40 protein-coding genes (2 of these 40 running past the window's edge) are annotated in these 57,671 nt (G+C 69.0%); 22 read left to right on the top strand and 18 right to left on the bottom strand.

The window, feature by feature from the left end; translation table 11 throughout:
• Together ACFYPC_RS01810 and ACFYPC_RS01805 are read left to right on the top strand one after the other, a co-directional pair.
• Positions 1 to 377 carry the end of an alpha/beta fold hydrolase gene (locus ACFYPC_RS01810; protein WP_388669076.1) on the top strand. Its footprint begins 424 nt before the window's first position, so the window shows 377 of its 801 coding nt (coding positions 425–801); the start codon falls outside the window, past its left edge; its stop codon occupies positions 375 to 377.
• A 299-nt stretch (positions 378 to 676) separates the two neighbouring features.
• The gene (locus ACFYPC_RS01805; RefSeq protein ID WP_388669073.1) at positions 677 to 3,556 is read left to right on the top strand and encodes a SpoIIE family protein phosphatase; all 2,880 of its coding nucleotides are present in this window, start codon (positions 677 to 679) and stop codon (positions 3,554 to 3,556) included.
• A gap of 179 nt (positions 3,557 to 3,735) precedes the next feature.
• Here ACFYPC_RS01805 and ACFYPC_RS01800 read toward each other — a convergent pair whose 3' ends face one another.
• The 6 genes from ACFYPC_RS01800 to ACFYPC_RS01775 all read right to left on the bottom strand — a co-directional run bounded on the left by ACFYPC_RS01800 (position 3,736) and on the right by ACFYPC_RS01775 (position 14,790).
• Positions 3,736 to 3,990: a Txe/YoeB family addiction module toxin gene (locus ACFYPC_RS01800; protein WP_388669070.1), complete on the bottom strand. Its 255-nt coding sequence runs from the start codon at positions 3,988 to 3,990 to the stop codon at positions 3,736 to 3,738.
• Positions 3,987 to 4,268 carry a type II toxin-antitoxin system Phd/YefM family antitoxin gene (locus ACFYPC_RS01795; RefSeq protein ID WP_388669067.1) on the bottom strand — a complete coding sequence of 94 codons (282 nt, stop codon included), beginning with the start codon at positions 4,266 to 4,268 and terminating at the stop codon, positions 3,987 to 3,989. Before ACFYPC_RS01795 ends, ACFYPC_RS01800 begins: the two co-directional genes overlap by 4 nt.
• 326 nt (positions 4,269 to 4,594) lie before the next feature.
• Positions 4,595 to 6,739 carry a DEAD/DEAH box helicase gene (locus ACFYPC_RS01790; protein ID WP_388669064.1) on the bottom strand — a complete coding sequence of 715 codons (2,145 nt, stop codon included), beginning with the start codon at positions 6,737 to 6,739 and terminating at the stop codon, positions 4,595 to 4,597.
• Positions 6,736 to 8,067, bottom strand: a complete 1,332-nt coding sequence (gene brxD / locus ACFYPC_RS01785) for a BREX system ATP-binding protein BrxD (RefSeq protein WP_388669061.1) — start codon at positions 8,065 to 8,067, stop codon at positions 6,736 to 6,738. The genes ACFYPC_RS01790 and brxD overlap by 4 nt, the downstream gene beginning before the upstream one ends.
• Before the next feature lie 4 nt (positions 8,068 to 8,071).
• Positions 8,072 to 10,855 (bottom strand): BREX-2 system phosphatase PglZ, encoded by a 2,784-nt coding sequence (gene pglZ / locus ACFYPC_RS01780; protein WP_388669058.1) that lies wholly within the window; start codon positions 10,853 to 10,855, stop codon positions 8,072 to 8,074.
• Positions 10,855 to 14,790 (bottom strand): PglY protein, encoded by a 3,936-nt coding sequence (locus ACFYPC_RS01775; protein ID WP_388669055.1) that lies wholly within the window; start codon positions 14,788 to 14,790, stop codon positions 10,855 to 10,857. The genes pglZ and ACFYPC_RS01775 overlap by 1 nt, the downstream gene beginning before the upstream one ends.
• Positions 14,791 to 15,126: 336 nt before the next feature.
• Here ACFYPC_RS01775 and ACFYPC_RS01770 point away from each other — a divergent pair, with 336 nt between their 5' ends.
• On the top strand, positions 15,127 to 15,993 hold the full coding sequence (locus ACFYPC_RS01770) for a hypothetical protein (RefSeq protein ID WP_388669052.1): 867 nt from the start codon (positions 15,127 to 15,129) through the stop codon (positions 15,991 to 15,993).
• Positions 15,990 to 17,309 carry a 7-cyano-7-deazaguanine synthase gene (locus ACFYPC_RS01765; RefSeq protein ID WP_388669049.1) on the top strand — a complete coding sequence of 440 codons (1,320 nt, stop codon included), beginning with the start codon at positions 15,990 to 15,992 and terminating at the stop codon, positions 17,307 to 17,309. The genes ACFYPC_RS01770 and ACFYPC_RS01765 overlap by 4 nt, the downstream gene beginning before the upstream one ends.
• A gap of 14 nt (positions 17,310 to 17,323) precedes the next feature.
• Here ACFYPC_RS01765 and ACFYPC_RS01760 read toward each other — a convergent pair whose 3' ends face one another.
• A complete protein-coding gene (locus ACFYPC_RS01760; RefSeq protein ID WP_388669046.1) occupies positions 17,324 to 17,779 on the bottom strand; it encodes an ATP-binding protein in 456 nt (151 codons plus the stop codon).
• Positions 17,780 to 17,923: 144 nt separating this feature from the next.
• Between ACFYPC_RS01760 and ACFYPC_RS01755 the strand changes: the two genes are divergently transcribed.
• Both ACFYPC_RS01755 and ACFYPC_RS01750 read left to right on the top strand, forming a co-directional pair.
• Positions 17,924 to 18,775 (top strand): helix-turn-helix domain-containing protein, encoded by an 852-nt coding sequence (locus tag ACFYPC_RS01755; protein WP_388669043.1) that lies wholly within the window; start codon positions 17,924 to 17,926, stop codon positions 18,773 to 18,775.
• Positions 18,772 to 18,954 carry a DUF397 domain-containing protein gene (locus ACFYPC_RS01750; protein ID WP_388669040.1) on the top strand — a complete coding sequence of 61 codons (183 nt, stop codon included), beginning with the start codon at positions 18,772 to 18,774 and terminating at the stop codon, positions 18,952 to 18,954. The genes ACFYPC_RS01755 and ACFYPC_RS01750 overlap by 4 nt, the downstream gene beginning before the upstream one ends.
• A gap of 51 nt (positions 18,955 to 19,005) precedes the next feature.
• On the opposite strand, the gene pglX is transcribed toward ACFYPC_RS01750, so the two are convergent.
• Entirely contained in the window at positions 19,006 to 22,764 is a 3,759-nt protein-coding gene (gene pglX / locus ACFYPC_RS01745; protein ID WP_388669037.1) for a BREX-2 system adenine-specific DNA-methyltransferase PglX, read from the bottom strand.
• A 150-nt stretch (positions 22,765 to 22,914) separates the two neighbouring features.
• Here pglX and ACFYPC_RS01740 point away from each other — a divergent pair, with 150 nt between their 5' ends.
• The 3 genes from ACFYPC_RS01740 to ACFYPC_RS01730 are packed head-to-tail and all read left to right on the top strand — an operon-like array spanning position 22,915 to position 26,235.
• Entirely contained in the window at positions 22,915 to 23,385 is a 471-nt protein-coding gene (locus tag ACFYPC_RS01740; RefSeq protein ID WP_388669034.1) for a hypothetical protein, read from the top strand.
• Positions 23,386 to 23,407: 22 nt separating this feature from the next.
• Positions 23,408 to 24,778, top strand: coding sequence for a KGGVGR-motif variant AAA ATPase (locus tag ACFYPC_RS01735; RefSeq protein ID WP_388669031.1), 1,371 nt, complete (start codon positions 23,408 to 23,410; stop codon positions 24,776 to 24,778).
• Entirely contained in the window at positions 24,775 to 26,235 is a 1,461-nt protein-coding gene (locus ACFYPC_RS01730) for a hypothetical protein (RefSeq protein WP_388669028.1), read from the top strand. The genes ACFYPC_RS01735 and ACFYPC_RS01730 overlap by 4 nt, the downstream gene beginning before the upstream one ends.
• Before the next feature lie 23 nt (positions 26,236 to 26,258).
• Here the strand turns inward: ACFYPC_RS01730 and pglW are convergent, their stop codons facing one another.
• Both pglW and ychF read right to left on the bottom strand, forming a co-directional pair.
• Complete coding sequence (gene pglW, locus ACFYPC_RS01725) at positions 26,259 to 30,659, bottom strand: BREX system serine/threonine kinase PglW (RefSeq protein WP_388669025.1); 4,401 nt, start codon at positions 30,657 to 30,659, stop codon at positions 26,259 to 26,261.
• 541 nt (positions 30,660 to 31,200) lie between these two features.
• Positions 31,201 to 32,289 (bottom strand): redox-regulated ATPase YchF, encoded by a 1,089-nt coding sequence (gene ychF, locus ACFYPC_RS01720; RefSeq protein ID WP_388669022.1) that lies wholly within the window; start codon positions 32,287 to 32,289, stop codon positions 31,201 to 31,203.
• A 174-nt stretch (positions 32,290 to 32,463) separates the two neighbouring features.
• On the opposite strand from ychF, the gene ACFYPC_RS01715 reads away from it, so the two are divergent.
• Positions 32,464 to 33,054 (top strand): DUF6542 domain-containing protein, encoded by a 591-nt coding sequence (locus ACFYPC_RS01715; RefSeq protein WP_388669019.1) that lies wholly within the window; start codon positions 32,464 to 32,466, stop codon positions 33,052 to 33,054.
• Between the two features lie 112 nt (positions 33,055 to 33,166).
• Here the strand turns inward: ACFYPC_RS01715 and ppgK are convergent, their stop codons facing one another.
• Both ppgK and ACFYPC_RS01705 read right to left on the bottom strand, forming a co-directional pair.
• A complete protein-coding gene (gene ppgK / locus ACFYPC_RS01710; protein ID WP_388669016.1) occupies positions 33,167 to 33,913 on the bottom strand; it encodes a polyphosphate--glucose phosphotransferase in 747 nt (248 codons plus the stop codon).
• A gap of 96 nt (positions 33,914 to 34,009) precedes the next feature.
• On the bottom strand, positions 34,010 to 35,014 hold the full coding sequence (locus ACFYPC_RS01705; RefSeq protein WP_388669013.1) for a 4-hydroxy-3-methylbut-2-enyl diphosphate reductase: 1,005 nt from the start codon (positions 35,012 to 35,014) through the stop codon (positions 34,010 to 34,012).
• A gap of 97 nt (positions 35,015 to 35,111) precedes the next feature.
• Here ACFYPC_RS01705 and ACFYPC_RS01700 point away from each other — a divergent pair, with 97 nt between their 5' ends.
• The 4 genes from ACFYPC_RS01700 to ACFYPC_RS01685 all read left to right on the top strand — a co-directional run bounded on the left by ACFYPC_RS01700 (position 35,112) and on the right by ACFYPC_RS01685 (position 39,013).
• Positions 35,112 to 36,494 carry an APC family permease gene (locus tag ACFYPC_RS01700; RefSeq protein WP_388669010.1) on the top strand — a complete coding sequence of 461 codons (1,383 nt, stop codon included), beginning with the start codon at positions 35,112 to 35,114 and terminating at the stop codon, positions 36,492 to 36,494.
• 231 nt (positions 36,495 to 36,725) lie between these two features.
• Entirely contained in the window at positions 36,726 to 37,934 is a 1,209-nt protein-coding gene (gene xseA, locus ACFYPC_RS01695) for an exodeoxyribonuclease VII large subunit (protein WP_388669007.1), read from the top strand.
• Positions 37,935 to 37,943: 9 nt separating this feature from the next.
• A complete protein-coding gene (locus ACFYPC_RS01690) occupies positions 37,944 to 38,210 on the top strand; it encodes an exodeoxyribonuclease VII small subunit (RefSeq protein WP_388669004.1) in 267 nt (88 codons plus the stop codon).
• A gap of 212 nt (positions 38,211 to 38,422) precedes the next feature.
• Complete coding sequence (locus ACFYPC_RS01685) at positions 38,423 to 39,013, top strand: malonic semialdehyde reductase (protein ID WP_388669001.1); 591 nt, start codon at positions 38,423 to 38,425, stop codon at positions 39,011 to 39,013.
• A gap of 88 nt (positions 39,014 to 39,101) precedes the next feature.
• Here ACFYPC_RS01685 and ACFYPC_RS01680 read toward each other — a convergent pair whose 3' ends face one another.
• Positions 39,102 to 39,620 carry a DUF4245 domain-containing protein gene (locus tag ACFYPC_RS01680; protein WP_388668998.1) on the bottom strand — a complete coding sequence of 173 codons (519 nt, stop codon included), beginning with the start codon at positions 39,618 to 39,620 and terminating at the stop codon, positions 39,102 to 39,104.
• A gap of 125 nt (positions 39,621 to 39,745) precedes the next feature.
• On the opposite strand from ACFYPC_RS01680, the gene glpX reads away from it, so the two are divergent.
• Positions 39,746 to 40,777, top strand: coding sequence for a class II fructose-bisphosphatase (gene glpX, locus ACFYPC_RS01675; protein WP_388668995.1), 1,032 nt, complete (start codon positions 39,746 to 39,748; stop codon positions 40,775 to 40,777).
• A gap of 123 nt (positions 40,778 to 40,900) precedes the next feature.
• On the opposite strand, the gene ACFYPC_RS01670 is transcribed toward glpX, so the two are convergent.
• The gene (locus ACFYPC_RS01670; protein WP_388668992.1) at positions 40,901 to 41,278 is read right to left on the bottom strand and encodes a WhiB family transcriptional regulator; all 378 of its coding nucleotides are present in this window, start codon (positions 41,276 to 41,278) and stop codon (positions 40,901 to 40,903) included.
• A 208-nt stretch (positions 41,279 to 41,486) separates the two neighbouring features.
• Positions 41,487 to 42,239 (bottom strand): DUF1707 domain-containing protein, encoded by a 753-nt coding sequence (locus ACFYPC_RS01665; protein ID WP_388668989.1) that lies wholly within the window; start codon positions 42,237 to 42,239, stop codon positions 41,487 to 41,489.
• 155 nt (positions 42,240 to 42,394) lie between these two features.
• Here ACFYPC_RS01665 and ACFYPC_RS01660 point away from each other — a divergent pair, with 155 nt between their 5' ends.
• The 6 genes from ACFYPC_RS01660 to ACFYPC_RS01635 all read left to right on the top strand — a co-directional run bounded on the left by ACFYPC_RS01660 (position 42,395) and on the right by ACFYPC_RS01635 (position 51,288).
• Positions 42,395 to 44,062: a fumarate hydratase gene (locus ACFYPC_RS01660; protein WP_388668986.1), complete on the top strand. Its 1,668-nt coding sequence runs from the start codon at positions 42,395 to 42,397 to the stop codon at positions 44,060 to 44,062.
• 232 nt (positions 44,063 to 44,294) lie between these two features.
• Complete coding sequence (locus ACFYPC_RS01655; RefSeq protein ID WP_388668984.1) at positions 44,295 to 45,680, top strand: class II fumarate hydratase; 1,386 nt, start codon at positions 44,295 to 44,297, stop codon at positions 45,678 to 45,680.
• Between the two features lie 115 nt (positions 45,681 to 45,795).
• A complete protein-coding gene (locus ACFYPC_RS01650; protein ID WP_388668981.1) occupies positions 45,796 to 46,488 on the top strand; it encodes a DUF402 domain-containing protein in 693 nt (230 codons plus the stop codon).
• A 334-nt stretch (positions 46,489 to 46,822) separates the two neighbouring features.
• Positions 46,823 to 48,961 (top strand): SpoIIE family protein phosphatase, encoded by a 2,139-nt coding sequence (locus ACFYPC_RS01645; RefSeq protein ID WP_388668978.1) that lies wholly within the window; start codon positions 46,823 to 46,825, stop codon positions 48,959 to 48,961.
• 155 nt (positions 48,962 to 49,116) lie between these two features.
• On the top strand, positions 49,117 to 50,580 hold the full coding sequence (locus ACFYPC_RS01640) for a catalase (RefSeq protein ID WP_388668975.1): 1,464 nt from the start codon (positions 49,117 to 49,119) through the stop codon (positions 50,578 to 50,580).
• Positions 50,581 to 50,793: 213 nt separating this feature from the next.
• A complete protein-coding gene (locus ACFYPC_RS01635) occupies positions 50,794 to 51,288 on the top strand; it encodes an SMI1/KNR4 family protein (RefSeq protein ID WP_388668972.1) in 495 nt (164 codons plus the stop codon).
• A gap of 46 nt (positions 51,289 to 51,334) precedes the next feature.
• Here the strand turns inward: ACFYPC_RS01635 and ACFYPC_RS01630 are convergent, their stop codons facing one another.
• Positions 51,335 to 53,635, bottom strand: a complete 2,301-nt coding sequence (locus ACFYPC_RS01630) for a transglycosylase domain-containing protein (RefSeq protein WP_388668968.1) — start codon at positions 53,633 to 53,635, stop codon at positions 51,335 to 51,337.
• Positions 53,636 to 53,979: 344 nt separating this feature from the next.
• Here ACFYPC_RS01630 and ACFYPC_RS01625 point away from each other — a divergent pair, with 344 nt between their 5' ends.
• Complete coding sequence (locus ACFYPC_RS01625) at positions 53,980 to 54,840, top strand: calcium-binding protein (RefSeq protein ID WP_388668965.1); 861 nt, start codon at positions 53,980 to 53,982, stop codon at positions 54,838 to 54,840.
• A gap of 232 nt (positions 54,841 to 55,072) precedes the next feature.
• Here ACFYPC_RS01625 and ACFYPC_RS01620 read toward each other — a convergent pair whose 3' ends face one another.
• Together ACFYPC_RS01620 and ACFYPC_RS01615 are read right to left on the bottom strand one after the other, a co-directional pair.
• Positions 55,073 to 57,415 carry an FtsX-like permease family protein gene (locus ACFYPC_RS01620; RefSeq protein WP_388668962.1) on the bottom strand — a complete coding sequence of 781 codons (2,343 nt, stop codon included), beginning with the start codon at positions 57,413 to 57,415 and terminating at the stop codon, positions 55,073 to 55,075.
• On the bottom strand, positions 57,412 to 57,671 hold the end of the coding sequence (locus ACFYPC_RS01615; RefSeq protein WP_388668960.1) for an ABC transporter ATP-binding protein. Its footprint extends 439 nt past the window's final position; only the last 260 of its 699 coding nucleotides appear in the window; its start codon lies off the right edge, out of view — the gene reads right to left on this strand; the stop codon is at positions 57,412 to 57,414. The genes ACFYPC_RS01620 and ACFYPC_RS01615 overlap by 4 nt, the downstream gene beginning before the upstream one ends.

Below are 57,671 nucleotides of genomic sequence, written 5' to 3'. Positions count from 1 at the left end.
AGCAGATGCGAACCGGCATTGTCTCCAGCTGGGTGCCCACCCAGCTGGAGACTGCGAAGATCTTCTTCCATCACACGGACCCGGCTACCGCACGCTGGATCTTCGAGCAGACCCTCGCCATGCCGGTGCACATCGCCGCCCGGTACTTCGCTCAACTGCCCTCGATCGACTTCCGCGACAGGCTCACCGAGATCACACTTCCGGTGCTGCTGTTGCGGGGCGCCCACGACAGACTCACCGACCCCCGGTGGACGGAGTGGTTCCGTGAGCGCGATCTACCTGGCTGGCGGGTGGAAATCCTGGAGCGGAGCGGGCACGGCGCGATGGTCGACGAGCCGACCCGCATGGCGGAGTTGCTGCGCGAGTTCACCCGCTGACTCATCGCCGACCCACCCGGAGCCACGTCACCGTAGCGAAGGGTGGTCGTGTTGTTGCCCATGGGGCGTAGGTCCAGCCGGGCCGGCGATCAGCACCGTCGCCGGACCAACGGCAACCCAAGAGGCTCCCACCGCCCCGGGCGGGGGCAATCCTCCGGCTGCCGCGGCGAAGGTGGGCGCTCGGCCACGAGGTACGGCAACGACGAGTATTCTTACAAAAGGGTTATGGCGATTTTAGGCTGGTTCATTCTCTTACGTGACTGAAGTTCCCAGATCCTGAGTGGACGACGGAGACGACCGTGAGTGTTGACGGAATCTCGGGCGACCGCGAGACCGTCAGGGTCGAGCGACTGCAGATGCTCGCGGCGATCAAGGACGAGCAGGACGACCGTGATGTGCTGCTGGCCGCGCTGCATCATGCGGGGGCCGAGCTCGGCGGGCTGGGCGGCATGGCCCACCTGCACGGGGCCGAGGCCATCCGCAGCATGCGGCTGATAGCGAGCAGCGGGCTGTCCCGGGCCTTCACCCGGCCCTGGAGGGACATCTCCACGGACGGTACGGCGGTCCCTGCCAGGGCATTTCAGGAGGCCGCGTTCGTATGGCTCCCCCGCATCGCTCCGCCCGAGCCCGGTTTCGTCCACACACCGACCGTCTCCCACCTCGCGGGCGCGCCTGCGGGGGCGGGGATCGCGGCGGTACCGCTGCCGGGGCCGGCGGGCTCGCTCGGCGTGCTGTCCGTGGTGACGTCTCGGTCGTCCGGGGAACCAGACGCCGCGCAGCGGGTGTTCTTCGAGGATGTGGCTCGGTGGGCGGCGGGACGGTTGCGGCTGGTTTCCCCCGAGCCGGAAGGAGTTCCGCCCGCCCTGCTGGAGCCGGACCCGGGACAGGTGCGGGCGTTGCGCACCGTAGCGGTGGGGACCTGGGACTGGGACATCCATACCGGCGATCTCGCCATCGACGACGTGCTGCTGGAGGAGATCGGCATCGATCCGGCCAGTTTCGACGGGCGGGTCGAATCGTGGGTGGACCGGGTCCATCCGGACGACCTGCCGTGGATGTTGGGTGTGACGGACCGGACGCTCCACTCTCGCACCCCGTTGGAGTACGAGTTCCGGTTGCGTCGGGGCGACGGTTCCTACGGCTGGGTCCGGATGCGCCGCGGTGTGGTCCTGGGCGACGACGGAGAGCCGTCACACCTGGTCGGTACCGTGTGGGACATCACGCAGACCCGGGCCGCCACCGAGTCGGTCAGCCGGGCGCTGCGGCACATGAGCGATGGCTTCCTGTCTGTGGACGGCCAGTGGCGGATCGAGTTCGCCAACGTGGCAGCCGAGAGCCTCTTCGGCTCCTCACCGCGCCTGGTCGGCAGGCTGCTGTGGGACGTCCCGGCCCTCGGCGGCATGCACGGCCTGGAGGAGCGGTGCCACCGTGCCGTGGCCGAGGGGAGTCCGGGCAGTTTCGATGTGCAGTGGCCGGACAGCGACCGGTGGTACGACGTGCGGCTGGTCCCCGTCCCCGGCGGCGGCCTGACGGTGTACATCACCGACATCACCGATCGGCGCATGCGCGAGGCGGCTCAGCGAGCCGCCGCCGAACGGGCCACTCTGGTCGGCCAGTTGACTCTCCAACTGGCGAAGGCGATCAGCAGGGAGGACGTGGTCACGGCGGTGGCCGACAGCGTGCTGCCCGCATTCGGCGCCACCGGACTCGTTGTCTCCACGCTGGAGAGCGATCGGATGAACGTCGTCGGCTCCGCGGGTTACCCGGCCGCGTTGCGCGAACGTCTGCACGGGCTGTCGGCCGCGCTCGCCACACCCGTGAGAGAAGCACTGCGCACCCGCACACCGCAGTTCAACGTATCGGCAGACCTGCAGGCCGATCATTGCCCCGAGCTGGCGGAGTTGGCGGCACTCAGCGGCACACAAGCCTGGGTATTCCTGCCGTTGACCGTCTCGGACCGCGAAATCGGTGCAGCCGTCGTCTCGTTCGACAAGCCTCGTCGTTTCGAGGACGACGAGCGGACACTTCTGACCGCGCTGAGCGGGCTGATCGCACAGGCGCTGGATCGGGCAAGCCTGTACGACGACGCCATCACCCGCGCCCACTCCCTCCAACACGCTCTGCTCCCGCGAGCGCTGCCCTCACTGCCCGCCGCCACGAGCGCCGCCCGCTACCTGCCCGCCGGAACCGCCACGGAGGTGGGTGGCGACTGGTACGACGTCATACCGCTGTCCGCGGACCGGGTGGCGCTGGTGATCGGGGACGTGATGGGCCACGGCATGTCCGAGGCCGCCACGATGGGCCGCCTGCGCACCGCGGTCCGTACCCTGTCCGACCTCGAACTGCCCCCCGACGAGCTTCTCGCTCGTCTCAACGACATCGTCGCCGAGCTGGGCGATGACCGCTTCACCACCTGCCTGTACGGCATCTACGACCCGGTCGCCGGCCTCTTCACCTACGCCAGCGCCGGCCACCCCTCACCCGCGATCGTCCATCCCGACGGCACCGTTGCCTTTCCCTCTGCCGTCCCCGACCCCCCTCTCGGGGTGGCCGCACCCCCCTTCGACACCGTCGAAACCCACCTCCCGGCGGGGAGCCTGCTGGCGCTGTACACCGACGGCCTGGTCGAATCCAGTGACCGCGACATCGGCGACAGCATGACTGCCCTGGCCCGGATCCTGCGCACCGGCCAGTCCGACGACCTCGACTCCCTGTGCGACACGGTGCTGAAGGCCCTGATCCCCCTCGGCCGCGGTCCCAGCGACGATGCCGCCCTCCTCCTCACGCGCACCCACCGGCTCGCGCCCGAGGACGTCGCTGAATGGCCGCTGCCGGAGGACCCGATCGCCGCAGGTCTGGCCCGCCGCCACATCAGCCAACAGCTCGAAGCCTGGCACTTGACGGAGCTGGAGATGACCACCGAACTCATCGCCAGCGAGCTGGTCGGGAACGTCATCCGCCACGCCACAGGCCCCATCAGCCTCCGCATGCTGCGCAGCCGCACCCTCATCTGCGAGGTCTCGGACAGCAGCCTGACCACCCCGCACCTCCGCCACGCCTCGCTGTCCGACGAGGGCGGCCGGGGCCTGCAACTGGTCGCCGCGATGGCCCGGCGCTGGGGCACCCGCCAGACCCCCACCGGCAAGTGCATCTGGACGGAACAGGCCATCCCCAGCTGAGCGGTTCACTCCGCCCGGTGCAGGGCTTCGAGCCGACTCGTCAACCCCTGCCGGGCAGTCGACGTACGGGCGTACCCGGCTTTGTTCTCGGTACGGACGAGGATCACTCGAAAAAACTGATCACAGCCCTACTCGCCAAGGATCCCCAGCAGCGGCACCCAGCACGGACAGCCCTGCGGTCAGTAGTGATAGCGGGCTGCGAGGATCACGATCTCTTTGTCCATGACCAGGTAGACAAGGCGGTGCTCGTCGTCGATCCGCCTCGACCACGCCCCAGGCAAGTGGTCCTTGAGCGGCTCGGGCTTGCCGATCCCCGTGAAGGGGTCACGCTTGACATCCTCGATGAGCTTGTTGATCCGGGCGAGCATCTTGCGGTCGTTCTTGAGCCAGGACGAATAGTCCTCCCAGCCCTGATCCTCGAAGGCAAGTCTCACGCAGCACCCGCACCAGGGGCCGCCGCATCCGGATCGATCAGCTCGCGCTCCGACACATTGATGTTGCTCAGAGCGTTCTCGTACGCCTTGAGCAGCCGCCGCGCGTTCGCAGGCGAGCGCAGGAGATACGAGCCCTCGCGCAACGCTGCGTAATCCTCAGCCGAGACGAGCACGGCGTTGCCATGCTTGGAGACGATCTCGATGGCCTCGTGATCGTCGTTGACTTTCTTGATCAGCGGAAAGAGAGCCTTACGGGCTTCGCTCGCAGTTATGGACATGGGCTGACTCCCTACATCGAGTGGTACCGAATAACGTACCACTTACAGCTGTCGCCGCCGAGCGGAACCAAATAGGTGACGACCTATCAGGAAACCCAGAAACCCAGCACCATCCCAGCACGGGAAACAGCAAGGGGCCGACCCTCGGAAGAGTCGACCCCATTTGACCTGCGTGCTTGCCAGGCCGCCAACGTAGTGTTGTTTCATCCGCTCACACGTTGAACCGGAATATCTACTGCAGAGCTCCCAGCTGCGGAAATACAGTTCTGGAGGGGGGCATCCCAGCACGATCCCAGCACGGGGGCTCCATCCCAGCACCATGCAGCTCAGACGCCCCCTCCCATGAAGCGGACCTGCTCGGACAGCGCAGCAGTTGCGGACTCGAGGTCCGCAAGCCTGATCGACAGTGTGGCCTCTGCCAGCCGAGGGGGAAGCGCGTCCCCGAATTTCAGACCTCGTATGGCCTTTTCATCGATATCGGGCAAGGCCAGGCGCTCCATCACGTCCTGCCGGGCCAGTCTCCAGTCCGCCGGCGTGAGGTCGTCCCGTAGGCGCACCCAGTGATCATTGATTCGCTGTCCTGGCACCGCGACGCCGCCGAGAGTCGCTGCCAGGGTGGCGTTCGCCCGGTGCCCGGCCCAGGTCCACCAGCGCAGTTGGTCTGCTTTCCCGTTTTCTCGCACGATCAGGGTGCCCCCGGGGTGTACTCGCCCCATGAAGCGCTCCCGTGCTTCTTCCAGACAACCCTGCGCTCTCCTCGTCAGATTCACCGGCGGGTCGATGCCGAGCAGCACCTCACGCACCGCACGGGCAAGCCGGTAGGAGGCCCCCTGACCGAATCCGGCTCCGCTCCACTTGGCTTTTCCGCCACCGTCGACCGGTTCGACAAAGCATCGCTTGCGACGCCAGTCGATGTAGGTGACCTGCCAGTTCCGGCCGGCAAGCAGGAGCCGGCGAGGGCCGGCGACCTGTTCGGTGAGAAGGCTGGGGTCGGTGCGGCCGATCTCCATCCGGCCCTGTAGGACGGTGAACTGGGGTGGAGCGGTGAACACCGCGGTGAGGTTCATGAAGTGCCGGTGCCCGAAGCGACGCTCGGCCTCTGGGCCGATGAAGAGCAGTCCGCCGTCCTGGTCGAGGTATCCCTCTGCCACCAGGTGCTTGACGATCGGTTCCGCGGACCGGCCGAACGGCCCGAGGCCGTTCCACCATTCATGCCACAGATTGCCTCCTACGCTGCCTTCCTGAAGGCAGAGTGCGAGCAGTTGCTGGGCCACGATGTGCCGCGGCTCGGGGGGCGCCACCACCGGCTCGACCCAGCCTCGCGACCATTGCAGGAGAAGCCCTGCCGCGCTCAGCAGGCCCGCTTCGTCGAGGGTGAGGAAGAGGCAGTTGCGTGATGTCCCGGGCCGACGTCCGGTACGGCCGATTCGCTGCAGGAAGGACGCGACCGACGATGGGGCGTCGATCTGAACGACCCGGTCCAGGTCACCGACGTCGATGCCCAGTTCCAGGGTGCTGGTTGAAACGATCACGCAGTCCCGTGCCTCGGCGAAGGCCGCTTCCGCGCGCCTGCGTTCGTCGAGCGAGAGCGATGCGTGCGAGAGGAACGTGGTCACCCCCCGGGCACGCAGAGCTGATCCCAGTTCTTCGACCAGGCGTCGTGACTCGCAGAAGACCAGGCGTTTCTCTCCGCGGTGCAGCGTGCTGATGACGGTTGCCGCGTTCTCGAGCGATCCCACGTAGTCGAGCTGGACGTCTCCGGGCGGTACGGAGGCGGAGGGCGTGCCGCCCGGTGCGGCCACCGGCGCGTCCAGGTGTGGAGCGACGACCTGTGCGGGGCGCTTGCCCGCCCCCGAACCCTGGAGCCAGGTGAGCAGTTCGTCGGGGTTGCCGACCGTTGCCGAGAGCCCGACACGCTGCAGCGGCCTCCCCACGACGCGTTGCAGTCGCTCCAGTACGGCGAGCAGATGCCAGCCCCGGTCGTCACCGGCGAAGGCGTGCACCTCGTCGACCACGACCGCACGGAGCCCCGAGAAGAACGACACGTGATCGACGTTGACGCTCACCAGCATCGCTTCCAGTGATTCCGGGGTGGTGAGCAGGACGTCCGGTCGATTCGCCAGGATGCGTGTGCGGGCCCCGGAGGTGGTGTCGCCGTGCCAGAGCGCGGCGCTGCGTCCGAGCCAGGAGCTGTACGTCTCCACTCTCGGCAGCAGGTTGTTCAGCAGCGCCTTGAGGGGACAGAGATACAGCACCGACGTACCGGTCCACCGGGAGCTGTGCATTCTGGACAGTAGCGGAAAGCATGCCGCCTCTGTCTTCCCGCCGGCGGTGGGTGCCAGAAGAAGGGCGTCCTCGCCCCGGGAAAGGGGACCCACCGCCGCCTCCTGGAGCGGACGCAGCCCTTTCCAGCCCAGGGTGTTGACGATGTGGTGGACCAGCGCCGTTTCCAGCTCGCCGTCCGTGCTCACGGCAGTTCCAGCGCGATGTCGTCGGCGTCGCCGGCCGCGGCATTGCGCTCGGTGCTGTTGAGTTCGGAGTCCGCGATCGTGAGTGCGTAGTGCTCGCGTGGGTCGAAGTCCTCGAACTCGTCGACCCGGTCGAGGACATCGGCGACAAGTTTGCGCAGAAAGACGCGCGGCGCGACGCCGACCTTGCCGCCGAGCCCGCCGGTGACAGCGGTGGCCAGCTCTCCGATGTATCTGTCGTCGACGCGTGCTGCCACCCGGTCGGGGTGGGCCGCAGCCCCCTGGTAGAGGTCGCGGACCGTTCTGCCGAGTTCGCCGAGGCGGGGCAGGTCGAAGCCCGGCAGGCGCAGCTGCACCGCGCGAGGCGAGTCGAAGCGCGGGTCGGTGGTGAAGTCGGTGGCCAGGCGCTGGGCCAGCGGCGGGAGTCGCTGCGCACCCTGCTGGCCGTCGTAGAAGGCAGGGGTGGCTGTGATGACGAGGAAGAGCCCGGGGAACCGGCCGGCGTCGATCTCGTCAAGGAGTTGCCGCAACGCGTTGAGGCCCTTCTCCCGGACGTCTCCGCGAACCCGCTGAAGTGTCTCGATCTCGTCGAGCACGAGAAGAAGGCCGGGGTGGCCGCAGTCGCGCAACACAGTGAGCAGCCCCTGGAGGAAACCGAGGGCTGCGAAGTGGTCGAGGTCTCCGCGGACCCCTGCCGAGCGGCGGGCCGACGCCGCCACGGACTTCTGTCCGCCGAGCCAGGCGATCAGCGCTTCCGCGGTGGCCCCCTCCCCTGCTGCGACCGCTCGGCGGTAGCCGCGCAGCGCTGCGGCGAACGCGGGGGTGGTACGCGCGACATCGGCGAGCCGCCGCTCCATCAGGGCGTCCACGGCCTCGGCGAGCGCCGCTTCGTCCTCCTCGTCCGTGTCACCGCCGTCGAGGACCTCCTCCTCCAGCGTGTAGAACCACGAGTCGATGACCGCCCGCAGCGCGCTGGGCTGGTGCGTGGCGGTGGTCAGGCGTTCGGTGAGCCTGCGGTAGACCGTCTCCAGGCGGTGCAGGGGTGTTTCCGTCTCGGAGATCTGCACTTCGGCGGTGGCGAGTCCGGCGCGTTTGGCACGCTCGGTCAGCCAGCGGGCGAAGAACGTCTTGCCGGAGCCGTAGTCGCCTCGGATCGCGTGGAAGGCAGCGCCTTCACGGGTGACGGTGGCGAGGTCCTCGTCGAGGGCGCTTTCGAACCGGCCGAGCCCAACGGCGAACAGGTCGAGTCCGGCCTGCGGTACGGTGCCGCGCCGCAGTGCGTCGATGACCTCGCGGCGCCTGGCCACGCTCACCGGGGTGGAGAGCGTCATCTCTCTACTCCTTGGGCTTCGGTTGCGGAAGGAACTGGTCGCGCAGCAGCGGAATATCAAGTTTCACCGCGTGCCCCGCGTCGACGAACCCGAGGACGGGATATCCCTCGACGTTCAACAGCCGCTGGACCGTGGCGACGAACCCCTCGATGTTGCGCCGGACGCGTCCGGTCGCGGAGATCGCGGCAGCGAGCGCCGCCGGGGACATGGTGCCGCCCGCGGCCACCAGAGCGTCGATGACCGCGGCGACGACCTTCGCCTCCGGAGCCTTGCGGACATACTCCTTCTGGGCTTCGTAGACCTCACTCGCCACCACTTCGCTGCCCAAGCCGGTGGTGGCCTGCATGGCGGTCGGAGAGCTCTGGCGGGCATGGACGACACCGGCAGTGACACTTGCGTCCCGGCGGGGCGCCGTCGGCACCGCGGGTTCATCGCTCCCGGCTTCCGGAACGGCCGTCGGGGCGGGATCGGCTCCCGGCACGGGCTCGTTCCACCATGCGGGGGTCGACCGCTCGCGCGGCAGCCCCTCCCAGCCCTTGGGTGTCTGTTCGGCCACTGCGACCAGGGCGAGCACAGGGACGGTCACCTCCGCGAGTGACACGCCTCCGTGATACCCGGCCTTGCGTCCGGTGTACCGGATGTCCTCACGCCACGGCACGACGACGGTCCCGCCCCCTTCCAGCACCCTGGGCCCCCGGATCTCGATCTCTCCGTCCTGGGCCTGCCCGCCGGTACGCCAGCGCGGAGACACCGCTCCGGTCACGGACATGGCCGCGCTCTCACTACGGCTGCCCCGCTCCAGGACGTGTCCGTGGTCGGCGACCAGGACGACTGGGCGCCCGTACCCTCTGGCCGCCGACAGCAGGTCCCGCAGGTGGGTCATGTCGTCGAGGGCCCAGGCCGTACCGCGTCCCTGCTGTCCCTTGTCGAGTGCGTCGTCGATGGTGTTCAGGACGACACCTACGACTGCCTCGGAGGCAAGCGCGCCCATGAGTTCGTGGGACAGGGCGTGACCCGTTTCACCGCCGACATCCGCCTTGTGGAAGAGAGCCGCCTCCTTGCGGCGCCGCTTCCAGAAGGCGCTGAAGCCCGCGGTCTCCACGGACTGCCCGCCCCGGACGGGTTCCCCGGTGAGCAGTGAGGCGCGGCTCGTCCGGGTGACGGAGGGCAGCATGGACACGGCGGCCATCCGGCCCGCCGGCTGTCCCTCGGCCGGCCTGGGCGCGACCTCCCGCCAGCCTTCGCGCTCCATCTCCTCACCGAGTTGTATGGCGACCGCGCAGCTCATCCCGTCGAGTACGACGACCAGGGGCGCACCCGCACCGGTCAGCGGACGTACCACCGACTCCAGGACGTTCTCGATGACCAGCGCGCCGTTCGGCTGGTGCGCGGTGGCGTGCACGGACCAGGCCGCGAGGCGGCGGGCGAACTGCTCGTCGAGACGTTCTCTGCGCGCACGGCCCTGTTCGTAGAGTCCTCGCAGTTCACGGGCCGTGGTCAGATCGCCTCCGGGGTCTCCTGCCCACAGGAGAGTGAGCGCGCGGTCCGCCCAGCCCCAGTCGGTGACCTGGGAGCGGATGCCTTCGTCCACCGTGGGCACGGCCGGTTCGGCCCGTTCCAGCCAGCGTGCGACGCGCACCGCCATCTCCGCCACCTGTACCCGGTCTGGGTAGAGCGCGGCCAGGCCGTGCCCTGCCAGATCGGCGAGCGCCGTCTCACCCGCCGCGGAGGAACGGCGTGCTTCGGCAACGGTCCGGCCGAGTTGTGCGGCGAATCCGGTGGGCAGGAACCGGCTGCTGGCAAGGGTGTCGGCCAGGCCCGCCGTGCCGGCCAGTTCGTCGGCCCGGTCGAGTACGGCGAAAACCTTCTGTCGGGCGGCCTGGCTGGTCCTGGCCTGGGCGATCCAGCGTGTCAGGGTCCCCTCCACTGCGTCCGTGAAGGCGCTGAGGGCTGCCCTGCGAGGCATGACCTGTCCGAAGAGGCTGCCGATCGCGAGGGCCGTGTCGGGAGCCACGGCCGGATCCCGGAGCGCCGCCGCGAGGACGCCGAGAGCCATGGCGTCCTGACCGAGTCCTGCTTCAGCGAGGGAGAGGAGCACCGGTGCCGCGGGGCCCGCGGTGTCGCCGAGCCATTTCTTCAGTTCCGCGCGTTCGGTGGGGGGAAGTTCCGCGAAGCGGAGCGGTCCCGCCGGCGTGCGCGACCAGGCGAGCAGGGTGTCGGTGTCGAGCGTGGCCGGCTGGGTCTGGGTGCCGGGCCCGGGGGCGGTCTCGCCGAGGCCGAGGCGCTGCACGGTCAGGGCGCGCAGGGCCGTGTCGAGGGTCAGCAGTCCTCCGACGCGCGGCCAGCCCGTGTCGGAGGGTTCGGCTTCCAGGAGCGCTTCGAGAAGCCATTCCATGCCGTACATCCGTACGTCGAGGCCGGTGGCGCCGAACCGCTGGGTGACGACCTCCGCGTTCTCGACGGTGAGAGTGCGGCGGTGTACGGCCCGCCCGCGCAGGTCCCAGCCGAGCTGCTCGTCGTCCATGCCCGTGGTGACCACGAGGACATCGCCCGGACCGGCCATGTCCCGGTGGTCGTGCCATGCGGCCATCACGCCGAGGACTGAGGACTCGTCGCGGACCAACACGCGGCGGGGCTCCTCGTCCACGGTCGTGGTGAACCGGGTCGGCGCTCCCGGCACATAGCGGCCGTGGATCAGGACCAGGCTGCGTTCGCGCAAGCTGTCCTTGTGTGCGGCCAGGAGGGCTTCGACGGTGCGGCGCCCCACCCGGGGGGCAGCGGGGGCCATCAGTCTCCGGTCCCTTCACTGTCGGCGGTGTCGGTGGCGTCGGCGTCGACCGGGTGCCAGGTGACCCGGACGCGGCTTTCGGGGTGGGCGTCGAGATACGTACGGATCTCGGCCTCGATGCCGGTGACCGTGGCGGCCAGGGTCGCTTCGAGGCGCGTGGATTCCACGACGTGTACGGGGCGGGGGATGTCGGACCCGCTCCGGTGTACGGGGGCGGCGTCCCCGTTGTTGACGGGAGAAGTCGTGACGGGCGGCGTGGGCACCCGCGGATTTCCGTGCTGGGTGAAGCTGATGTCCTGGGCGGTGGGCTGTACGGGCGTCGCCGGCTCCGGAGGCGCGACGGTCCGGGCTGCCTGCGCGAGCCGGGTCGCCTCGCGCATCAAGGCCTTCGTACTGTCTCGCAGCCCATCCAGCACGGGCACGAGCGAGGACTCCTCCTCGTGCTCGTTGGCGGTCCGGGACACCTGGGCGAGGAGTCGGCCGGCCCGGTCACCGACGCTGTCGTCCCGGTTCGCGAGCTCACGGACCGTGTCGAGGTCGTCCGTCCAGTCGGGGGAGCGCAGCGCGGTGAGTACTTCGGGGGCCTGTTTGAGGGCTGCCCCGATCTCCCCGTCCGTGACGTCGTACGCCGCTGCGGCCAGCTCCCTCACCAGCGAGGCGGGGGCATCGGTACGCAGGAGCCGCGCGACGAGGTCGGCCGCCGCCTTCATGGACCTGATGCGCGGGGCGTCCGCGCCGCCCGGTCCTTCCAGGCCGAGGCGGGCGGCGTTGTCCTGCAGCAGGGTGCGTGCGTCGCCGACGGCCCGCTGGTGGTCGCCGGCGACCTTGCGGACCTTCTCCGCGAGGTTGGCGACGTTCCGGGCGAACAGCACCCGTGAGACCGTCTCGCCGAAGATCTTTCCCGCGCGTCCCAGGGCGACAGTGAACTCCTCCTCGCCTGGGAGTTCCACCGCTCGCAGCCCGTACCCCTGGCCGATCCGTTCGAGGTCGGGAGCCTGGGCCAGCGGCGAGGTCTGGTAGACCCAGGTGCGGTCGTCGAGCAGGGCGTAGGTCGCGATGACCAGGTTGCTGACGTTGCGGTCCAGGCCGGTGTAGCCGAGCTCCTCGATCCAGGTGCGGATGTCCTCGACCGACAGGTCGGTGCCGGTGTCGGGGTTCTCCGCCGCCTTCTTGTTGATCCTCAGCCGCCAGTCGTTGGTGACGTTGAGCGGGCCGTCGTGCACCTCTCCGAGCCCCAGGGCGTGGACGATCTTCCGTACGGTGACCAGCTGATGTCCGTCGACCACGACGCGGCGGGTGCCGTCCGCCATGGCCCGGTTGATCCACGTCAGTGTGGTCTTGAGGTCGCCCTTGGTGATGGCCTTACGGGTGAGGCGCGGGTCGAAGTCCGGGTGCTTGGGGTGGCGTGCCGCAAGGATCCCGTCGGCGACGAGGAACAGGTTCTCCTCGAAGCTGACGGCCGCTTCGGGGTTGGTGCGGGTGAAGCCGGGCTGAAGGGTGAGCAGGTGCTTCCCCTCGGGGACCTCTGCTCCCGTGGTCCCGGGCTCGGCCCTGGCGATGCCGTACACCTGCTGGAGCGCGTCGGTGAGCTGACCGGTGAGGCTGTCCCTGGACGCCTTGAGCTGGTTGCGGATCTGGATGCGTTCCTCGGCGGGGCGGGTGGCGGTGTGTTCTTCGAGCCGGTCCCGTTCGAGCAGATAGTTGATCTTGAGGAGGCGTCCGAGGTTGCGGCTCTTCTGCTCGGAGAGGAAGTCGGACAGCCAGACGACGGTGGGGGCGGCCTTTCCCGCCCGCTTCATCCGGTCGACCCGCTGGACGTCGTCCATCGGCGAGTGGTCGCCATCGTCGAAGGGGTAGTCGAGGACGATCCTGAGGTCGCTGCCGAGCTGCGGCTTGAACTCCTCGTCGGGCAGGTGTGGATCACGGACATTGCCGAAGACGAACTCGGCCGTGCGCTTCGTTCCGCGCCAGACGACCTCCCGCAGGCAGACGAACGCCTGGGTGTCGGGGACTCCGAGCGCGGCCCACAGCTGGTCCTTGATCCACTGCCGCCGGTAGCCGAGCTGGTCGGCGACGCCCTGCACCTCTTCGAGGAGCGGTTCGACGTCGAGGTCGGACAGGTGCAGATGGAACACCGGGTCGGCGCTGTCACCCTCACTGCGCAGTTCGCCGTCGAAGCCCTCGGACTGCAGCTCCATCAGCCGCTTGGCGGCGACGGAGCCCGCGTCTCCGACCCGTGTCCTGATCGTGCCGTGGTTCAGGGCCGCGAGCTTGCCGCCGGTGAGCCGGGACAGGGCGGGTACGTGCGGGGCGAGGGCCGCGAGCAGCAGCGTCTTGACGAGCCGGTCGTCGGTCTGGAACCGCTTGTCGTCGGCGGAGCCGTACTTCGTCAGCAGATGTTCGCGCACCCGCTCGTGGAAGCGGCGGGCGGTCTCCGCCTCCGCGCGCAGCTTGGCGGTGAACGCCTCGCCGGTGCGGGTCGCGATGACGTCCCACAGATCCCCTAGCGGGATGAGTTCGCCCAGCGTGAGGTCGTCGAGGCGTCGGCCGAGCAGCTCCTGCACGAGCTTGAGGCCTGTCCGCTCACGCTGCAGAGCTCCGGAGAGGTCGACCAGGACGTTGAGGAGGGCGGGCGACAAGGGGTAGAGCGTGCGGAAGTCGTCCCAGTCCGCCTCGGTACGGCCCTGCGCGTCGAGCAGAACCTGCCGCACCTCGTCCCTGGAGGACTCGACAAGCTTGAACGCGTCGTCGCGTGCCTGCTCCATACCGGGCCGCGGGGCAAGCACCCGGTGCTTGATGATCTCGACGAGGTTGCTGTCCTCCAGCTCGACGACATCCATCCGCCCCGCGAGATAGTCGATCTGCTGCTCGAGGTTCTGCACGTCGGCGCCCGCGACGTCCGCGCCGATCAGCTGAGACAGGTCACGCTGACGGGAGATGAAGGACACGATCGGCACCGGCCGGTTCCCGTCGGCGGACTCGATCAGCTTGACCAGGCGCTGTACCTGGTCCCGTACGAAGTCCTGCTCCCCCATGTGCGCCTGGAGCCAGAGGATCAGCTCGTCGAGGAAGAGCACGACACCGTCGTAGCCGAGGGACTGGGCGTGCCGGGAGATGACCTTCAGGCCATTCTCCAGCGGGATGAAGGAGTCCTTGTCACCGCGGGCCGCTTGGGCGTACGCCGCCATGGGGCCGCTGACCAGCGCCGACACCAGCCGGTCGCGGTCCGGGTCGCCGGCCCCCGCGGCGAAGGCCCGGTCCAGCTCCGCACTGCTCCAGTCGACCGGGACGGCGATGTCGCCCGTGCCCGCGTCGATGAGGGGCACGTCGTCGGCGTCGTCCTCGTCCGCCACCACGGCGGCACTCGCCGTCGGTGCCCCGGCTCCGAGCCACTGCCGGAACTTGTCGTCGTCGGCGAGGAACTCACGCTGCCGGTGTGCGTCGGCGAGCAGCGCGTCGGCACGGTAGACCGCGGGGGTCGGCGCTTCGGGGTGGAGCCGGCGCACGGTGTGCACATACCCGCCGAGCAGCGCGGAGTCCAGATCGGTGGAGCCGACCAGGTGGTAGGGCACCATCAAAAACCGGCTGCTGGGCAGCCAGTCCTGGTGCTCGGCCATGACCTCGGCAAGGCGCGGCTTGCCCTGGGTCGCCGGGTGGTTGTTGAGCGCCGCGTGCAGCACGGTCAGGAAGTGGCTCTTACCGGCGCCGAACGAACCGTGCAGATAGGCGGCGTGCGAGTCACCACTGCGCACGGCGGTGGCGACGAGTCCGAGCGCCTTGCGGAACTGTTTCTGCAACTGCTCGGTGACGACGTACTCCGCCACCCGCGCCTCGGTCTCACTGAAGCCCTGGGAGAGATCGATCTTGAAATTGCCCGCGTGGACATCGTCCTTCACGGCGATGACATCACGCAGAACGAGCTCTCTGGTCGGCATCAGGCGATCATTCCCTCACTCGGCTGGACCCCGGCATCCCGGCTGCACCGGTGACACGCTGCTGCTGCGCGCCCCCTGGCAATCTTGCCAGGCCGTACGTGGTCGGAACCGGCCCTTCGCACCCTTCGCACGGCGGCTGATCACCGTGGGTGACCTCTTGCGCCACAGTGGCCTCTCCACCTCACTCAACGTCGCGCCCACGGGTCACGGCCGTTTCGTCGGACATGGCCGAGTCGCGCCCTACCCTGCGGGACCGCCTCCCTGTTCCCCTGAGGAGGGAGCCGTCAACGGCATGCCGGGGCGCGGTTTCGCCGACCTGTGACGGAGGGGGAGCGGGTGGGTACGTCATCACGGTGGCCGGGGCCGAGGGGGAATCCCGGTTCTCCGGCCGGCGAGTGGAGCCGCGTCAGGGGGCGCCTTTCCTCGTGGCGCCCCGGCCGGCCGGACTCCACGGAACGCCTGGACGCGATTGCCGAGGACTGTCTGGCCGTACTGCACCGGACCCTGCGCGAGGACCCGTCGGCCTTCGGTCTGAAGGACGCCGCCTGCGCGGCCGGTGAACGGCTGACGGCCGCCATGGACAACCTGGCGGCGGGCAGTGGCACCGGCCTGGACGACCTGGACGAGGCGGGTGCGGCCGACGCGGACGACGGCGACGTCCGTACGGCCTTCCTGTCCGACTTCGTATCGGCCGTGGGCGGCGACGGCGGGACCGTTGCCGACGCGGCCGTACGGCGGGCTGCCGCGGCGACCGCGGACCGGATGGCCACACACCACCCCGAGGCTCTCACCCCCGGGGGATCCGGCTGGTCCGGCGACCTGCTCTGCGGCCTCTACCAGTGGTTCTTCGCGGACATCGTGGCCGAGTTCCTGCACATCGTCGTCGCCGAGAACATCAAACTCGTGGTCCCGGTGCTGCCGCTGGCCGATCCGGAGGACCACATCGCGGACTGGGTCGCCGGGCAGGTGCTCCACCTGGTGCCGAACCCGTGCGAGGAGGCCGCGCACCTCACGGAAGCGGCGGAGCAGGCCGAGAACGCGGTCGCGGCCCTTGAGGATCCGACGGCCGGCACGCTCGCGCAGGTCGCGCGGGGCCTCGTCCCTCGTGCGGTGGGCGCGGCACTCGGTCTGCTCACCGACGCCGATGCCGGTATCGCGGCCGGGCCGACCGCCCCTCCGAGCGAGGAGACACCAGCCGCATGACAGGGACACCGGTCCTCCACTCCTGGCTCTCCCACCCGCGCGCCCCGGCCCCGGAGCCCCCGTGGCAGCCGCTGAGCGACGCCCTGTACTGGGAGTCCCCGGCCCGTGCGCCCGACCGCCACCACTTCCTGGCTCCCGCCCCGGACTGGGCCGACGACCTCCAGCGGGTCGCCCGTGCCGTCTTCGCCGCGGACCGCTGCACCTCCCGGGAGGAGACGTTCGACCACTGGACCCGCCACATCCGGCTGTCCGTCCCGGTCACCGCCCCCGACGCGTGGACCCGCGCGCTCCCGCACCTCACCACGCTGCTCACGACCGTCACTGGTGACCGCTGGGAGGTAGAGTTCCGCCCCTTCGACGCCGCCGAGCGTCCCCGCTCCCGCCCGCTGCCCTTCGGTCCAGAGGAGTACGCCCGCGAGGTGGCCCTGTTCTCCGGCGGCCTCGACTCCCTGGGCTGGGCGGCCCAGCGCGCCACCGTACGCAGCTCACGCGCCCTGCTCCTGGTCACGTTCGAGGAACGGAACTTCGAATCGGTCCAGGACACCGTGTACGAGGCCGTGCTCCGGCAGAGCGAGCGCGCCCTTCGCCGCTTCGAACAGAGCCAGACCGTGCGCCGGCCGAAGGACGCCACGTTCGTCCTCGAACGCTCCACGCGCTCTCGCGGCCTGTTGTACGCCGCCACGGCCGTGCATGCCGCCGCGGCCGAGCACGTTCCCGTGGTCCACGTCCCCGAGAACGGGCAGCTCGCCCTCAATCCTCCGCTGTCCGCGGCCCGTTCGGGTGCCTGTTCCACCCGCTCGGTGCACCCGTGGACGCTGCACCACCTCAACCGGATCATCGAGGCGATCGCGGACCGGCCGGAGCAGGCGGTCCGGGTCGTCAACCCTTTCGCGGCCCTCACCAAGGGCGAGGTGTGCACGGCGGCCCGGGACGCCGGCCTGCCCCAGGACATCCTGGAGGCCACCCTGAGCTGTGGCACTCCCCCGGCCCGGGGGCGCGGCCGGGTGCCTTACGCCCACTGCGGTCTCTGCTTCCCCTGTCTGGTCCGCCGCTCCGGCCTGCTGCACACCTACGGCGAGGACCGCACCCCGTACGCCGCCGACCCCTGGGACCTGTCCCTGCCCGCGAAGCGCACCCAGCACTGGCGGGCCCTCCTGCGCTGGCTGGACACGCCGTGCACGGTTCTGGACCTGGTGTCCGACACCCCGCTGCCGCCGGACGCCCGGCCCGCGGAACTCCTGGCCGTCGTGGAGCGCGGCCGGGAGGAGCTACGAGCCCTGGTCGCACGGGCACCTGCCGTGCGGCGGTACGCCTGATCCGTCCTGCCGCCTCACTGCCCGACCGGCGCCGTCTGGGCCCATACGGTCTTGCCCGGCCCGATGCGGTCGTCGACACCCCAGCGGTGGGCGATGGCGTCGACGAGGGCCAGGCCCCTGCCGCCGTCGGCATCTGTGGCCGCCATGACGACGGCCGAGGGGTCCGGCCGTCGTAGGTGGGTGTCGGACACCTCGACCCGTACGACGGCGGTCTCGTGCTCGTACGACAGGCGCAGTTCGAAGTTCCGCCCCGGCACGCGTCCGTGGCGGGCGGCGTTGGCCGCGAGCTCGGCGACGAGGAGAGCGACGGTGTCGGAGAGCGGGGCGCCGGGCGGGACACCCCAGCCGCCGAGCTGCCCGACGGCGAACCGGCGCGCGAGGCTCGCGCCGAGGCGGGTCGCGGGGAACCACTGAACGAACACGCTTACGGTCACGGGTGGTTGGGCCCGCTGGGCCTGCTGAGCTGTCATGCGCCCAGCCTTCCGGCCACCCCCGCGACCCCGACAGGAACGCCACCCATACAGATCCATCTGTACTGGTTCACTCTCTGGACTGGGTGAGTGACTCCCTGTAACCCTGGGCAGGTTGATCAACGCACGGAAGGCGGGGCGGCTATGACGGCGGACCACGACAGCGGCACGACGGCGGGGTGCGAACCCGAACTCTCCGACGGTCTCAAGACGTTCGGGGCGGTCCTGAAGGCGCTACGGGAGGCGGGAGGCCTCACCCAGGAGGAGTTCGCGCCCCGCGTGCGGTACTCGGCAGCCTACGTCGCGAAGATCGAACAGGGGAAGCGGTTCCCGCCGGAGAACCTTCCGGGCCGGGCGGGGGAGGTACTGGGACCGGTCGCCGGGCAGGTGCTCGCGGCTGCGGCACGGAGCCTGCGGAGGAAGGCGGGGCTGGCGTCGTGGTTCCTGCAGTGGGCGGGGATCGAGGAGGAAGCGATCACGCTGTATGCGTATGAGTGCCGGGGGATTCCGGGGTTGTTGCAGCCGGAGGGATATATCCGGGCGGTCTTCGATCGACGCCTACCGCCGCTGTCGGAGCAGCAGTTCGAGCAGCAGGTAGCTGCACGTCTGGAACGACAGGCACTTCTGTCCGAGCGCCCCAACACCTCGTTCTCGTTCCTTGTCGAGCAAGCCGTTCTCGAACGTCAACTCGGAGGCACAGAGGTCACCTGTGGTCTCATCGACAACTTGCTGGCGCAGGGCAGTCGACGCAACGTGGAGATCCTCGTCATGCCGCTCAAACAGCCGGATCATTCCGGCATCGACGGGCAGATGTACCTCGCGGAGACCTCGTCCAACAGCTGGTTCGGCTACGTCGAAGGCCACGACAGCAGCACCCTCCTGGCTGACCCGAAAGTGGTCAGTGCCATGCTCCAGCGCTATGGCAAGATGCGCTCACAGGCGCTGAGCCACGAGGCCACAGTAGGCCTGCTGAAGCAGATGCAAGGAGCGCTATGAGTACCGAACTGGACTGGTTCAAGAGCAGCTACAGCGGCAGCGGCGGCGACAACTGCATTGAGGTCGCCGTGGACACCGAAGCTGTCCACGTCCGCGACTCCAAGGACACCGGTCTCCGCCCGTTCACCGTCACACCCGACGCCTGGTCTGACTTCACCGCGTACGCGTCCGGCTCCTGAAAAGAGCCTGTGGAGCAGCGAACCTCTGCCGCCTCACAGGAACCGGCTCCCCTACTCCTCACTCAACTCGGCCTGCTCGAGGGCCTTCTTCTTCGGCTGGGCCGCTTTCCGGCCACGCGGCTTCTTCACTGGCCGCCACGCCTCCAACTGTGCGTCACCGACCGCATGCCTGCGCAGCAACGCCTCGAAGTCGGCTTCGAGCACCTCGGCCGGCACTTCGTCATCCCACTCCGCGTCTGGCTTCCCGTGCCACTGCTTCACCCACGGCATGACCTCCCGCAGCCCAGCGAGCAGCGGAACGATCCGCTCCGTGCTCCAGCCATCACCCTTGGTCCGCGCATCGATCAACTGGGACAGCACCTGCGCCTGGTCCTTGTGATCCCACCCGGCCCAGCCGAGCATCAGCGTCGAGTCCCCGTCCGGACTGGCGTCGGGATACGAGATGAACCGTTCCTTGGGCACATCGAGCTTGCCCCGGTTCGCCCAGTACGAGGTCCGCAGGAAGTCGGCCGTCTTGTACTTGCTCGGCGGATCGATATCGAGCCGCTCCCCAGTCAGATCCTCTTTCCGCTGATCCGCCCACACCTTCTCCCACTGCGCACGGATGCGCAGTCCGGAGTCCTTGTACCGCAGAGCCGCGAGATACGGCACGTGCTCATCGGCGATGACCTCGGTCAGCACCTTGGCCAGCGGAAGATCCGGCATGCCGAGATGATCGGACGCATACAGCGCCGCGACGGACACAAACTCCGCATCCGTACTCAACCGATCCGCAAGGTAGTTGACCGTCATCGACCGCGGCTGCTTCATCCCGTCCCGCAACTCGTACCACAACTCGCCACTCTCACACCGATCGAGCAGCCAGGTCCGCAGCGCAGCCCGCTCCTTCTTCTCCCACGACTCAGCGGACCAACGCCGCTTGCACTCAGGCCGCTCAATCAGCCCGATGTCCTTGGGACGCGAGGTGATGATGTCGATCCGCGCCCGCACGATCTTGCGGTACCACTCGGGCCAGTGCGTGGGAATCTCCGTAACGGGCGTGGAACCATGACGCCGGAACCAGTCCGTCTCGGCACCACTGGCCGCAAGCACGATCTCGAATGCACGCTCGCCGAGCTGAATTCCAGGAATCTCCCTCAAATTCTCTTCCGATACGGTCGTCCGGGCGATCTCCGCATGGTTGAGCAACCCGTACAGCCCGTAGACCTGCCAGTCCAGTTCTTCCTGGATGCCAATCATGGACTGCCGAGTACCCGCTTGATCGGCGCGAGCTTGATCGAGTACAGCTCGATCGGGAGTGCTCTCGTCGCACACGCCAGAAGGCTCGAAGCTAGTCAGCTTCTGAGCAAGAGCGTCAAGCAAGCTTCCAAGTTCCAGAGGCAGGCGCCCAGGCAACGGGAACCCCTGGAGCTTGGTCCCCGTGAACTCGTAAAAACGCTCCCACTCCTGGGACTTGAAACCCTCATTTACGCCCTGGCTGCCCTTGTCATGGCTAACCTGCTTCAACCAGAAGCAAGCCGTCGACGAATTGAGCACCCCCAACAACTCCAGATGCGCATCCTCATCCGCCCCCTCGCGCATTTGAATCAACGGAGCATGTCGGTTGTAGACCTTCTTACCCCTACCAAGGACGAAATGGTTATGAGTTGAAACGCACGCAAATGCAAGGGTGAGATTCGTGTACCTGTGACTGAAGAACATCGAGTATTCGAACCACTCGAGTTCCCGTTCCAACTGAGTCTTCCCATAGGCAACACGCTCACGAAGAATCATTCGATTCGGCCACGTCAGCTTGAGCACAGCATCATTGCTCCGCGCCCGGTCAGGCCGCTTTTCGTCGTACGGCCAGAGGATCTCCGTAGGTGAGACGATCCGCCAGTCCCGGGTGGACTCTCCATCAACCATGGGTCGCTGCATCGTGTCTGGCACGCCTGCCCGCCTGAGCGCTCCCCGCCCCAGGACATACGCATCGTCCGCTCGCGTCACCGCGCCGAAGCCGATCGATGTCACACGCTCACTCAGCACCCCCACAGCCTGGCTCTCGATCAGCTCCTGCAGTGCCCCCGCTCCACCGCCGCTGACCGCCCAAGGGTGCGACGAGAACGTTCTCGCCACCGCGTTCTCCACCGACACCCAGTCCGACTCGCTACCCGGATGCCTCACCTGCTCAACAATCGCCCGCCACACGGCCCCCTCCGCCGCGATCGGCGGCTGCGACGGCTCCCCCCGAACCCCCAACACCGCCCGAACCGTCCGCTCCGGATTCGGGATCCGGTTCCGCCCCACCAGAATCACCGTCGGCGTCCCATGCCCCGGGATGTAAGCACCCGACGTGTCGATCACATGCGACAGCTCGGCCCGGTTCCGGAAGAAGACCTCGATGAGCTTCTTGCCGAACTCCCGCTTCATGAAGGAGTTCGCCGTGATCTGCCCGACGAACCCACCCCCGCCGAGCCGACCGCCCGGCCCTCTGACCGCCAGGTCGAACAGCCGCTGCGCGAAGGGCACGGACAGCGCGTACGTCCCCGCGCACACCTCCTTGTACGCCGCCCGGTAGTTCTCGTTCTCCTGCTTGTCCTTCACCGTGATGTAAGGCGGGTTCCCCACCACCACGTGGTACGAGCCGCGCCCCAGCAGATCCGCCCGCTTCGCGTACTCCCAGACGTCCTCCGTCGCGTACGCGTACGCCTCCCCGTCCTCGCGCCCCACGACCGCTTCCGCGAACAGCGTGTCCAGGTCGGTCTGGATGCCCGCCGCGCCCCGCCCGTGCAGCAGCGAGTCGCCGACGGCCACGTTGATCGGGAAAGGCCGCATCTCCGCGAGCCGGGCCACCTTCGCCTTCTTCATCGCGGCGACCAGCAGCCGGAAGCGCGCGATGCTCGCCGCGAAGGGGTTCTTGTCGCAGCCGTGGACGGACTCCAGGGAACGCCGGACCAACGTCCAGTCGTCCGTGCCCGGTTCGGCGATACGCCACTTGTCGAAGAGCCGGTGGAAGACGCCGAGCAGGAAGTGCCCCGACCCGCACGCCGGGTCGATGGTCCGCAGCCCCCGCAACGGCTCCCCCTCGGGGTCCAGGGGATCCTCTCGGACCGCGTTGAGGCCGAACTCCTCGATCGCCGGTTCCAGCGTCAGGTCGAGGATGAACTCCTCGACGAACTCCGGGGTCTGGAGCAGCGCGTACGTCTTACGCGCGTGCTCGCTCAGCTCCTGGTACAGGTCGCCCAGGAACCGCGTACTCCACTCCGCGTCCGTGAAGTCGTAACGGATCTCGCCCGCCGCGCCCCACCTCCGCCAGAACCCGAGCAGCTTCGTCGCCGCGTCGTAGCTCGGGGTGATGCTCCACAGCGGGTTGTGGTTCTCGTCGAAGAGGCCGGCGACGGTGGCGTTGGTACCGGCGAGGTGGTGGAAGGAGGCGATCAGCCAGTCGCGGTCGTTGAGGTGCGGTTGCTCGCGGAAGAACTGGTCGTGGCGGGCCTCCGCCTCGGCGAGGCGTTCGCCCGGTCCGGCGAGGAAGGGCTCCTCGATGAGCCCGTTGTCCTCGCAGAAGCGGACGAAGACGCAGGCGAGCACCCACGCGGCGGCGGCCTGGGTGACCCGCTCGTCGCGCCAGGCCGGGTAGGGGGCCGCGATCCGCTTGGCCTCCTTGGCCTGCCGGTACTCCTCCTCCAGGCGTTCACGGAACTCGTCGACGCTCTCGCTGCGGGCACGCAGGTCGTCCTCCAGGTCGAGGACCAGCCGCTTCAGGTCCTTGACCAGGGCATCCTTGTCCAGGCCCGCTGGGCCCGCCGCACCCGCCGTCTCCACAGTCACTTTCCGCTTCCTTCTCACCGCACCGCACCATCGCCCGCCGCGCATCCCACGGTCAGGCCCTGCCATCCTGCCAGCCTCACTGACGGGGCTGGGCTTCCCGCGTGCGAAAAGACCTCTCTCGCCCTCCTCCCCACTACTAAAGTGATCGCCGTGACGGCGCCGACCACCCCACCACCTCCCCCGCACACCTTTCTGAAGGCAGGACACGACCACTACAAGGCAGCGCTGCAGCTGTCTCAGGACGTCAAGCTCGCCGGTCCCGCCGACCACCTCGCCGGCCTGGCGGCGGAATGCGTGGTCAAGGCAATGCTGATGGACTTCTTCGGCGCGCAGCAGGACGTTCCCTACGGCAGGCCGTACACCCAGAAGACTCCGCAGGACAAGCGGACTTGGCACGAGCACATGCCCAAGGTGTTGGACCACCTCCAGCTCATAGCCTCGGGCCACCGGGGAAGTCTGATCCTTCAACAGATCCCGGCCCAGAACCCGTTCAGTACCCCGTCCGACGAATGGGACGTCTTCCACCGCTACCGTGACGGTGACGGCTTTCCCCCCAGCCGGCTCCCCCGCCACCTGGCGACCGTCCTCAGTCTGATCAATGCCTACGACTCGGCGAAGTGACCCAAGGAAGCGACTGGCCCCCATGACGGAATCAGCCCGATTCGACGACGCATGGCAGCAGGCGCGTGCGCTCGCCGGCACCGCTGCCGCGGGCGGTCACGACGTCGTACTCGTCCGGGATCTGTCCGGCCGCTCCACCCTGCTGATCGACGACCGGGACGACGAGCTCGCACCGGACTCCGACCACCTCACCCAGCTCCGCCGGACGTTCCGCGAGCGACTCGGCCCCTTCGCCGCGAACAATCCCGTACAGACGGCCGGCGCCATGTTCTCCGCGAGCGCGTTCTTCGACGCTCCGGAGCTGATCGTCCTCCAGGAGCGCGAGGAGAACGGGCACGGCCGCGTGGGCGTACTGGAACGCACTGTCGTCGGCGCCGACTGGTCCGCTCCCGGTATCGGTCAGGGAGCGGACTCGTCCCGGCCATGGCCCCGTATCGCCTTGTACGGGTTCAAGGGCGGTGTGGGCCGCTCCACCGCGACCGCCGTTCTGGCCCGGCACCTGGCCGACCTGGGCAAGTGTGTGCTCGTGGTCGACCTCGACCTCGAATCCCCGGGTGTGTCGAACCTGCTCGCGGATCCGGGAGCGGCCTCCCGGCACGGCATCGTGGACCATCTCGTCGAGTCGGCCGTCGGCCATGCGGACGGCCTGGACCTTCTCGCCAAGTCCTCCCTCAGTCCGAAGGACGGCAACGGAGAGATCTGGCTGGCCTCGGCCTCGGGTACCCCTCGGGGCGGGGAGCCGTACGACTACCTCGCCAAGCTCAACCGCATCTACAGCGATCTCCCTCCCGAACAGCCCGGGGACCTGCCCCGTCCGTTCGCGCAGCGGCTGGAGGACGCGATCGCCGCATGTGAGGAACAGACCGAGAAGAAGAACGGCCGCCGTCCCGACGTCGTACTCCTCGACAGCCGGGCGGGCATCCACGACATCGCGGCGGTGACGCTGACCCGGCTCAGTGACCACGCCCTGCTCTTCGCCGTCGACAACCCTTCCACCTGGGAGGGCTACCGCATGCTGTTCGAGCAGTGGAAGAAGCAGCCCGATCAGGCGCGTGTCATGCGGGACCGCCTGCACATCGTGGCGGCGATGTTCCACTCGGCCGGAGACATAAACCGTCTGAACACGCTGCGCCGGCACGCCTACGACGAGTTCATGGCCACCCTGTACGACCTGCCCGACGACGACACCCCCGAGCCGTACCTCCCTGCCGAGGGCGACGTCGACGACAAGCCGTACGCCCCCGTCCCCATCCTGTTCGGCAACGACCTGGTGGGGCTCGATCCGCAACGCAGCCCCAACTGGACGAAGCTCCCGTTCGTCCGTGCCGCCTATCGGGACTTCCTCAGTGCGGTGGAAGAACTGGTCCACGACCCGTACGAGGATCTCGCATGACGGACCCGAAGACCCTGGCCAACCGCAACCTCATCATCGAGGCACTCCGAGGCGCACCGGACGCCAACACCACCACGCCCGACCTCCGCACCATGTTCACGCCCTCGTCCCACCGGGAGGCGCTGGCCCCGGACGCCACCGTGGTACGCGGGGCACGCGGTACGGGCAAGACGTACTGGGCGAAGGCTCTGACCGACCCCGTTCTTCGCGAGGTGGCCGCCCGTTCCTACTTCATGCCCAGGCTCAGCCACACCGAGGTCATCACGGCCTGGGGCCTCGAAGGCGGCGACGAACCGGTCTTCCCCGGGAGACGCGCCATCGCCTCCCTCGTCCAGGACTTCGACAAGGAGGACAACCTCCAGCCGAAGGATCTGTGGTCCGCAGTCGTCCTCATGGCGTTGAAGGTGCCCCAGGTCATCGCGCTCGACAGTTGGATCGACCGCATCCGGTGGACCGCCCGGAACGGAGACGCGTACGAGACCGCGCTGCGCAAGGCGGACCGGGAGACCCGTGAGCAGGGCAAGACCCTGATCTTTCTCTTCGACGCCCTGGACCACCTCCATTCGGAACGCGCTCACATCGACCTGCTGCTGTCCGGGCTGTTCGAGGTCGCACTGGAACTCCGCCTCACCACCAGCACGCTGCGCGCCAAGATCTTCGTGCGGCCCGACATGTACGACAGCGCTCCCCGGACCTTCGCGGACGCTTCCAAACTGGACGCGAACGCCGCCGACCTCCACTGGAGCCGGGAGAACCTCTACGGGCTGTTCTTCCACCAACTCGGCAACCACTCCTCCGAGCAGGCGAAGGCGTTCAGGGACTCCACCGAAGGGCGCTGGCGCTTGGAGGAGGGCCGCTACATCGCCCCCGTCGAGGTGCTCGCCGATCAGAAGGCGCAGGAACGCCTCTTCGTCACGCTGGCCGGTCCCTTCATGGGAACGGACCGCCGCAAGGGACACGCCTACACCTGGATCCCGAACCACCTTCAGGACGGTCTGGGCCGGATCAGTCCACGCACGCTGCTGTCCACGCTACGGAAAGCGGCGCAGCTCACCGCGGACGCGGATGCCACCCACCCGCTGCCGCTGTACTACGAAGCCATCCGCGAGAGCCTCAGCCACGCGGCCGGCGTCCGGGTCCGGGAACTCGAGGACGACCTCGGCTGGGCAGCGCTGGCGGTCAGGCTCCTCGCCGGCAGCCAGGTGCCGATGGAACCATCCGCCGTTCACTACGCATGGAGTTCACGAGGCTTCCCGGCCGAACTCCGCAAGGTGCTGGAACGTAAGAACGCGGGGAGTGGGCCCCAGCACCCTGACAACCCTGTCGCGCTGCTCGCCGAACTCGAAAAACTCGGCGTGACCACCTACCGCACCAACGGCGCCGTCGACCTCCCCGACATCTACCGGCTCGCCTTCGACATCGGCCGCAAGGGCGGCGTCAAGCGCAGCAAGGCCTGAGAGCCGGCGAGGCGCCCGGGAGCTCATTCGCCCCCGAGGGACTCCACGAACCCCGCCTCCAGGTGCTCCTTCTCCCCGTCGCCCCCGATCACCTCGACCGTCCGTCCGTCGAGGCGCGGCTGCTGTGACCGTGTCTCGACCGGGCACAGCAGCCACAGACCGTACGGGACGGTCTCCGGTCTGCGGGCCGCGCCCTGGAGGCGGGTCAGGAAGCCGTGGCCGCCCTCGTCCCAGTAGCGGGCGACCAGCCCGGCGTCGTGGAGGAAGAGGACCGTGCGGGGCGGGGCCACCCGCTCAAGCAGGGCGTCCTCCATCCGCTGCCAGACGACGCGGGCGAAGGAGGCGAGGCCGGGCTTGATGCGGCCGGGGGCCGAATTGCTGTCGGCGCGCAGGAACTTCTGCCAGTCCTGGCCCTTCTCGTCCGCCAGTTCCCGCAGCGTCCGCAGGAACATCCCCGCGACGTCGACCGGGACGACACCTTCGGGCTCAAAGGCTGCCGCCACTCGCTCCGCCGTCCCCGCGAGCACGGTGCGCTTCACCGTGAGAGCGAGGAAACCACCGCGCGCGACCCTGTCGGTGAGCCGGGCACGCATCAGCCCGTGCGGGTCTTCCCGGTCCGCCCGTGAGACCGGACGAGGAGGAAGGTAGCTGGTCAGGGCGCCGGTCGAGGTGCGGGCAGCGGACGGCGCGGCCCTGCGCGGGAAGAACGTCAGGGAATCATGGTCGAACCGCAGGTCGAAACGGGCTCCTTCGAGAGCGTCCTCGAGCTCGACATGGGTCGGCTCGCTGCCGCCCGCCAGAAGGTCGAGGTCGGGGAACCGCGCCCGCAGCCGCGCCACCAGGCCGGGGACCGTGATGCCCCGGTCGTGACGGACTCCTGCCCCCGCCTGGGAGATGCGCAGCGCCCTCTCCAGGCTCAGATCCTGCGGATACAGCTCCAGACGCGGGGTGACCGCGGTTCGGGCGGCGGCGGTGGCGGCCAGTGCCACCAGGCGGTTGTCCGCGAGCGGGGCGAAACCGTCGGGGGCCGGTACGGCTCGCAGTTCACGGAGGACCTCGGCACGGCCTGGCAACGGGTCCCGCCGGGCCAGCTGGTGGGCCGATGCCCCCAACAACCCCGCGTAATCGGCCAGTTCACCCGGACTGGGGTCCTCCGTACCGGGCAGCGACTCGGCAGCGATGAGGATCGCCTCGCCGCGCCGGTGCACCGCGAGCCGGGGTTCGTGCTGCTGCGTGCCCTCGCTTCCGGAACCGTCACCCGCTCCCGCCGTGTCCGCTGTCTCGGCCTCGACGGCGGCCCTGACCACCGCGAGCGACCTGGCCAGGATCCGTTCGCTGGTGTCGCTGCCCGCTCCGTGGCGGGCACGCAGTTCGGCGGCGGCCTCCGAGGCGGTGATGACCCTCCCGGCGGCGGTGACGATGTCGACCAGTTCGGTCCGTACCGGTACGAGCCAGGCCGCCTCGGCCCACTGCTTGATCTCGATGCGGTGATGACGGGAGACCGGCGGCTGCTTGATGCCCAGGTGATCGGCGATGCGCGCCTGGACCGGCCAGGCCCCCAGCGGGGACAGGCCGCCTTCTTCGGGCGGAAGCCCCAGCGTGAGCCGGACGACGCCCGCGCGGTGAGAACCCTTGCGCCCCGACGCGGGGGTGAGCAGGGCAGCCATCTCGTCTATCGACAGGATCCGCTCCGGAGCCGCACCGTCCGCCGTGGCGAACTCCTGGACCGCGGGAGCGGCGGGTGCGGTCTGGGAGGGCTTCCCGTCGGAGGCTGGCAGCAGTGCTGCTGCCCATTGTTTGCGACGCCGGTTCAGTTCCTTGCGGACCAGCGCACCTGCGCCGCGCGCCCGGGAGATGACGTACGGCTGGAGGTTCAGCAGATCGCCGACCCGGTAGGCGTGCAGGTCGTTGGCGACGGACACCGCCCGGGGGGACAGACCTGCCGCCTCCAGGAGTGTCGTGGTGTCGGCCGCCGCAGCCGCCCTGTCCCGGTCCTTGTCCGGGTCGTTGGAGGCGGTGCCGACCGCGGACGGGGTGGTGGGACCGGTCGAGTCCGCTGCGCGGAACACCTGCCGCCACTCGTCCCGCATCTGCGTCAGGGTGTCGAAGCGGTGTTCCGTGTCGCGGTGCAGTGCCCGGTGGAAGAAGCGTGCGAGACCCTCGCTCAAGGCCGGTTCGAACAGTTGGGCCGCGATATGGAGGGGCGCCGATTCATTGGTGAGCGGGTCGTTCTGCCCGTCACCCCACACCGGGCGCTCACCGCTGGCCATCTCGTGGAGGGTGACGGCCGCCGCGTACCGCTCGGCGTGATCGTCGTAGTGCGCGCGGCGCATCGACCCGAGGAACGGGTCGAGATAGTTGCGGGTGCCGGCCTTGACGTCCCGGTCGGAGGCGTCGGTCAGCGAGAAGTCGAACAGCTTCAGCTGCCAGGTACGGTCCTTGCGCCGCTGGATGCCGAAGTTGTCCGGCTTGATGTCACGGTGCCGCACCCCGTGTCCGGCGAGCTGGTCAAGGGCGTGGAACAGGTCGTCCGAGAAGCGTTCCAGCTCGTGGAAGGTGAGCCGGCCCTGGCCCCTCAGCCGCTCACCGAGAGACTGCTCGCCGGCGTACTCCAGCTCCAGGACCGTGCGGCCGCCGATCTCCCGCAGCCCTTCCCCGCGCAACTGGACGACCGCTCCGCCGCCGACCGTACCGAGCACCCGCTCCTCGGCCCGTAGCCTGCCCGCCCGCTCCTCGTCGAGCGCCACCTTGAAGACGTGCTCGTCGATCTGGATGTGCCCGTCCTCGTCCTCGGTCGCGCGCTCCACGAGCAGCGCACGGGCCGTGGCTCCGGTGCCGAGGACCCGCCGGACCGACCACTCGGCGTCGAGCGACTGACCGGGCAGTGCCTCCAGCGGGTCGACACCGGTCGAGGCCGGGGAGTCGGGCAGCACGCTGGCGCGCTCGGCCTCGTCGAGGAGGTCGAGGAACTCCTCCACCGAGCCGATGCGATCGTTGACATCGGTCCGGGTCGCCTGGAAGACGAGGTCGTCCAGGGCGTCGGGCAGCCCGTCCGCCACCGCGAAGAGGCGCAGACCCGAGTCTGTGCGCAGGCGATCGCTCAGCGCGCTGCGCTGGGTGGCCGGCGGCAGACCGGTCAGGATCAGATGGGCCACCGCTCCGAGCCCGAAGACGTCCAGATCACCGGGGTCGGCGTACGGCTGATCCGTCTCCGGAGCGAGGTAGACGCGCGCCGCGTCCTCGATGAGGGCCGCGTCGAGGGCGGAGCCGCCGATGGAGCGGAAGAAGGTGGCGTTGGAATCGAAGTCCCGGGCCGCGGTCTGCCAGTCAGTGATCCGCAGTTCGGGATGGGCCCCGCCCTCCTTGAAGGAGACGTACACCGACCGCGCCGCGAGTGCCCGGTGGTACAGCGAACGGTTGTGTGCGTAGCGGACGGCCTCAGCGAGCTGCCGGACCAGATCGAGACGTGTCTCGGGGGTCAGCTTCCCGCCGTAGATGTCCAGATACTGGTCGAGTCGCAGATCTGTGTGGCGGTGGCGGAAAAGGATCGCCGGCCCGCCCTGGTGCTCACGAAATTCGACGGCGTCGACGATGCCGCGGTGGTTGATGCCCTGGAGCACCTGGTACTCACGGCGCGCGGCACGCTCGGTGGCCTTCCGGGCGGCCTCGGTCGCCATCTGGCTGACCAGGTAGATCCGGACCCGGCCCTCCTCCTGGACCATCCCGTCGTCACGGGACGCGAGGCGGTCCTCCCAGGACGGGCCGGCGTCCAGCGGATGGGGCTCCATCTTCCAGGCTTCGCCGAACCGCAGATGAGTAGCGGACTGGCGGATACCGATGGCTTTCAGGAGCTGCGGGAGGGTGTGCCGGGAGAACTCCGGGGTGATGCGGCGCTCTGGACGGTCCGGCGGCAGTCCCAGGAAGTCCTGCCAGATCCGCTTCAGACCGCTCGCACCGTCGTCACGACCGAAGACCTTGATCTGCTGGACCTCGTCCAGGCGGCTTTCCAGATCCGGCGCGGAAAGGAACACGGCAGGCTCGATGCGCGGCACGACGCGATCACTGATGCCCAACTTGCGTGCTGCCCACTGGAGCTGACTCTTCAGCTCCTTGGACTTCATGTCGTTGAAGTGCAAGGGGTTGGTGATGGTTCGCGTACGGTCCTGGCCACGGAAGCTCCATGTGGAACCGGTGTTGTGGAGCTGACCTGGGTGGCTCTTGATCTCGACGAGGAAGAGCCCCGCCGGAACGGCGATCAGTAGATCGCATTCGTTGACGCGCCCGGACTGCGCGGTGAAAGAGAAGGCGGCCCAAGCCCGGTAGGGCTCGGCGTGCGGCATGAGCTGCCGTACGTGATCCAGGGCGTCCTGCTCCCAGGGGTACGGGGAGATCCGCTCCTGCGACCACTGCCGGGGCGGCCTCACCGGGCCAGGCTTCGGCACCCCGGACACCGGGGCCCCTCCCACTGCGGTCACTGTCCCGTCCTCCCGCGTCTCCCTCGCCGGCAGGGCCCGCATCCTGCCTGGTCGAGCCTACCGTGCCCGTTACAGGAGGGGAGTGACGTTCTCTGTCCCGAAACGAGAACGGCCTTGACTAAACGCCTCTAACCGAAGGGGCCGCAGAACAGGAGAACCGCAACCCAGAGCAGCTCGCGCCAGCCGCCCGGCAGGCACCGTGAGTCGTACGAGTGGGCCACAGACATCAGCAGCCGTGGACGCCAACCTCGTGGCTTGTGCCAGAACGACACAGAGAAGGCCGGTGAAGCGCCGACAGCCGATGTGAACCCGTACGCGCAGTCGGTCCGCGCCACGAATAACCGCGTCTGAAGCAGCTCGACCACGAGGTGACAATACGTCAGATTTCCCAGCACCATCCCAGCACGGGAAAGAGCGAGGGGCCCGACTGTGAAGAGCCGAACCCCTTCTGAACTGCACACTTACCAGAGACGACGTGGTGGAATTGCGCCTAAACGTTGAACCGGAACTCCACCACGTCGCCGTCCTGCATGACGTAGTCCTTGCCCTCCATGCGGGCCTTGCCCTTGGCGCGGGCCTCGGCGACCGAGCCGGTCTCCACGAGGTCGGCGAAGGAGATGACCTCGGCCTTGATGAAGCCCTTCTGGAAGTCGGTGTGGATGACACCGGCGGCCTCGGGGGCCGTGGCGCCCTTCTTGATGGTCCAGGCGCGGGATTCCTTCGGGCCGGCCGTCAGATAGGTCTGGAGGCCGAGGGTGTCGAAGCCGACGCGGGCCAGGGTCGCCATGCCGGGCTCCTCGACGCCGACCGACTCCAGGAGCTCCTTGGCGTCCTCCTCGTCGAGCTCGGCGAGGTCCGCCTCCAGCTTGGCGTTGAGGAAGATCGCCTCGGCGGGCGCCACCAGGGCGCTCTGCTCCGCCTTGAAGGCGTCGTCGACCAGCTCGTCCTCGTCGACGTTGAAGACGTAGAGGAACGGCTTGGTGGTGAGCAGGTGCAGGTCGTGCAGCAGCTCCTCTTTGCCGGAGCCCTGGACGATGCCCGCGGAGAAGAGGGTCTCGCCCCGCTCCAGGATCGCCTGGGCGGCCTCGACCGCGGCGACCTTCGGGCCGACGTCCTTCTTGATGCGCGACTCCCGCTGGAGACGCGGCAGGACCTTCTCGATCGTCTGGAGGTCCGCGAGGATCAGCTCGGTGTTGATCGTCTCGATGTCGTCCTTGGGCGAGACCTTGCCGTCGACGTGTACGACGTTCTCGTCCTGGAAGGCGCGGATGACCTGGCAGATCGCGTCGGACTCGCGGATGTTCGCGAGGAACTTGTTGCCCAGGCCCTCACCCTCGGAGGCGCCCTTCACGATGCCGGCGATGTCGACGAAGTCGACCGTGGCGGGCAGGATCTTCTGCGAACCGAAGATCTCGGCCAGCGTCGCCAGCCGCGCGTCGGGGACACCGACCACGCCGACGTTCGGCTCGATGGTGGCGAACGGGTAGTTGGCCGCGAGCACGTCGTTCTTGGTCAGGGCGTTGAACATGGTCGACTTGCCGACATTGGGCAGACCGACGATTCCGATCGTGAGCGACACGTTGCGACTTCCCGTACGTGAGGATGGGCGAGGGCCCCAGGAGAGCGCGGGCCGATCCACCAGTCTACGGCGTGCGGGATCCCGCACCGGCGACGTATCGAACGCTTGGCCAAGGTCGGCTCTCCGGCGTGTCCGAAGGCCTATTCCACACATAAACCGACCTAAGTTGGTCCAGTGGAGCAACACAGGACGCGTACCTCTCAGGCCGGACCGCAGTACAGACCGCGACGCGGCACGCCCTTCCCCTCGCAGGCCGGTCGGAGTGCGGCGGGCGCGGTCCGGCGTGGTTCGGCGGTTGCCCGGCGGCCCGCTCCGCCCGTCGTCCAGGCCGTACGGCGGATGCCGAACCCCCGGCTCACCGGGCTGGGCAGCGGGCTGTTCTGCGGTGCGCTGATGTTCGCGCTCGGCTGCCTCGACCAACTGCTGTTCGGGGCGTCGCCGCTGGTGTACGGGGTGCTGTTCCTGCCGGTCTGCGCGCTGACCGCGGTGTGGGTGCGGCGCGGTGACCTCGTCACCGCGCCGGTCGTCGTACCGATCGCCTTCGCCTTCGGGCTGCTGCCCATCGCCGACGACAGCGGGGGCGGGGTCGGGGGGCGGCTGATGGGGCTGATCACCGCGCTCGCCGTACAGGCGGGGTGGCTGTACGGCGGGACACTGGTCGCGGGGCTCATCGTGACCGTACGGAAGGTGCGGCTCATGAGCCAACGGGCCACCCAGCGCAGGGCTGCGACCGCCCAGGCGCCGGTTCGCCGTCGCCCGACCTGAGATCCGTCATGGTTTTCGCCGCTTCGCGGCGCCTTCCCCACCCCAGCCATCCGACTCGCCCCGCCACAGAGTCCGGCTCTGCTCTGAAAAGCCCCCCGACTGCTTACGACACCTACGACGCCTTCGCCGCCCGCATCGCCGCCCCCACGATGCCCGCGTTGTTCTGCAGCTGCGCCGGGACGATCTCGGCCTTGATGCCCTCGATCAGGGGGAGGAACCTGTCGGCCTTGCGGCTGACGCCTCCGCCGATGATGAAGAGCTCGGGCGAGAAGAGCATCTCCAGGTGGGCCAGGTACTTCGTGACCCGGCGCGCCCAGTGCTCCCAGGTGAGCTCGTTGTCGTCCTTGGCCTTGGTGGAGGCGCGCTTCTCCGCGTCGTGGCCGCCCAGCTCCAGATGGCCCAGCTCCGTGTTCGGCACGAGGACGCCGTCGATGAAGAGCGCGCTGCCGATGCCCGTGCCGAAGGTGAGCAGGATGACCGTGCCCTGACGGTCGCTGCCTGCACCGAACTGCATCTCGGCGACGCCCGCCGCGTCCGCGTCGTTCAACACCGTCACCGGAAGGCCGCCGAGCCGCTCGCTGAGCAGGGCGCGCGCGTCGGTGTCGATCCAGTTCTTGTCGACATTGGCGGCCGTACGGATCATGGCCTCGCCGGTGACCACGCCGGGGAACGTGATGCCGACCGGACCCGTCCAGCCGAAGTGACCGACGACCTCTTTCACGCCGTCGGCCACCGCGTCGGGCGTCGCGGGATGCGGGGTGAGCACCTTGAGGCGCTCTTCCGTCAACTCGCCGCGATCCAAGTCCACAGGAGCGCCCTTGATCCCGGAACCACCGATGTCCACACCAAAGATCTGCATGATCCCCAATTTACGTCCTGCGGCTGACAGTCAATTCCCTGACGGAGCACGGCCCCGGAACCTTCACGTCCGGAGGCTGTGCGACCGCTCACTCCGTCACTTCTCGGCGGTGCGCTCCGCCACCAGTGCCGCTGCCTCCGCGCGCAGATCGCGGCGGAGTTCCTTCGGCAGCGAGAAGGTGATGGACTCGTCGGCCGTCTTCACCGTCTCGACGTCGCCGTAGCCACGAGCGGCCAGCCACTCCAGCACCTCGTCCACCAGCACGTCCGGCACCGAGGCGCCGGAGGTCAGGCCGACCGTGCTGACGCCGTCCAGCCAGGTCTCGTCGATCTCGGAGGCGAAGTCCACCAGGTGCGCGGCGGGAGCACCCGCGTCCAGGGCGACCTCGACCATCCGGATCGAGTTCGAGGAGTTCTTGGAACCCACCACGATCACCAGTTGAGCGTCCTCTGCGAGCTTCTTCACCGCGATCTGACGGTTCTGCGTGGCGTAGCAGATGTCGTCGCTGGGCGGGGAGATGAGCTGCGGAAACTTCTCCTTGAGCGCGTCGACCGTCTCCATAGTCTCGTCGACGGACAGCGTGGTCTGGGAGAGCCAGACGACCTTGGACGGGTCGCGGACCTCGACCTTGGCGACGTCCGCGGGGCCGTCGACGAGCGTGATGTGCTCGGGCGCCTCACCGGACGTGCCGATGACCTCCTCGTGGCCCTCGTGCCCGATCAGGAGGATGTCGAAGTCGTCCTTCGCGAAGCGGACGGCTTCCTTGTGGACCTTGGTGACCAGCGGGCAGGTCGCGTCGATGGTCGCGAGCTTCCCGGCCGCGGCCTCTTCGTGGACGACCGGGGCGACGCCGTGCGCCGAGAACATGACGATGGCCCCCTCGGGGACCTCCGCCGTCCGCTCGACGAAAATCGCACCCTTCTTCTCCAGGGTCCGGACGACGTACTTGTTGTGAACGATCTCGTGGCGGACATAGATGGGGGCCCCGTACTGCTCGAGGGCTTTCTCGACGGCGATCACGGCGCGGTCCACACCCGCGCAGTAGCCCCGGGGGGCGGCAAGCAGGACACGGCGGCCAGGCGAAGCAGTCATGCACCCCATCGTAAGGCCGCGCTCGGCAGGTCAAAGATCGCCTCCGTGGGGAGACTGGTCGGGAGCTGGGAGGGGTGGGACCAGTCGCGACTCTCGGGAGGCACGGATGTCCGGCACACAGACCTCGACAGAAGCGGCCGGTGGTGCGGGTGAGGAGGACGGGCTGCGGCGCAGTCTCGGCTTCCGGGACCTGGTCGTCTACGGGCTGCTGTTCATCGCCCCCATGGCGCCCGTCGGCATCTTCGGCACCCTCGACGCCAAGTCGCACGGCGCGGTGGCCCTGGTCTACGTCGTCGCGACCGTCGCGATGGCGTTCACCGCCTTCAGCTACGCGCAGATGGTCCGCGTGGTCCCCCAGGCGGGTTCGGTGTTCGCCTACGCGCGCGTGGGGCTCGGAAAGGAGGCCGGGTTCGTCGCCGGCTGGATGGCGATGCTCGACTATCTGCTCATCCCGGCCGTGGCGTACCTCTTCTCCGGGATCGCGATGAACGCGCTGGTCCCGGAGGTGTCGCGGTGGGTGTGGACCGCGCTCGCCGTGGTCGTCACGACGCTGCTCAACCTGTGGGGCGTACGGGCCGCGGCCCGGGTCGGTTTCCTGGTCCTGGCGATGGAGATCGTGGTTCTGCTTGTCTTCGTCGTGTCGGCGATCGTCATGCTCGCGCGCGACGGTGCCCACCGGGGCTGGCTGTCGCCGCTGTCCGGTGACGGCACCCAGGGGGCGTTCGCGCTGTCGGCGGTCATCGGCGCGGTGTCGATCGCCGTCCTGTCGTATCTGGGCTTCGACGCGATCGCCTCCTTCGCGGAGGAGGTCACCGGAGGTTCGGAGAAGGTGGCCAGGGCGGTGCTGTTCTGCCTGGCGCTCGCGGGTGTGCTGTTCGTGGCGCAGACCTACCTGGTGGCGCTCCTTGAGCCCACGACGTCCGCGCAGCTCGCCGCCGACCCCGGGAAGCAGGGATCGGCCTTCTACGACGCCGTGGATGCCTCCGTGGGGACCTGGCTGCACGACCTGGTGGCCGTGAGCAAGGCGATCGGAGCGGCGTTCGCGGCGCTCGCCGGGCAGGCCGCGGCGGGCCGTCTCGTGTTCGCGATGGCCCGCGGCCGACGGCTGCCGCGGGTCCTGTCGATGACCGACTCGGGCGTGCCGAGGCCGGCGCTGCTGTGTGCGGCCGTCATCACGCTGGTCGCCGCCGTGTGGGCGGCGCGACGCGACGACGGACTCGACCAACTGGTGTCGGTGGTCAACGTCGGTGCACTGACCGCCTTCACGCTGCTGCACGCGAGCGTGGTGGGCTGGTTCGCCGTACGCCGTCGGGGTGGGCCCGTGGTGTGGTGGCGGCACATCCTCGTTCCCGTCGTCGGCGCCGCGATCACCATCGCGGTGATCGTCGAGGCCTCGGTGACGGCCCAGGTGGTGGGCGCGATCTGGCTGGCGGTGGGGCTGGCGGTGTTGGTGGGACAGAGAGGCCGGGGCGCCGAGGGGGCTGGTTAGTCAGCCGGCGTCGGGGCCCGCGGTATGGGTTTTCGCCCCCTCCGCCCCTACCCGTCCCTTGTTCCTGGGGGCTGCCGCCCCCAGACCCCCGCTGTCGGCCTGAACGGCCTCGTCCTCAAACGCCGGACGGGCTGAAAACGCCGCCCCCGCGGGCGAGTGGGAGATGGGGATGGCGCCGGACCGGCTGGATCGTGCAGCCGTGTTGTCCGAGCCTGCGGCTACTCTCGCGGCATGGCTCTCAACACGTCCGCAGAGGCTCCGCTGCCCGTCGGCGAGGTGTCGCGGCTCATCGGGGGATGGATCGACCGGCTCGGCGCAGTGTGGGTCGAGGGTCAGATCACCCAGTTGTCGCGGCGCCCGGGCGCGGGCGTCGTCTTCCTGACGCTGCGTGACCCGTCGTACGACATCTCCGTGAGCGTGACCTGCTATCGGCAGGTGTTCGACTCGGTAGCCGACGTGGTGACCGAGGGCGCCCGTGTCGTCGTACTCGCGAAGCCCGAGTGGTATGCGCCGCGGGGACAGTTGTCGCTGCGGGCCACGGAGATGAAGCCGGTGGGGGTGGGGGAACTGCTCGCGCGTCTGGAGCAGTTGAAGAAGGCGCTTGCCGCCGAGGGGCTGTTCGCGCCGGAGCGCAAGAAGGCGCTGCCCTTCCTGCCGCAGCTCATCGGGCTGGTCTGCGGGCGGGCGTCCGCGGCCGAGCGGGACGTGCTGGAGAACGCGCGGCACCGCTGGCCGGCCGTCCGCTTCGAGGTCCGCAACGTCGCCGTGCAGGGCGTGCACGCCGTGCCGCAGGTCGTGCAGGCCGTGAAGGACCTGGACGAACTCGACGGCGTCGACGTGATCGTCGTGGCGCGCGGCGGCGGCAGCGTGGAGGACCTGCTGCCGTTCTCGGACGAGCAGTTGGTACGGGCGGTCGCGGCCTGTCGTACGCCCGTCGTGTCGGCCATCGGGCACGAACCCGATACCCCGCTCCTGGACTACGTGGCCGACCTGCGCGCGTCCACGCCGACCGACGCCGCGAAGAAGGTCGTGCCGGACGTCGGTGAGGAGTACGAGCGGGTGCGGCTTCTGCGGGACAGGGCGCGGCGCAGCGTGCATTCCTTCATCGACCGCGAGGAGCGGGGCCTCGCACACGCGCTGGCCCGGCCCTCGATAGAGGATCCGCACCGGATGATCGACGAGCGGGCGGATCACGTCGCCTCGCTCCTGGACCGCGGCCGGCGCACCCTGGGCCACCTCCTGGACCGCGCCGACTCCGAGTTGACGCACACCCGCGCGCGCGTGGTGGCCCTCTCCCCGGCCGCGACGCTCCAGCGGGGTTACGCGGTGCTGCAGAAGGCCGACGGCCATGTGGTCCGGGACCCCGCCGAGGTGACGGCGGACGAGCCGCTGCGGGCGCGGGTCGCCGAGGGTGAGTTCTCCGTCCGAGTCGATGCTTAGGGTGGGCGCATGACCAGCAAGGTGGACGAGACGCTCGGGTACGAGCAGGCGCGGGACGAGCTGATCGAGGTCGTACGCCGGCTGGAGGCCGGCGGTACGACCTTGGAGGAGTCCCTCGCGCTCTGGGAGCGCGGCGAGGAGCTGGCGAAGGTGTGCCGCCGCTGGCTGGAGGGCGCGCGGGCGCGACTGGACGCGGCGCTGGCCGGAGAAGACGGAGCCGAGGACGGCGACAGGGAAGGCGACGGGGAAGGCGCGGACGAGACCCGGTCCGAGTAGTCCGGCCCCGGGCGGACGACACCCGGTTCGAGTAGCCCGGCCCCGGGCGGACGACACCCGGTCCGAGTAGTCCGGCCCCAGGCGAACGACATGGCGCCTGTGAAGCGGATCACTCGATCCCGCTTTTAATTGAACTTTAAAATTGATGGCGTACTCTCGACGTTGCCAGCTGATCCCTCCGGATCCGTCGCACGTACCGAGAAGGTTCAACCATGTCTCTCGTCCTTGACCCCACCGCACAGGACCTGCTGTTCCGCGAGGCCCGCACCGCGAACACCTTCACCGACGAGCCGGTGACCGATGAGCAGGTGCAGGCGATCTACGACCTGGTCAAGTACGGGCCGACCTCCATGAACCAGTCGCCGCTGCGGATCACCCTGGTCCGCTCCGCCGAAGCCCGTGAGCGCCTCGTCGCACTCATGGCCGAGGGCAACCGGCCGAAGACGGCCGGGGCCCCGCTGGTCGCGATCCTCTCCGCCGACAACGAGTTCCACGAGGAGCTGCCGAAGCTCTTCCCGCACTTCCCCGGCGCCAAGGACGTCTTCGGCGGCTCACGCGAGGCCCGCGAGCGGTCTGCCGCCCTGAACGCCTCCCTCCAGGCCGCGTACTTCATCATCGGCGTCCGCGCCGCCGGTCTGGCCGCCGGCCCGATGAGCGGCTTCGACGCCGCCGGCGTCCAGAAGGAGTTCCTTGACGACGACCACACTCCGCTGATGGTCGTCAACATCGGCCGGGCGGGCGAGGACGCCTGGTTCCCGCGTTCCCCGCGACTGGAGAGCGAGCAGGTCATCCACACCGTGTGATGCGTGTGTGGATGTGGGGAGGGGCCCGGCGATATCACCGGGCCCCTCACATCCGCACACTCGGCGGCTACGTCCCCACACGGGACGGTCACGTCGTCTTCAGGGCCTGCGCCATCTTCGTCAGCTGTCCGAAGGACGCCGTGCCGGTCACCACGGTCGTGGCGTCCTCGCCCTTGAGCACCAGGGCGTCGTACGTGGCGCCCTCGTACCGCTGCCACGTCTGGTCGCCTATGCGCTGGGTGGCCTGCGTCTCCTCGGCACCCTGGCTTGCCGTGGCGATGAACGCGGCGGCCTTCTCGGTGGACTGCTCGACCGCCACGTACTGGCCCTCGGGGTCGTGGAAGCCCAGGTGCCAGGCGTCGAACTCCGAGCCGTCGTAGCGCACCGACGTCGCCTTCCACGCCGTGGGCAGCCCTTCGGGCGCCGCCACGGGATAGGCCGCCGCGCGGCGCGCCGTGAGCAGCTCGACGCGGTAGTCGACGCGCTTGAGCTCGGGTTCGGAGTCGTCGTGCGGGATGAAGACGTAGATGACGCCCGCCACGAGCCCGACGAGGGCCAGGGAAAGAATCATGTCCCGGACCGACTGCTTGCCTTTCATACCTGCCACGTCTCTATCGTCGCAGGTGCCCTGGCCTGCTCATCCGTGGGGTCCCCTGCTCATTTTGTCAGCCTAACGATAGAGTCGGGGCACACCCTCATCCGGCCGTCGTCGTATCAGAAAGGTGCGTCTCGATGACCGAGCATCATCTGCCGTCCGAACTCGAGGTCCCCTCAGAGGCCCCCGACCGAAACCTCGCCCTGGAACTGGTCAGGGTCACCGAAGCAGCCGCCATGGCCGCGGGCCGCTGGGTCGGCCGCGGCGACAAGATCGGCGCCGACGGCGCCGCCGTGCGGGCCATGCGCACCCTCGTCTCCACCGTCTCGATGAACGGCGTCGTCGTCATCGGTGAGGGTGAGAAGGACGAGGCCCCGATGCTCTTCAACGGGGAGCACGTCGGTGACGGGACCGGCGCCGAGGTCGACATCGCCGTCGACCCGATCGACGGAACCACACTCACCGCCAAGGGCATGACGAACGCGATCGCCGTGCTCGCCGCCGCCGACCGCGGCACCATGTTCGACCCGTCCGCGGTCTTCTACATGGACAAGCTGGTCACCGGCCCCGAGGCCGCCGACTTCGTCGACATCAACGCGCCCGTGTCGGTGAACATCCGCCGGGTCGCCAAGGCCAAGAAGTCCTCCCCCGAGGACGTCACCGTCTGCATCCTCGACCGGCCCCGCCACGACGGGATCATCAAGGAGATCCGCGAGACCGGCGCCCGGATCAAGCTGATCACCGACGGCGATGTCGCCGGCTCGATCCTGGCCCTTCGCGAGGGCACCGGCATCGACCTGCTCCTCGGCATCGGCGGTACGCCCGAGGGCATCATCTCGGCCTGCGCCGTGAAGTGCCTGGGCGGCACCATCCAGGGCAAGTTGTGGCCCAAGGACGACGAGGAGAAGCGGCGCGCGCTGGACGCGGGCCACGACCTCGAACGCGTCCTGTACACGGCCGACCTGGTCTCCGGCGAGAACGTCTTCTTCGTCGCCACCGGCATCACGGACGGCGAACTGCTGCGGGGGGTCCGGTATCGCGCCGAGACCGCGACGACCGAGTCGATCGTCATGCGGTCGAAGTCCGGGACCGTCCGGCAGATCACCTCGGAGCACCGGCTGAGCAAGCTGCGGGCGTACAGCGCGATCGACTTCGACCGGGCGAAGTAGCCACGCCGGCTCCACGGAAACCGTTTCCACGAAAAGTCGTTTCCACAGAAACCAGTTCCACGAAAAAGGGGCGCCCCTTGTGCGGAGGGGCGCCCCTTTCCCGTGTTTCCCGTGTGCTCCGGTCTAGCCGGCCGCGGCTATCGTCCCCGTCGGGCGGGCGGCCTTCTTCAGTTCGAGGTCGCGGCGGCGGCGACGGGCGAGGACCACGCGGCGCTCGGCGGCGGTGAGGCCGCCCCACACGCCGTACGGCTCGGGTTGCAGGAGCGCGTGTTCCCGGCACTCGACCATTACCGGACAGCGGGCGCAGACGCGCTTCGCCGCCTCCTCACGGGAGAGGCGGGCCGCGGTGGGCTCCTTGGAGGGCGCGAAGAACAGGCCTGCCTCGTCCCGTCGGCACACGGCCTCCGTGTGCCACGGGGCTTCCTGATCCCTGTCCCGCACTGGCGCCCGCTGGGCCTGAACGGCGGCTACCTGCAGGGACTGATGCGGCGGTTGCAGCACGGTCTACTCCTGACGACGGCTTCGCGAGCGTGCCGGGCGCCGCGGGAGTCCACAGCGCCCTCCAGGGGACGATGCAGCAAGGCCTACCCGCTGTGCGCGCGCCTATGCACTGGGTCCCGAAGCCCGGGATTTCCGCACGGCGGCCGCGTGAGTGCCGAACCGACGCGGCTGGACCAATCCGCCCCCGGCCCCGACGAATTCACAGGCGTCAACGGTCCAGGTGCTTGCGCAAACTCTTGTCCAGCCGGTCCGACACCCGGCCCGCCACACGGTCGAGGATGTCCGCGATCAGCTTGCCCCGCTTGGGCTTCGCCTCGACGTTTCCCAGTACGGCGAGACCGTCCACGTAGATCACGGGCGCGTCGGGATCGCCCGAATCCAGCGTGTCCACCTCGAAGTTGCCCAGGACGCCGGCGCCGCTGCCCCGCAGCGACACGTTCTCCGGGACGCGGATCTCCACGTTGCCGAAGACCGAGATGGCCTTGATCACGACCTGTTGGTACTCGAAGATCGCCTCGGTGAGGTCTATCTCGACGCTGCCGAACACCGCGTACGCGTGGATACGGCGGCCCGCTCGCCAGCGGCCCTTGCGGACGGCGGCGCTGAACACCGCCACCACATTGTCGTCGGGCTCCAGCGGGATCGCGCCCACGGTGGGGCGGTTGGGAGCGATCGTGTACGCGGGCGTCGCGCGAGGGGCGTGGGCGGCGGGCAGGTCCCGGACGAACTGGTCCAGCTCACCCACCGTCTTGGTGGCCAGCACCCCTTCCACCCGCTCGGAGTGCTCCTCCGGAGTGAGGCGCCCTTCGGCGAGGGCATCGCGCAGGATGTCCGCGATCCGGTCGCGGTCGGCGTCCGAGGCGCGGAGCTCGGCCGGCTTCGCCACCGCCGGAGCAGGCGTCGGAGCAGACGCCGGAGCGGACGTGGTGACAGTCGGGTCAGGGCGCTTCTGAAGGTCCACGACATCAGCGTACCCAAACGCGATAGATCGCGACTAGGGGGTGTGGACGACGAACTGAGCCTTACCTCACAAGCTCGGTGTCCGAATCGGGTTCTACGCTGGTGGACGCTGCCAATGGAGGCATGCCGCCGTCCGCCAAGTGAGGAATGGGCTAGATGCCTGAGTTCGCGTACACCGATCTGCTCCCCCAGGGAGAGGACACCACTCCGTACCGGTTGGTGACCTCCGAGGGTGTCTCCACCTTCGAGGCCGACGGGCGGACGTTCCTCAAGGTCGAGCCGGAGGCACTGCGGCAGCTCGCCGCGGAGGCCATCCACGACATCCAGCACTATCTGCGGCCCGCCCACCTCGCGCAGCTGCGGCGGATCATCGACGACCCGGAGGCGTCGGGCAACGACAAGTTCGTCGCGCTCGACCTCCTGAAGAACGCGAACATCGCGGCCGCGGGCGTCCTCCCCATGTGCCAGGACACCGGCACGGCGATCGTCATGGGCAAGCGCGGGCAGAACGTCCTCACCCAGGGCTCCGACGAGGCGGCCCTCTCGCGCGGCATCTACGACGCCTACCTGAACCTGAACCTGCGCTACTCGCAGATGGCTCCGCTCACCATGTGGGAGGAGAAGAACACGGGCTCGAACCTCCCCGCGCAGATCGAGCTGTACGCGACGGACGGCGGCGCGTACAAGTTCCTGTTCATGGCCAAGGGCGGCGGTTCGGCCAACAAGTCGTTCCTCTACCAGGAGACGAAGGCCGTGCTGAACGAGGCCTCCATGATGAAGTTCCTGGAGGAGAAGATCCGTTCGCTGGGGACCGCCGCGTGCCCGCCGTACCACCTGGCGATCGTGGTCGGCGGTACGAGCGCCGAGTACGCCCTGAAAACCGCGAAATACGCGTCCGCGCACTACCTGGACGAGATCCCGGCCGAGGGTTCCGAGCTCGGGCACGGCTTCCGGGACAAGGATCTCGAGCAGAAGGTCTTCGAGCTGACCCAGCGGATCGGGATCGGGGCGCAGTTCGGGGGCAAGTACTTCTGCCACGACGTGCGGGTGGTGCGGCTTCCGCGGCATGGCGCGTCCTGCCCGGTCGCCATCGCGGTGTCCTGCTCGGCCGACCGGCAGGCGCTCGCGAAGATCACCGCCGAGGGTGTCTTCCTGGAGCAGCTGGAGACCGACCCGGCGCGCTTCCTTCCGGAGACGACGGACGAGCACCTGGAGTCGGACGGCGATGTCGTCCGCATCGACCTCAACCAGCCCATGGACGACATCCTCGCCGAGCTGACGAAGTACCCGGTGAAGACCAGGCTCGCGCTCTCCGGCCCGCTTGTCGTGGCGCGCGACATCGCGCACGCCAAGATCAAGGAGCGGCTCGACGCGGGTGAGGAGATGCCGCAGTACCTGAAGGACCACCCGGTGTACTACGCCGGGCCGGCGAAGACTCCCGAGGGGTACGCGTCCGGTTCCTTCGGGCCGACCACCGCCGGGCGCATGGACTCCTACGTCGAGCAGTTCCAGGCGGCGGGCGGCTCCAAGGTGATGCTGGCGAAGGGGAACCGGTCGGCGCAGGTCACCAACGCGTGCGGTGCGCACGGGGGCTTCTATCTCGGGTCGATCGGTGGGCCCGCGGCGCGGCTTGCCCAGGACTGCATCAAGAAGGTCGAGGTCGTCGAGTACGAGGAACTCGGCATGGAGGCCGTCTGGAAGATCGAGGTCGAGGACTTCCCGGCGTTCGTGGTAGTCGACGACAAGGGCAACGACTTCTTCCAGGACCCGGCGCCTGCGCCTACGTTCACCTCTATTCCGGTGCGGGGGCCTGGGTTGGCATAGTTTTTTCGCCCCCTCCGCCCCTTCCCATCCCGTTTCTGGGGGCTGCCGCCCCCAGGCCCCCGCATCGCGCTGAACGCGCTCGTCCTCAAACGCCGGACGGGCTGGAGACAGCCCCTCCGGCGTTTGAGGAGCGGGGTCTGGGGCGGAGCCCCAGGAACAAGGGACAGGAAGGGGCGGAGGGGGCGAGAAACCCCCAGGGAACACCACCGACCGCGAACACGCTTACCCCTGTATGACCGACTACCGCATCGAGCACGACTCCATGGGCGAAGTCCATGTCCCCGCCGACGCCAAGTGGCGCGCCCAGACGCAACGGGCCGTGGAGAACTTCCCGATCTCCGGCCGGCATCTGGAACGCGCCCACATCGAGGCCCTTGCCCGGATCAAGGCGGCGGCGGCGAAGGTGAACGGCGAGCTGGGCGTGGTGGGCAAGGACGTCGCGGAGGCGATCCGGGAGGCCGCGGCAGAGGTCGCCGAGGGGCGATGGGACGCGGAGTTCCCGGTGGACGTGTTCCAGACCGGGTCGGGGACCTCGTCCAACATGAACGCCAACGAGGTCATCGCCACGCTCGCGACCGAGCGGCTCGGCAGGGACGTACACCCCAATGATCACGTCAACGCGTCCCAGTCGTCGAACGACGTCTTCCCGTCCTCCATCCACATCGCGGCCACCGCCGCCGTGACCCGGGACCTCATCCCGGCCCTCGACCACCTCGCCGCCTCGCTCACGCGCAAGTCCGAGGAGTTCGCCGACGTCGTGAAGTCGGGGCGTACGCACCTGATGGACGCCACGCCGGTGACGCTGGGGCAGGAGTTCGGCGGGTATGCGGCCCAGGTGCGGTACGGGGTCGAGAGGCTCAACGCCTCGCTGCCGCGGCTGGCCGAACTGCCGCTGGGCGGGACGGCCGTGGGGACCGGGATCAACACGCCGCCCGGGTTCTCCGCCGCTGTCATCGCGGAGGTGGCCCGGGACACCGGGCTGCCGCTGACCGAGGCGCGCGACCACTTCGAGGCGCAGGGCGCGCGCGACGGGATCGTGGAGACCAGCGGGCAGCTCAGGACGATCGCGGTCGGGCTGACGAAGATCGCGAACGACCTGCGGTGGATGGCTTCCGGGCCGCGTACGGGACTCGCCGAGATCAGTCTGCCGGACCTGCAGCCGGGCTCCTCGATCATGCCGGGCAAGGTGAATCCCGTCATTCCCGAGGCGGTGCTGATGGTCGCCGCGCAGGTCATCGGCAATGACGCGACCGTCGCCACCGCCGGAGCGGCCGGGAACTTCGAGCTCAACGTCATGCTGCCGGTCATCGGCAAGAACGTGCTGGAGTCGATCCGGCTGCTGGCGAACGTCTCGCGGCTGCTCGCCGACCGGACCGTCGACGGGATCGTCGCGCACCGCGAACGGGCCCGGGAGTACGCCGAGTCGTCACCGTCGGTCGTGACGCCGCTGAACAAGTACATCGGGTACGAGGAGGCCGCCAAGGTCGCCAAGAAGGCGCTGGCGGAGCGGAAGACGATCCGCGAGGTCGTTCTGGAGTCGGGGTATGTGGAGCGGGGCGATCTGACGGCCGAGCAGTTGGACGAGGCCTTGGATGTCCTGCGGATGACGCATCCGTAACGGACTCCCCCCTCCGAAAAACACCTGATGACACCTCCGTAACGTCCTGCGGCCGGTGGCGAGAACCATGTCGCACTCCACAGCGTCGTATGCCCCGGGCACCTAATATCTGCTCATGACAGACGGTGGAGCGATGAGAGAAGTGGAAGCGGGAGGCTCGACGGCGCGCTGGGCCCCCGGGAGTCAGATCCTGTGGCGGTACCGGGAGAACGCCGGCGCGCGCTTCCACATCTGCCGCCCCGTGACCGTCGTACAGGACGACGCCGAACTTCTCGCGGTATGGATGGCGCCCGGCACCGAGTGTGTGCGGCCGGTGCTGGCCGACGGCACGCCCGTGCACGGGGAACCGCTCGAGTCCCGCTACACGAAGCCGCGTACCGTGCGCCTGGACCGCTGGTTCGGCACCGGGGTGCTCAAGCTGGCGCGGCCCGGCGAGCCCTGGTCGGTGTGGCTGTTCTGGGAGCCGGGATGGCGTTTCAAGAACTGGTACGTGAACCTCGAGGCGCCGCTGGCCCGTTGGGAGGGCGGCGTCGACTCGGAGGACCACTTCCTGGACATCGCCGTACATCCGGACGGGAATTGGCGCTGGCTGGACGAGGACGAGTTCGCGCAGGCCCAGCGGGCCGGTCTGATGGACGCCCAACTGGCCGGAAAGGTGAGGGAAGCGGGGTGGGCCGCGGTGGAGGTGATCCGCTCCTGGGGCGCGCCGTTCCGTGACGGCTGGCAGCACTGGCGGCCCGATCCGGCATGGCCGGTTCCCGCCCTGCCCGATGACTGGGACCGTACGCCCGCGCATGTGTCCTCATGAGACCCTTGATGCGCCCCCGTGGTACAACCGTAGGATCGTCTTCCGCAAGGGCGCACGGCAGGAACAACTCCCGCAGTATGGGGCGGGCTTGACCATACGTCACCGAGGGGCGGCAGGACGTGAGCGAGGGGTACGAGGGCCACGGCCGTACGGCGGTCGGGCGGTCGCACCGACCGGCCCGGGCCGCGAGGGCGTCCGGCGGAGCCGCAACCGCGCTCCGGCCGGTAACGGACCGACCCGGTCCTGACGACGCGCAGATTCCGTTCCCCGGGCATACATTCCGGGTATCGGGGCTGCGGGACGAACTGTGCGCACGACGCACAGCCCCGGACGGATGGATTCGACACGCGTGACGGAGCACCCCACCTCGCACGAGCGCCGCAAGCCCGGCGCCGGCCGGCCAGCCACCCCCGCGGACCCACGCGGGGCGCTTCTGCATACCCCGGAGCAGCCGTCGGGGACCTCAGGAAGCACGGGTTTACCGGTACAGGCACGGTCGGGCGACGCCCTGTCCGTACCCGGTACGGCGGTGCCCTGCCCGCCGGGCGGTCCGTCCGGCGCTCAGGCCTCGGCCGGCACCGGCACACCTCCGCCCGCGTCCCCCGGTCCCGAGCACGCCCAGTCCTCGGCCGCCGTGCCCGATCCGCACCGCCCGCGCCCCGCTCCCGACAGCATTCCGGCCCAGCAGGGCTCCGAGCAGGAGCGGCCGGGGAGTTCCGGCGGCAAGGAGCGGCGTACCGGCCAGGGTCTGCCGTCAGGTGGTCCGATGCCGATGCGGCGGGACGGGGACCGGCTGCGCTTCGTGGGCGCCGCGACCCGCAGGATCGCCCGGGGCATCGACCTCGACGAGATCGTGATGGGCCTGTGCCGGGCTACCGTGCCGACCTTCTCGGACGAGATCCTGGTCTATCTGCGTGACCCGCTGCCGGTCGGTGACGAGCGGCCCACCGGGCCCCTCGTGCTGCGGCTGCGGCGCACCGACCGGATCCCCGCGGAGCGGGAGGCGGCGAGCGCCCTGCCGCCCGCGTTCCAGCCGGAGCCCGTCGAGCTGCCGCCGGTCTCCGCCGAGCTCTGCGAGGTGCGTCCCGGCGGCGCCCTCGCCGAGGTGCTGCGCGGTGTACGGCCCGTGTTCGCCGACGCGCCCGCGGCCCGTGCCGCGCTGCCCGAGCTGCTCGGCGACGAGCTGCCCGTGCCGTGCGGACAGCGCGCGATCCTCGCTCCGCTGCGCGGCCGTCGCCGGGTGATCGGCGCCGCACTCTTCCTGCGCCGTCCGGAGCGGCTCGCCTTCGAGACCGACGATCTGCTGGTCGCCGCCCAGCTCGCCACGCACACCGCGCTCGGTATCGACAAGGCGGTGCTGTACGGGCGTGAGGCGTACATCGCCGACGAGCTGCAGCGCACGATGCTCCCCGAGACGCTGCCGAGGCCCACGGGTGTGCGGCTGGCGTCCCGCTATCTTCCGGCCGCCGAGACCGCGCGGGTCGGCGGCGACTGGTACGACGCGATCCCGCTGCCGGGCAGCCGTGTCGCCCTCGTCGTCGGTGACGTCATGGGCCACTCGATGACCTCGGCCGCCATCATGGGCCAGCTGCGGACGACCGCGCAGACCCTCGCCGGGCTCGATCTGCCGCCGCAGGAGGTGCTGCACCACCTCGACGAACAGGCGCAGCGGCTGGGCACCGACCGTATGGCGACCTGCCTGTACGCCGTCTACGACCCGGTCTCGCACCGGATCACGATCGCCAACGCGGGCCATCCTCCGCCGGTCCTGCTGCACCTGGGCGGCCGGGCCGAGGTGCTGCGGGTACCGCCGGGCGCCCCGATCGGTGTGGGCGGGGTGGACTTCGAGGCGGTCGAGCTGGACGCGCCCGCCGGAGCGACGCTGCTGCTGTACACCGACGGCCTGGTCGAGTCCCGCCTCAGGGATGTATGGACCGGGATAGAGCAGCTGCGCGAGCGGCTGGCCGCGACCGCGGCGCTGACCGGGCCCGACCATCCGCCGCCGCTGGAAGCGCTCTGCGACGACGTGCTCGACATGCTCGGCCCGGGTGACCGGGACGACGACATCGCGCTGCTCGCCGCCCGCTTCGACGGGATCGCGCCGAGCGATGTCGCGTACTGGTATCTGGAGCCGGAGGACGCGGCTCCGGGGCGCGCCCGCAAGCTCGCCCGGCGGGCGCTGTCCCGCTGGGGCATGGAGGAGATGAGCGACTCCGTGGAGCTGCTCGTCAGCGAGCTCGTGACCAACGCCGTGCGCTATGCGTCACGGCCGGTGACACTGCGGCTGCTGCGTACGGACGTACTGCGCTGCGAGGTCGGCGACGACGTGCCGCAGCTGCCGCGGCTGCGGCAGGCGCGCGCCACCGACGAGGGCGGCCGCGGACTGATCCTGGTCAACAAACTGGCCAGACGGTGGGGAGCCACCAGGCTGAGTACGGGAAAGGTCGTCTGGTTCGAGTTGAACCGGAGCTGAGGAGGGTACCCGCGCGGGATCCTCCTCAGCAGTCATTTCAGATTCGAACCGAGATTAGATCCCGTCCAGATGTTGCCGACATCCCGTCGGCGGAGTTGACTGCTGGGGTGGACGAAGCGACCTAACGACCCTCTTTCTTCGACGGGAGGACGCTCGTGACTCAGGCACCCCAGAAGGCTCCGTACACCACGAACAACGTCGGAATTCCGGTGGAGAGCGACGAACACTCGCTCACGGTGGGTTCCGACGGCCCGATCCTGCTCCAGGACCACTACCTCATCGAGAAGATGGCCCAGTTCAACCGGGAGCGGGTCCCCGAGCGTGTGGTGCACGCCAAGGGCAGTGGCGCCTACGGATTCTTCGAAGTCACCAACGATGTCAGCCAGTTCACCAAGGCCGACCTCTTCCAGCCGGGCAAGCGCACCGACATGCTGGCGCGGTTCTCCACCGTCGCCGGCGAGATGGGCTCGCCCGACACCTGGCGTGACCCTCGCGGTTTCGCGCTCAAGTTCTACACCGAGCACGGCAATTACGACCTGGTGGGCAACAACACGCCGGTCTTCTTCGTCCGTGACACGATCAAGTTCCAGGACTTCATCCGCTCGCAGAAGCGCCACCCGGCCACCGGGCTGCGCAGCAACGACATGCAGTGGGACTTCTGGACCCTCTCGCCCGAGTCGGCACACCAGGTGACCTGGCTGATGGGCGACCGCGGCATCCCCAAGACGTACCGCCACATGAACGGCTACAGCTCCCACACCTACATGTGGATCAACGGCGCCGGTGAGCGGTTCTGGGTGAAGTACCACTTCAAGACCGATCAGGGCATCGAGTTCCTCACCCAGGCCGAGGCGGACGAGCTGGCCGGGTCGGACGCGGACAAGCACCGCCGGGACCTGTACGAGTCGATCGAGTCCGGGAACGCGCCGACCTGGTCCCTGAAGGTCCAGATCATGCCGTTCGAGGACGCGGCGGACTACCGCTTCAACCCGTTCGACCTGACGAAGGTGTGGCCGCACGGGGACTACCCGCTGATCGACGTCGGCCGGATGACCCTCAACGAGAACCCGGACAACCACTTCATCCACATCGAGCAGGCCGCGTTCGAGCCGTCGAACCTGGTGCCGGGCATCGGCCCCTCGCCGGACAAGATGCTGCTCGGCCGGCTCTTCTCGTACCCGGACACCCACCGGTACCGGATCGGCCCGAACTACAACCAGCTGCCGCCCAACCGGCCGCGCTCCCCGGTGAACTCGTACGCCAAGGACGGCCCGATGCGCTACGAGGCGTCCAACGCGGCGATGCCGTACGCGCCCAACTCCTACGGCGGCCCGGCGGCCGACTACGGACGCTTCGGTGACCCCGCGAGCTGGCGGACCGCCGGCGAGCTGGTGCGCGAGGCGACCAAGCGGCACCGCGAGGACGACGACTGGGGTCAGGCGGGCACGATGGTCCGCCAGGTGCTGGACGACGCGGCCCGCGACCGGCTGGTGTCCAACATCAGCGGCCACCTGAAGGCCGATGTCTCCCGTCCCGTCCTCGACCGCGCCGTCCAGTACTGGCGCAACATCGACAAGGAGATCGGCGACCGGATCGCGAACAGCGTCGAGGGCGGCTGAACCCGCACCCGCAGGGCGTCGCGGCCGGCCCAGCGCAAAGGGCCGCCGCGATGGCCCACCGCCTCGCCGCCTTGCACCCTGCGCCCTGCGCCCTGCGCCCTGCGCCCTGCGCCCTGCGTCATGATGAGCCGGTCGGTTGGGCGAACGGGGGGCGCGGTGAGTCGGGAATCTCTGGAAAACGCGTGGTCAAGAGTGGAGCAGTGGCTCGATGTGATGGCACCGCACAGCCGTGCCGCGCTACGGCCGCCGGTCGAACCCTCGGCGATCGCCGTGGCGCAGGAGCGGACGGGGACGGCGTTTCCCGAAGAGTTGACGGGTCTGCTGGCCTTGCACGACGGCGCCGAGGACACCGACGCCGGTGCCTTTCTGCCGGGTGACGCACGGCTGCTCTCCGCCGAGGAGGCCGGCGTGCTGAGCAGGCGGCTGAGCGGTTCCATCGACAGCGACGAGGTCCTCGGCGTGTGGTGGCACCCGCAGTGGATTCCCTTCTCCGCCAATCATGACGGGGCCACCTGCTACTTCGTCGACGCCCGTCCCGGACCCGGCTGCGGGGAGGTCGGCTACTTCTTCATGGAGAGCGGCGGCGAGTGCGGGAGGTGGCCGTCACTCGCCGCGTTCGCCGAGAACCTGGCCGGTGCGGTGGAGGACATCACGAAGATGCGTGGCTGTCTGCCCTGCATCAAGGACGACGCGTTGACCTGGCGGTGAACACCCCGAAGTCAGCCTCCGAGGGCTTCGGGAGCCGACCCCGTGGTCATGGCTGGCTGTTCGGTTGCACCGGATCCGCCGGTATCCAGCCGTCGGTGGACGTCGGCGTGGGAGTGGTCGCCGGTGCGGTCGTCGGCGGCTTGGTCGTCGTGGGCTCCTCCGACGGGGTCACCGGAGCGCTGCTGGTGGGCGTCGGCGGCTTGGTGGTCGTCGGTTCCGCGGTGGTCGGCTCCGTCGAGGGCGTGCTGGACGGCGTCGGCGTGATGGTGGGCGTCGGGGTGGGCTTCACCGCCGCGCCCTGTGTGGTGTTCAGGTCGAACTTGCTGACCTTGCCCATCGCGCCGAAGGTGTAATCCGCCCAGATCTCGGCCGGGAAGCCACCGCCGTTGACACGGCCGCCGCCCGCGGCGCCGGTCAGGGAGACCTGCGCGCCCTCCTTGTCGGTGCCGGGCGCGCCCTCTCCGAAGAGGCCGACCGAGGTGACCAGGTTCGGCGTGTAGCCGGTGAACCAGGCCGACTTGTTGTCGTCGGAGGTACCCGTCTTGCCCGCGACCTGCTGACCCTTGCGGTCGTCGGCCTGGGCCACCGACACCCGGGCCGTACCGTCGTCGACCACACCGGTCAGCACGGAGGTGACGGTGTCGGCGGCTTCCACGCTGATGACCTGCTCACCGATCGGGTCGGCGAACTTGACCGTACGGTCCTTGTGCTCCGCCGACGCCACGATGGCCGGGGTGACCTTCTTGCCGTGGTTGTCGAGGGTGGCGTAGATGCCGGCCATCTCCAGCGGGCTGGCGCCCATGGTGCCCAGCGTCTGCGCGGGCACCGCCTGTACTCCCTTGGTGTCCATGCCGAGGTCGGCCGCGACCTTCAGCACGTTGTCCATGCCGACGTCGACGCCCATCTGCGCGAAGACGGAGTTGATGGACTTGTTCATCGCGGTCTGGACGGTGACGTCGCCGTAGTCCTGGTCGTCCTCGTTCGGCGGCGAGAAGGGGATGTCGCTGCCCTTCACGGGGCGGCCGCTCGTACCGTCGTAGATCGTGTTGGCCGTGATCGGCTTGTCGTCCTGCGTCTTGGCGTTCTGCTCCAGCGCGGCCGCGAGGATCACCGGCTTGAAGGTGGACGCGGGCTGGTAGTCGGCGCGGGTCGCGTTGTTGATGTAGTGCTTGAAGTAGTCCGTGCCGCCGTACATCGCGAGGACCTTGCCGGTCTTCGGGTCGACGGACACGGCTCCCGCCTGGACGTCCGCGTCGACGTCCCGCTTCTTGGGGTCCAGGTTGCTGGTCAGCTTCGCCTTGACGGCGTCCTCCAGCTGGGCCTGCTTCTTCTTGTCGATGTTCAGCTTGATGGTCCAGCCGCCCGCGTCGACCAGCGCCTTCGCGTCGTCCAGATCGGCCGCCGTGCCGTCGGCGACGAGTTGCTGTGCCAGCGCGTTGTTGGCCGCGTCCCAGAGATAACCAATCTGGCCTTCCATACCTGGCGTGCCCTGGGGGTCCTTGGGCACCGGGAACTTCAAGGCCTTGCGCTCGGCCGAGTCCAGCCAGCCCTGTTCGACCATGTTGTTGAGGGTGTAGTTCCAGCGCTCCGTGACCAGTTCCTTGCCGGTGTCCGTGGCGACCGCCCAGTCGTACTGGCTCGGCGCCTGAAGGAGCGAGGCAAGATACGCGCCCTGCGCGACGGTGAGGTCACTCGCGTCGACACGGTAGTACGCCTGCGCCGCGGCCTGAATGCCGTACGAGTTACGGCCGTAGTAGCTGGTGTTGATATACCCGGCGAGGATGTCGTCCTTGGACTGCTGCTGGTCCACCTTCAGGGAGATGACCATTTCCTTCAGCTTGCGCGTGACGGTCTGGTCCTGGGTGAGGTAGTAGTTCTTGACGTACTGCTGGGTGATCGTCGAGCCACCCTGCAGGCCCTTGCCCGACAGGGTGTTGATCAGACCGCGGGCCGTGCCCTTCAGGTCGATGCCCGAATCGGTGTAGAAGGACTTGTTCTCGGCGGCGACGAAGGTCTCCTGAACGTCCTTGGGCACCTTGGCCAGATCCACGACCTCACGGTTGACCTTGCCGGTGCGGGTGAGGGTCGAGCCGTCGCTGTACTGGTAGATGTTGCTCTGCTGCTGCGCGGCCGCGTTGCCCTTGGGCACGTCGACGACCATGTAGAGCACGATGAAGGCGCCCATGCCGAGCAGGCAGAAGCCGAAGAACGTGCCGAGAATCGTCTTCCAGTTCAGGAACCGGCGTATGCCACTGCGGCGGCCGGCCTTGCCCCTGGCCGAGCGCTTGGGCGCCGCGCGGCGGTGGCCCTGTGCCTGCCGCGCTCGTCTCTCATCCGCTCGTCCCATGGGTCGATCCGCTCCGCATCACTCTCGTATGGCACACAGGTTCGTCACTCTGGTCAGCTCAGCAAACTAACACCACGCGATATGACAAAGGGCCGCCGATCCCGTCTTTTACGGACGTGAGAATCAGCACGCGACCCACTCCAGCCTCATGGGAACCGACCAGTGAGAGGGGTGGAAGGTTGCAGCACGGGACAACGTGCTGCCACTCAGCCCGTTCGAAGCGGGTACAACCAAATGCTGCCCAGGCGTGTCACACATGGCGCCAAGAGAACATACGTCCTCAAAAGGGAGGCTTCGCCATGTCCCCTCGCGCCCTTCGTGCCCCTCGTCTCGTCAATCGGCCGATGTTACGAGTCGCGTCGGCGCTGACGCTGGCTCTTGCCGGAGGGCTGGCCGCTCCACTGGCGCTCGCCGGTACCGCCGCTGCCGCGACACCGTCGGCCACCGCCGAGGTCATCGACGGGGCAGTCGTCTACACGGCCGCCGACGGCCAGGTGAACAAGGTGACCATCACCGCGGACCATCTCAACGGCTTCGGGAGCATCGTCTACGTCATCAAAGACGTCGTCCCGATCGACTACGGCGACAACTGCTCGTATCGCGGCCCCAGCATCACCGAATGCGAGGTCCCGACCTCGGACAGCCAGGACCCGTACGCCACCCTGAAAGTGGCTCTCGGCGACGGAGACGACACGCTCGCCTACACCAACAAGACCGAGCAGAACTACTATTTCGCGTCGATCGACCTCGGTACCGGAAATGACAAGTTGACCGAAGCCAGTGGCCTCAACGGCAACGAAGTCGAAGGCGGTGCAGGCAACGACACCCTCACCGTCGGGGAGGTCTCGCTCGCGAAGGGCGGTGACGGCAACGACACGATCCACGCCGCCGACGGGACCCTCGCGCTGGGCGACAAGGGCAACGACACCATCTACTCCACCGGTTTCGCCGACGGTGGCGTGGGCAACGACGTGATCAGCGGGGGTGCGGGAGGTCAGAGCCTGTACGGCGGCGACGGCGCCGACAAGATCTCCGGCGGCACCGGGAACGACCGCCTCTACGGCGGGAGGGGCAACGACATCCTGTACGGCAACAGCGGCAGGGACACCATCTACGGGAACAGTGGCAACGACAAGCTGTACGGCGGCCCCGGCACGGACACGCTGTCCGGCGGCCCGGGCACGGACACCCTCCGTCAGAACTGACATCGGTGTGACCGGGGAACCACCCGCCTCACCCGCGTGGTTCCCCAGATCCCGACCGCGGGCCGGCCGGGCTCCGTATCACCCCCGTGGTTCACCAGATCCCGGTCGCGGGCCGGCCGGGCTGGGCCTGCTGCCCCGGGCAGCAGGCCCACTCCGCGTTGGACACGTCTGCACCCGCACCACGCGCGACCACTCCGCGACAACCGGCCCGCTCCGTGCCCTGCTCCGTGCCCTACTCCGTACGCAACCCGTCCGCCCGCATCAGCCGCAGCAGCGGTGGCAGGCTGAGCAGCGTCACCAGGATCACGACTCCCGCACCGATGCCGGTCATCGCCAGGATGCTCGCCCAGTCCACCCGTACCGGAGTGGCCGACATCTTCAGCAGGACCGTTCCCAGGGTCAGGCCGACCGCCAAGGCCAGGGCCAGGCCCAGGGCGATCGGGATCGCGGTCTGCCAGAGCACCGACAGGCTCAGGGTGCGGCGCCGGGTGCCGAAGGCGACCAGGGCCGACAGGAGCTTCTTGCGTTCGCGCAGTTGCTCCAGCTGGGAGACCAGCAGGCTCGCGCCGATGAGGAAGAGGACGCAGGTGGCGCCGGCGAACAGGCCTGTGCGGATGGAGGTGTACTGCTCGGACTGACTGCTGGACGACCACAGGAAGGGGTTGGAGAACCGGCTGATGCCCGTCGCCGTGTTCCGTACGTACTCGTTCACGTCCGGCACGGACCCGTCGACGCTGAGATAGACCTGCCCCTCGACGACCGGCAGTGCCTTGGCGGGCAGAGCGCTCGGCGTGAGCAGGAACCCACCGCGGTACGAACCGTTCGGGTCCATGCGCGACTTGGCCTGCTTCAGGTCCTGCGGCACGGTCCAGGCGATCTCCTTGCCTCGCGGGTCGTCCGTGAACGACGGGTCGATGTAGAGCGTCCGGCCCGGCTTGGCCAGCTCTTCCGTGTTGGTGTCGTAGTCGCTGCCCGTGGCGGAGAAGACGTCGCCGTCACGGCACGAGGGCAGAATCGCCACCTCGCGCAGGTAAGCGCAGTCGGCGACCGTGATCCCGTTGGTGAACTCGGGGTCCTTCCTGCGGTCGCCGAGGTAACCCTCGGAGAAGGCCGAGACATCCGTGACGCCCTTGGTCCGTTCGAACTTCTCGGCGGCCGTGCCGACCGGGATCTCGCTGGGCACCCACACCTGTATCTGTGCCCGCGACAGGTCGTTCTGGGACGCCTGGGTGTAGTCGCTCTCGACGCCGGCGAACAGCATCTGCAGGGCGATCGCCCCGGCCACCGCCACCGCGATGCCGTTGACCATGCGGGCCGCCGTACCACTGCTCAACTGGAGCCTGCGAACGGCCAGTTGCCAGGCGACGCCACCCGAGCCGAGCCGGGCGACGACGGCCTCGACGATCCACGGCAGCAGCGCGGTGACGCCGACGAGCAGCAGGACGACGCCGCCGATCACGAGGTACTGGTTGAAGTCCCCGTTCTCCCGGCCCTGCCCGATCATCGGGTAGAGCATCGCGAGCCCGGCCAGCGGCAGCAGCAGCCGCCACCACAGCCGGCGCCGGGCCGGCCGTGCCGAGCGCACCACCCCGAGCGGCTCGATGACCACACCGCGCAGCGCCAGCAGGGTGACCAGTACCGCAGCCGCCGAGACCGCGAGGGCGACCAGCGCGGCCAGCGCGGGCGACGGGTTCAGGTAGCTGGGGAACACGCTGACGTCGAGGACCTCGACGGAGCCCGCGATCTCACGGCCGATCAGGAAGAAGACCGTGCCGAAGCCGAGCCCGACCAAGGCGCCCGCGAGCGCCTCACCGGCGGCGATCCGCCGGGTCATCCGGCTGTCGGAGCCGACCAGCCGCAGCGCGGCGAGCCTGCGGTCGCGCCGCTCGCCGCCGAACCGTACGGCCGCCGCGATGAAGACGCCGACCGGAGTCAGCAGCACCACGAACATGACGAGGACCATCAGGATCAGTACGGGATCCATCGGCTCCGACGACGGATTGGGAACCCCGAATCGGTCGATGCGGGTCACCCGGCCGCCGTCGATCTTCGGTGCCAGGCCTTCGCCGCCCATGTAGAAGGCGAGTTCGGCGGAGCCGACAAGACCGGGCTCGGCGATGATGCCGACGGTGCGCAGCGGCAGCCGCTCCCGCAGCAGCTTCCCGCTGTCCGACTTCAGCAGCTTGTCCAGCGCGGGCGAGATCACCATCTCGCCGGGCGCCGGGAACCTCTCCACCCCCGGTGGGAGCGGCGCGCCGGGGCCCTCGGGCTCCAACTCCCGCCCTCGGACGTTCTTCTCGCGATAGGTGGTGCCGACGTTCGCGACGACCAGAGTGTTGTCCGCCTTCGGCATCCGTACGTCACTGAACGTGATGTCCGTACGCGCGTACTCGCGGTCCTGCCGGGCGGTCAGCGCGCTCGGTATCGCGGCGGTGAGCAGCAGCAGCGCCACGCCCAGGCCGACGCCGACGGCCGTCAGCAGGACCCGGGCCCACCCCTCGCGTCCGCCGGTGAAGGCGAATCTGGCGCCCATGGCCAGATCTCTGGCCCACTGGCGGGCCCACCGTGCCTTCATACGGCGCGCTCCATGTCCCGGGACTTTCCGTCGCGTACGACGATTTCGCGGTCGGAGTACGCCGCCACCCGTGCCTCGTGCGTGACGAGCACGATGGCCGCGTTGGTGGACCGGGCGGCCTCCGTGAGCAGTTCCATCACGCGCTCGCCGTTGAGCGAGTCGAGCGCGCCGGTCGGCTCGTCGGCGAACAGCACACGGGGGTCGGTGACCAGTGAGCGGGCCACCGCCACGCGCTGTCCCTGGCCGCCGGAGACCT

It is taken from the genome of Streptomyces sp. NPDC005808, from assembly GCF_042871385.1.
Lineage (GTDB): Bacteria > Actinomycetota > Actinomycetes > Streptomycetales > Streptomycetaceae > Streptomyces.
This window is presented reverse-complemented; position numbering and strand designations above follow the sequence as displayed.

Excerpts from the sequence above, each read along its gene's own strand:
- ACFYPC_RS01795 (WP_388669067.1), bottom strand. The coding sequence starts at position 4,268 with ATGTCCATAACTGCGAGCGAAGCCCGTAAGGCTCTCTTTCCGCTGATC.
- brxD (WP_388669061.1), bottom strand. The coding sequence starts at position 8,067 with ATGACGCTCTCCACCCCGGTGAGCGTGGCCAGGCGCCGCGAGGTCATC.
- pglZ (WP_388669058.1), bottom strand. The coding sequence starts at position 10,855 with ATGGCCCCCGCTGCCCCCCGGGTGGGGCGCCGCACCGTCGAAGCCCTC.
- ACFYPC_RS01775 (WP_388669055.1), bottom strand. The coding sequence starts at position 14,790 with ATGCCGACCAGAGAGCTCGTTCTGCGTGATGTCATCGCCGTGAAGGAC.
- ACFYPC_RS01765 (WP_388669049.1), top strand. The coding sequence starts at position 15,990 with ATGACAGGGACACCGGTCCTCCACTCCTGGCTCTCCCACCCGCGCGCC.
- ACFYPC_RS01760 (WP_388669046.1), bottom strand. The coding sequence starts at position 17,779 with ATGACAGCTCAGCAGGCCCAGCGGGCCCAACCACCCGTGACCGTAAGC.
- ACFYPC_RS01755 (WP_388669043.1), top strand. The coding sequence starts at position 17,924 with ATGACGGCGGACCACGACAGCGGCACGACGGCGGGGTGCGAACCCGAA.
- ACFYPC_RS01750 (WP_388669040.1), top strand. The coding sequence starts at position 18,772 with ATGAGTACCGAACTGGACTGGTTCAAGAGCAGCTACAGCGGCAGCGGC.
- ACFYPC_RS01735 (WP_388669031.1), top strand. The coding sequence starts at position 23,408 with ATGACGGAATCAGCCCGATTCGACGACGCATGGCAGCAGGCGCGTGCG.
- ACFYPC_RS01730 (WP_388669028.1), top strand. The coding sequence starts at position 24,775 with ATGACGGACCCGAAGACCCTGGCCAACCGCAACCTCATCATCGAGGCA.
- ppgK (WP_388669016.1), bottom strand. The coding sequence starts at position 33,913 with ATGCAGATCTTTGGTGTGGACATCGGTGGTTCCGGGATCAAGGGCGCT.
- ACFYPC_RS01705 (WP_388669013.1), bottom strand. The coding sequence starts at position 35,014 with ATGGGGTGCATGACTGCTTCGCCTGGCCGCCGTGTCCTGCTTGCCGCC.
- ACFYPC_RS01700 (WP_388669010.1), top strand. The coding sequence starts at position 35,112 with ATGTCCGGCACACAGACCTCGACAGAAGCGGCCGGTGGTGCGGGTGAG.
- xseA (WP_388669007.1), top strand. The coding sequence starts at position 36,726 with ATGGCTCTCAACACGTCCGCAGAGGCTCCGCTGCCCGTCGGCGAGGTG.
- ACFYPC_RS01690 (WP_388669004.1), top strand. The coding sequence starts at position 37,944 with ATGACCAGCAAGGTGGACGAGACGCTCGGGTACGAGCAGGCGCGGGAC.
- ACFYPC_RS01685 (WP_388669001.1), top strand. The coding sequence starts at position 38,423 with ATGTCTCTCGTCCTTGACCCCACCGCACAGGACCTGCTGTTCCGCGAG.
- glpX (WP_388668995.1), top strand. The coding sequence starts at position 39,746 with ATGACCGAGCATCATCTGCCGTCCGAACTCGAGGTCCCCTCAGAGGCC.
- ACFYPC_RS01660 (WP_388668986.1), top strand. The coding sequence starts at position 42,395 with ATGCCTGAGTTCGCGTACACCGATCTGCTCCCCCAGGGAGAGGACACC.
- ACFYPC_RS01655 (WP_388668984.1), top strand. The coding sequence starts at position 44,295 with ATGACCGACTACCGCATCGAGCACGACTCCATGGGCGAAGTCCATGTC.
- ACFYPC_RS01650 (WP_388668981.1), top strand. The coding sequence starts at position 45,796 with ATGACAGACGGTGGAGCGATGAGAGAAGTGGAAGCGGGAGGCTCGACG.
- ACFYPC_RS01645 (WP_388668978.1), top strand. The coding sequence starts at position 46,823 with ATGGATTCGACACGCGTGACGGAGCACCCCACCTCGCACGAGCGCCGC.
- ACFYPC_RS01635 (WP_388668972.1), top strand. The coding sequence starts at position 50,794 with ATGGCACCGCACAGCCGTGCCGCGCTACGGCCGCCGGTCGAACCCTCG.
- ACFYPC_RS01630 (WP_388668968.1), bottom strand. The coding sequence starts at position 53,635 with ATGGGACGAGCGGATGAGAGACGAGCGCGGCAGGCACAGGGCCACCGC.
- ACFYPC_RS01625 (WP_388668965.1), top strand. The coding sequence starts at position 53,980 with ATGTTACGAGTCGCGTCGGCGCTGACGCTGGCTCTTGCCGGAGGGCTG.
- ACFYPC_RS01620 (WP_388668962.1), bottom strand. The coding sequence starts at position 57,415 with ATGAAGGCACGGTGGGCCCGCCAGTGGGCCAGAGATCTGGCCATGGGC.